Source organism: Candidatus Kosakonia sp. 282A-S69 (genome assembly GCF_029433855.1).
Lineage (GTDB): Bacteria > Pseudomonadota > Gammaproteobacteria > Enterobacterales > Enterobacteriaceae > Kosakonia > Kosakonia cowanii_A.
Window position 1 is genome coordinate 1,095,365 of record NZ_JAROAU010000001.1, and the last position, 57,671, is coordinate 1,153,035.

A 57,671-nucleotide genomic window follows, 5' to 3' on the forward strand; every position below is an offset into this window, starting at 1 on the left:
TTGGCTGGGGTACGAGGATTCGAACCTCGGAATGGTGGAATCAGAATCCACTGCCTTACCGCTTGGCGATACCCCAAAAGTGCGTTTGCCGCAGCAAGCGGCTTTGAATTTGGCTGGGGTACGAGGATTCGAACCTCGGAATGGTGGAATCAGAATCCACTGCCTTACCGCTTGGCGATACCCCAACAAATCTTTTTCGGTTTAATGTCTGAACATTACACCTTGAATATGGTGGCTACGACGGGAATCGAACCTGTGACCCCAGCATTATGAGTGCTGTGCTCTAACCAGCTGAGCTACGTAGCCAAATTTTACTGCTTACCCAGTCATCGACTGGCTGGGGTACCTGGATTCGAACCAGGGAATGCCGGTATCAAAAACCGGTGCCTTACCGCTTGGCGATACCCCAACGACTAACGCGTTAACACGCAGGAGTCGAAGAAGAGATGGCTGGGGTACCTGGATTCGAACCAGGGAATGCCGGTATCAAAAACCGGTGCCTTACCGCTTGGCGATACCCCATCCGTGCAACGCCTCTTTGGGAATGGTGCGGGAGGCGAGACTTGAACTCGCACACCTTGCGGCGCCAGAACCTAAATCTGGTGCGTCTACCAATTTCGCCACTCCCGCAAAAAAAGATGGTGGCTACGACGGGAATCGAACCTGTGACCCCAGCATTATGAGTGCTGTGCTCTAACCAGCTGAGCTACGTAGCCATCTTTTTTTCGCGTTACCTTATCGGCGTTGCGGGGCGCATTATGCGTATTGAGCCTGAGAGCGTCAACACCTTTTTCATCGAAAATTGCCGGAATGTGACTGTTTGGTTAGGTTGCGAACAGCATGTCGCTTTATTCAACAAAAATCGATTTTCTGCGTGAAATCAGCCACACAAAAACAACAGGCCCCGCAGGGCCTGTATGCATAACCATTGCTCATCAATACGCTGACTGGTGAACACCGATAGCGCGGCCCGAGGGATCGTTCATGGTTTTGAACGCTTCGTCCCACTCGAACGCTTTAGCCGAAGAGCAAGCCACGGACGGACCACCCGGCACACACTCGGCGGCGCTGGCTACCGGGAAGAGCTCTTCAAAGATTTCACGGTAGAGATAGGCCTCTTTCGATGACGGCGTGTTGTACGGGAAGCGATAGCTGGCAGTTGCCAGTTGCTGATCCGTCACCTGCTGCGCCGCCACCTCTTTCAGGGTGTCGATCCAGCTGTATCCCACGCCGTCAGAGAACTGCTCTTTCTGGCGCCATGCCACGCTTGCCGGCAGGTAGGATTCAAAACATTCGCGAAGGATATGTTTTTCCATCTTACCGTTGCTGCCGCACATCTTATCCTGCGGGTTAATACGCATCGCCACGTCGAGGAAGTTTTTATCGAGGAACGGTACGCGCGCTTCCACGCCCCATGCCGACATCGCTTTGTTGGCGCGGGCGCAGTCAAACATATGCAGCGCCTGCAGTTTACGCACCGTCTCTTCGTGCAGCTCTTTGGCATCCGGCGCTTTATGGAAGTAGAGATAGCCGCCGAAAACTTCATCAGAGCCCTCACCGGAGAGTACCATTTTGATGCCCATCGCTTTGATTTTGCGCGACATCAGGTACATCGGCGTCGAGGCGCGAATAGTCGTCACGTCATAAGTTTCAATGTGATAAATCACATCGCGGATCGCATCCAGACCCTCCTGCACGGTGAAGTGAATTTCATGGTGCACAGTGCCGAGGTGGTTGGCTACTTCCTGCGCCGCTTTCAGATCCGGCGCGCCCTTCAGGCCGACGGCGAAAGAGTGAAGCTGCGGCCACCAGGCTTCTGATTTCTCCTGATCTTCCACGCGGCGAGCGGCGAATTTTTTGGTGATTGCGGAGATTACGGAGGAGTCGAGTCCGCCGGAGAGCAGCACGCCATACGGCACGTCGGACATCAGGTGGCTCTTCACCGCATCTTCCAGCGCCTGGCGCAGCTCCGCTTTATCGGTGACGTTATCTTTTACCGCATCATAGGAGAACCAGTCGCGCTGATAGTAAGAGCGGATCTCACCCTCTTTGCTCCACAGATAACTCCCCGCCGGGAACTCTTTAATGGTGCGGCAAACCGGCACCAGCGCTTTCATTTCAGAGGCAACAAAGAGGTTGCCGTGCTCATCATGGCCCATATAGAGCGGGATGATGCCGATATGGTCGCGGCCAATCAGGTAAGCATCCTGTTCACTGTCGTAGAGTACGAACGCAAACATGCCCTGTAATTCGTCGAGGAAGGCGGGACCTTTTTCCTGATAGAGAGCGAGGATCACTTCGCAGTCGGAGCCGGTCTGGAAGGCGTAGCGGTCGCCATACTCTGCGCGCAGCGCCTGGTGGTTATAAATTTCACCGTTAACGGCCAGCGCATGTGTTTTTTGTTCGTTATAGAGCGGCTGCGCTCCGGCGTTGACGTCGACAATCGACAGACGCTCATGAGAGAGAATCGCTTTGTCGCTGGCATAAACGCCTGACCAGTCCGGGCCGCGGTGGCGCATCAGACGGGATAATTCGAGCGCTTTTTTACGTAATTCGCCTGCGTCGGTTTTGATATCCAGTACGCCAAAAATTGAACACATAGACTTCTCCGTTAACCTTGAGGGCATTGCTGTAATGTTGTGTGCTTGTAGCCAAAATGCCGTAAAACGCAGGCCTGGCGCAAGCCTTTTAGCCGCAGAAAATGAAAAAGTGCAACGGTGATTGAGGAATGCTGAAAATTGCGTATGTATTGCGCGGGTTTATTGATGATTATTCAAAATTACGCCGTATTTATTAGATGAAGCAAGTTTTCGGTGTGGCAAAAATGAAAAACCACGCTCAAAGGCGTGGTTACGTTCAGATAACGTCAATCTCGGCGACCGAGGGGTAAATCCACGATGGCCGGAAGGGCATGCTGTCGATATCGTCCAGCCGCGAGACGCCGGAGAGCACCAGAATGGTCTCCAGACCGGCCTGGAAGCCAGCCAGAATGTCGGTGCGCAGGTTATCCCCGACAATCACCGTCTGCTCCGAATGCGCCTGCATGGTGTTCAGCGCGGCGCGAATGATCCACGGGCTCGGTTTGCCAACATAAAATGGCTTGCGGCCGGAGATCTTTTCAATACCGGCGCAGAGGGCGCCACAGGCTGGGTAGAAGCCGCGGCCGTGTGTGTCCGGGTTGGTGGCGATAAAGCGAGCGCCATTAGCGACGAAGAAGGCCGCGCGGTGCATCATCTCCCAGTTATAGGAGCGGGTTTCGCCGACGATGACAAAATCCGGATTGATGTCGGTAATGGTGAAGCCGGCTTTATAAAGCTCATGAATCAGGGCGCCTTCGCCGACGACATAGGCCTTCTTCCCCTCCTGGCGCTTGAGGAAGTCCGCCGTTGCCATCGCAGAGGTGTAAAAGACGCTGGCGGGCACATCGATCCCCGCCGAGGCGAAACGGTTAGCCAGATCCTGACCGGTCTGAGAGGGGTAGTTGGTCAGCAACACCAGCGGCATCTCTTTCTCAAGGATGCGGGTAACAAACTCGGCGGCGCCAGGAACGGCAACGTTATCGTGCATCAGCACGCCATCAATATCGCAGATTACATTCTGAATGGTCATGGAGTGTCCGGATAAAAAAATAAGTGTTAACTATAAACCCTGTCAGTTTTCCAGCAACCGCTGTAGTAGCAGACCGTTCAGCATCGCCCGTTTCACCAGCGCGAAGGCGCCGATAGCAGAGCGGTGATCGAGTGTGGAGGGCACAACCGGCAGATTTTTGCGAAACGCCTTCAGTGACTGCGTGTTGATACAGGCCTCAATGGCGGGCAGCAGAATTTTTTCCGCTTCAACGATCTCGCCGGCGATAACCACTTTTTGCGGGTTGAAGAGGTTAATGGCGATAGCGATGGTTTTACCGAGATGACGCCCGACATACTCAATCACTTCGCAGGCCAGCGCATCGCCTTTGTTGGCGGCTTTGCAGATAGCCTTGATCGAGCAATCCTCCTCTTTCAGGCGGCTCTGATAACCCTGCTGTAACAGATGACGGACCCGCTGCTCAATGGCGGCATTGGCGGCAATCGTCTCCAGGCAACCGAAGTTACCGCAGTGGCAGCGATCGCCGAGTGGCTCTACCTGCACATGACCAATCTCACCGACGTTGCCGTTGCGGCCGATAAAGATGCGACCGCTGGAGATAATCCCGGCACCGGTGCCGCGGTGCACGCGCACCAGAATGGAGTCTTCACAATCCTGGCTTGCGCCAAAATAGTGCTCGGCCAGCGCCAGGCTGCGGATATCGTGTCCGACAAAACAGGTCAATTTGAAGCGTTTTTCCAGCGCATCAACCAGCGCCCAGTTTTCCACCTGAATATGCGGCATATAGCGGATCACGCCACTTTCCGGATCGACCAGCCCCGGCAGGATCACCGAAATGGCGATCAGCTCACGGATTTTCCGCTGGCTGGCGTCGATAAACTGGCTGATGGTGTTAAGGAGCGCATGCTCCAGCGTCTCCTGCGTGCGCTCCGGCAGCGGATAGTGCTCTTCCGCCAGCACCTTGCTGCTCAGATCGTAGAGGGTAAGGGTGGTGTCGTTGCGCCCGAGGCGCACGCCGATAGCCTGGAAATGGCGGGTTTCGGTAATGATGGAGATGGCGCGGCGGCCTCCGGTGGAGGCCTGCTGATCGACTTCTTTGATCAGCCCGCGTTCAATCAGCTGACGCGTGATTTTTGTCACGCTGGCGGGGGCAAGCTGGCTCTGTTCGGCAATCTGAATGCGCGAAATGGGGCCATGTTGGTCAATCAGGCGGTAAACCGCCGCACTGTTAAGCTGTTTTACGAGGTCAACGTTACCAATTTGAGCTTGTCCGCCTGATGTCATACCGTCTCTTTATGCAGTGGCGACCTCGTTACCATTAACGATGGTCTTGATAATTTCATAATCACGCGTGAATGCGGTCAGGTTCGCTACCTTGCCTGCGGCGAGAGTGCCCAGCTTTTTGTCAACGCCGATGGCGCGAGCCGGGTAGAGCGTGGCCATACGCAGCGCTTCATCGAGCGCAATACCAACATGCTCGACCAGGTTACGCACCCCTTCGATCATCGTCAGGGCCGAGCCGCTCAGCGTTCCGTTTTCATCTACGCACAATCCATTTCGGTAGTATATTGTTTTACCAGCAAAAATGAACTGATCAATCTGTGCACCTGCGGGCGCGGTTGCATCGGTGACCAGACAGAGCTTGTCTCCCTTCAGCCGCTTCGCATTGCGAATATTAACGTAGTCGACATGCAACCCGTCGGCAATCACGCCACAGTAAACACCTGTGTCATCAAGCACGGCACCCGCCAGACCTGGCTCGCGTCCGGTGATGTACGGCATGGCATTATAAAGATGGGTGGCGAAGGTGATACCGGCGCGGAAACCCGCTTTCGCCTCGTTCAGCGTGGCGTTGGAGTGCCCGGCGGAAACCACAATGCCCGCATCGGCCAGCTTGCGGATCACCTCACTTCCTGCCACTTCGGGAGCTAATGTGATTTTTGTGATCACATCCGCGTTTTGACATAAGAATTCGACCAGCGCCGCATCCGGTTTACGCACGAAATCCGGATTGTGGGTTCCTTTTTTAATGATATTGAGCCAAGGTCCTTCCAGATGCAGGCCCAGCGCCTGGTTTGGGTATTTCGCAAGATAGTCACGCATCACCTGCACACCCTGTTTCATCAGCTCATCGCTGGTCGTAATAAGCGTCGGCAGGTAGCTGGTGCAGCCGGATTTCTCGTTAGCGCGCTGCATGATCTCCAGCGTCTCAACGCTGACGGCCTCGGCGGTGTCGTTAAACTGCACGCCGCCGCAGCCATTAAGCTGCACATCAATAAATCCAGGGGCGAGGAGGGCACCATTCAGCGAGCGTTGTTCAATATCCGCTGGCAGCTCAGCCTGTGGGCAGAGGCGTTCAATCAGGCCATCGGCTACAACGAGCGCATGGTCATCCAAAATTTCATGGCCGGTGAAGATTCGGCAATGGGTTAAAGCATACATAACAACCCCCGGTTAACGATGAGTGCCGCCCCGCAGTTGCCTGCGAAGCGGAAACAGACTTACAGACCTTTAATATTTTCCGCTTCTAACTCGTTGAAGTATTTCAGCGTTTTTACTTTCAGTTCCATCGTGGACGGCTCGTCGCAGACGATAACGGCTTTCGGGTGCAGCTGCAGGCAGCTGATGGTCCACATATGGTTGACGTTACCCTCAACAGCCGCTTGCAGCGCCTGTGCCTTGATGTTGCCCAGCACCAGGATCATCACCTCTTCAGCATCGAGCAGCGTGCCGACGCCGACAGTCAGGGCATATTTCGGTACCTGATTGACGTCGCCGTCGAAGAAGCGCGAGTTCGCGATGCGGGTATCGTGGGTTAACGTTTTAATACGCGTACGCGATGCCAGCGACGATGCCGGTTCGTTAAACGCGATATGGCCATCGTTGCCTACGCCGCCCATAAACAGGTGAATTTTGCCGTAAGCGCGAATTTTTTCTTCGTAACGGCGGCATTCTGCGTCAATATCGGGCGCGTTTCCATCGAGCAGGTTAATGTTTTCAGCAGGAATATCAACGTGATCGAAAAAATTACGGTGCATAAAGCTGTGGTAGCTCTCCGGATGATCCTTCGGCAGGCCCACATATTCGTCCATGTTGAAGGTCACCACATGTTTAAAGCTGACCTGGCCCGCTTTGTGCATTTCAACTAATGCTTTGTAGGCTGTAAGCGGTGTGCCGCCTGTTGGCAGGCCAAGTACAAAGGGACGATCGGCGGTGGGGTTGAATGCGTTAATGCGGTTGACGATATGGCGGGCGGCCCATTTGCCGACCTGTTCAGCTGTCGCCAGGGGAATCAGTCTCATTGTTCACCTCAAAGTTTAATGAAAAGCACTGGCGGTGCGCCTTCTGGCTCAGGTTTAAGCGTAACCTGGTTTCGTCATAAGAAGGGAGCAATCCGTCTTGATATTTTTGATCTTAAAATAAGTTTTTGCCGTTTGCCAGTATTGAGGAGTGGTGATGACGATAGTTAGTGATTTTAATCACAGAAAATGCGCGTTTAATTTGCGAGGCGAATTAATTTTGCAGACACTCGGTCAGGTAGTAGAAAAACAGCCGTCAGTTCAGGGTTCGTTGCACAATAAAAAACAACTGTTTCAGTGGGCTCACGTTGAGCTCATAGGGGGAATAAAGTGAGTATTTTAGGCTATTTACAGAAGGTTGGCCGCGCGCTGATGGTGCCGGTCGCCACGCTGCCTGCGGCAGCGATTTTGATGGGGGTCGGCTACTGGATCGACCCTGTGGGTTGGGGCGGTGAAAATGCGCTGGCAGCGTTTTTCATTAAATCTGGCTCCGCCATCATTGAGAATATGGGCGTGCTGTTCGCCGTGGGTGTCGCCTACGGCATGTCAAAAGATAAAGATGGCGCTGCGGCGCTGGCCGGCTTTGTCGGCTTCCTGGTGTTAACGACCCTCTGCTCACCTGCTGCGGTGTCGATGATTCAAAAAATCCCACTTGATCAAGTTCCTGCTGCCTTCGGCAAGATTGAAAACCAGTTTGTCGGCATCATGGTAGGGATCATCTCCGCTGAGCTTTACAACCGCTTCAGCACCGTTGAACTGCCGAAAGCACTCTCCTTCTTCAGCGGCCGCCGTCTGGTGCCGATCATCACCTCGTTTGTGATGATCGCTGTGGCCTTTATTATGATGTTTATCTGGCCGGTCGTTTTCAGTGTTCTGGTGAGCTTCGGCGAACATATCCAGAAGCTCGGCTCCGCAGGCGCAGGTCTCTATGCCTTCTTCAACCGTCTGCTGATCCCGGTCGGTCTGCACCATGCCCTGAACTCGGTCTTCTGGTTCGACGTTGCGGGTATCAACGATATCCCTAACTTCCTCGGCGGCGCGCAGTCTATCGAAGCGGGCAAAGCAACGGTGGGGATCACCGGGCGTTATCAGGCGGGCTTCTTCCCAATCATGATGTTCGGCTTGCCGGGTGCGGCGCTGGCGATTTATCACTGCGCGCGTCCTGAGAATAAAGCCAAAGTGCTCGGGATTATGATGGCGGGTGCCTTCGCTGCCTTCTTTACCGGTATCACCGAGCCGCTGGAGTTCTCCTTTATGTTCGTGGCTCCGGTGCTGTATGTCATTCACGCCATTCTGACCGGTATCTCCGTCTATATCGCGGCAAGCATGCAATGGATTGCCGGTTTCGGCTTCAGCGCCGGGCTGGTGGATATGGTGCTCTCGTCGCGTAACCCGCTGGCGACACAGTGGTGGATGCTGATCCCGCAGGGGCTGGTGTTCTTTGTTCTCTACTACGTGGTATTCCGCTTCACTATTACCAAATTCAACATGCTGACCCCGGGCCGTGAGCTGGCGGTTGCCGGTGATGAAACCGATGGTCAGGATGTTAACGTTAGTGCTAATGGCGAGCAGGATGTCAGCGGCCTGGCACGCCAGTATATTGCTGCCGTCGGCGGCTCGGCCAACCTGACCGGTATTGATGCCTGCATCACCCGTCTGCGCCTTAACGTGAATGACTCTTCTCTGGTCAATGAAGCGATGGCAAAACGCCTGGGTGCAACCGGTGTGATCCGTCTTAATAAAACCAGCGTGCAGATTATTGTCGGCTTTGTGGCTGAAAAAATTGCCAACGCCATGAAAACGGCGGGGGATGTCCCGGCCGCGGCAAGCAGCGCCACAGCGCCGGTCCAGGCAGCGCCAGCCGCTGCAAAACCGCAGGCGGTGCCGAACTCTGTGGTGATTGCCGAACTTCTTTCGCCGGTCACCGGTGAAGTCGTTGCGTTGGACCAGGTCCCGGATGAAGCCTTTGCCAGCAAAGCAGTAGGCGACGGCGTGGCGGTAAAACCAACCGACAAAACCGTCGTTTCCCCGGCGGCCGGTACGATTGTGAAAATCTTTAATACCAACCATGCCTTCTGCCTGGAGACCGAAAAAGGCGCAGAGATTGTTGTCCATATGGGCATCGATACGGTTGCGCTGGGCGGTCAGGGCTTTACCCGTCTGGTAGAAGAGGGCGCGGAAGTGGTTGCGGGTCAACCGATCCTCGAAATGGATCTGGCGTACCTCAATGCAAACGCCCGCTCAATGATTAGCCCGATTGTTGTCAGCAATATTGATGATTTCAGTGGCCTTGTCATCAAGGCACAAGGGCATGTCGTCGCGGGCCAGACACCGCTATACGAGATTAAAGGCTGATTGCTCCTGAGTCGGCACATTAGCCTTAAGCGGCGGGGTTCTCCTCCGCCGCTTTTTTTTACCTGCCGTTTAATGAGTGCCATACTGATGCCGCTATTTTACAGAGGTGAATAATGAAAAGGATTTTATACGCGCTGGTGATGATGGTGGCGCTAAGCGGCTGTATTCCGCGTTACGCAACTCTTCGGCCACACTATGAAGTGGATGTACGCAATCCAGCCGGAGAGCCGTTGCCAACGGCGATGATGTGGGTCAGCACCGGGCGTTCCCCGCCGGGATACTATCCCGCGCCAGAGGAGTTCCGCGCTGACAGGCAGGGTCATATTGATGTCGAGAAAAAATCCCAGTGGGAAAATATGATCTTCTTTCTACACGGCACCAATTTTTACTTGTGGGGCTGGTGTATTGAAGCGCCGGGTTATCTCCCGCGCAGCGGAAATGGCGATGAGATCGACAACCCCGTGATCCTCACGCCGACCACGCAGGATTTACGCTGTCGGCAGGCAAACTACGCGGACGAATACCTTTCTCCTGAGCATCAGTGATTTGTATAAGTAAAGGTTGTTTCCTGCGTCCTCTTATTAGATCATATGCCGTTATACGTTGTTTACGCCTTGAGGAACCTGTGATGAGTGAGGCTGAAGCCCGCCCGACTAACTTTATCCGCCAGATCATCGATGAAGATCTGGCCAGTGGTAAACACACCACCGTCCATACACGTTTTCCGCCGGAGCCGAACGGCTATCTGCACATCGGCCACGCGAAATCCATCTGCCTGAACTTCGGTATCGCACAGGACTATAACGGTCAGTGCAACCTGCGTTTCGATGATACCAACCCGGCAAAAGAAGATATCGAGTACGTTGAGTCAATCAAAAACGACGTGCAGTGGTTGGGCTTTCACTGGTCTGGCGACATCTGCTACTCCTCTGACTACTTCGATAAGCTATATAGCTACGCGGTTGAGCTGATCAACAAGGGCCTGGCCTATGTTGACGAGTTGACCGGCGACGAGATCCGCGAATACCGCGGTACGCTGACGCAACCGGGTAAAAATAGCCCCTATCGCGATCGCAGCGTAGAAGAGAACCTTGCGCTGTTTGAAAAGATGCGTGCTGGTGGTTTTGAAGAGGGTAAAGCCTGCCTGCGTGCGAAAATCGATATGGCTTCGCCCTTTATCGTGATGCGCGATCCGGTTATCTATCGCATTAAATTTGCTGAACACCACCAGACTGGTAACAAGTGGTGCATCTACCCGATGTACGACTTTACCCACTGCATCAGCGATGCGCTGGAGGGGATCACCCACTCTCTCTGCACGCTGGAGTTCCAGGACAACCGTCGCCTGTATGATTGGGTGCTGGATAACATCACCATTCCGGTACACCCGCGTCAGTACGAATTCTCGCGCCTGAATCTCGAATATACCGTGATGTCCAAACGCAAGCTCAACCTGCTGGTAACCGACAAGCATGTTGAGGGGTGGGACGATCCGCGTATGCCGACCATCTCTGGTCTGCGCCGCCGTGGCTATACCGCCGCTTCTATTCGTGAATTCTGCAAACGCATCGGCGTAACCAAGCAGGACAACACCATTGAGATGGCGTCGCTGGAATCCTGTATTCGTGAAGATCTCAACGAAAACGCGCCGCGCGCAATGGCGGTTATCGATCCAGTGAAACTGGTGATCGAAAACTACCCGCAGGGCAGCAGCGAAATCGTCACTATGCCGAACCATCCGAACAAGCCGGAGATGGGCACCCGCGAAGTGCCGTTCAGCGGTGAGATCTGGATTGATCGCGCTGATTTCCGCGAAGAAGCCAACAAGCAGTACAAACGTCTGGTGCTCGGCAAGGAGGTTCGCCTGCGCAACGCTTATGTGATCAAAGCGGAACGCGTGGAGAAAGATGCCGAAGGCAACATCACCACCATTTTTTGCTCTTACGACGCCGATACGCTGAGTAAAGATCCGGCTGATGGCCGCAAGGTTAAAGGCGTGATCCACTGGGTCAGCGCGCAGCATGCGCTGCCGGTTGAAATTCGTCTTTACGATCGTCTGTTCAGCGTGCCGAACCCGGGTGCAGCCGAGGATTTCCTCGCCACCATCAACCCGGAATCGCTGGTCATTAAGCAGGGTTTTGCCGAGCCGTCACTGCAAGAGGCGCAGGCGGGCAAAGCGTATCAGTTTGAGCGTGAAGGTTACTTCTGCCTCGATAGCCGCTATGCCACCGCAGACAAACTCGTGTTCAATCGCACGGTTGGCCTGCGTGATACCTGGGCAAAAATCGGCGACTGATCGCATCAAGCAGAGACCGCTATTTTTTTTAAACGCCGCTTCCCGCGGCGTTTTTTTATTGCTTAACCAGTTCATTACAATAAATACATATTTGTGCGGAAAATTAATATTCTCTTCTGCTCATGCTCTGCTTTTTTATTGCTGGAACCTGGCAAAGGGACTCTTTCAGAATAGTGAGGAAACGCCCGCATTGAGAAAGAATTAAATATCGCCTGAATGCTTAGTTGTTATCTATTTCTATGGTTTATGAAACGGTTTTTATTCCGCATTTATTTCTGTGCACTTCGTCATAATCCGTTATTTTTGCTTAAAAATACGTTGATAATTCCTAAGGTGAAAAATAGGCTTTGTGCTGTTGTTCACTTAGGGAATATCCATAAAGGTTTCCTGTGCTTATTTTATTTATCGCCGCCGCGGCGGAGATTTTTACATTTAAAAGGAATCAATGTATGCGTGCCTTTGCAGGTAAACGGAGTACCCTTTCGCTGGCTATTGCCGCAGTTACCGCCATGTCAGGCCTGACATTTCCCGCGCAGGCGCAGGAGAGTGGTTTTATTGATGGCTCGACGCTCACCGGCGGGATCTATTACTGGCAGCGTGAGCGCGACCGTAAAGATAGTCTTGATAATAAATATAAAACTAACCTCTCTCACGCTACCTGGAATGCAAATCTGGATTTTCAATCAGGTTTTGCGGCTGATATGTTCGGCCTGGATATTGCTGCTTTTACGGCAATTGAAATGGCAGAAAATGGCGACAGCGCACACCCAAATGAAATTGCCTTTTCCGCCAGCAATAAAGCCTATAAAGAGCGCTGGGCGGGCGATAAAAGCGGTGTCAGTCTCTATAAAGCGGCGGCGAAATTTAAGTATGGCTCACTCTGGGCGCGCGCAGGTTATATTCAGCCCACCGGTCAGACGCTATTAGCACCGCACTGGAGTTTTATGCCGGGGACGTATCGGGGTGCGGAAGCGGGTATTAATAGCGATTATGGCGATGCCGGCGCGCTGAGCCTCTCCTATATGTGGGCCAATGGATATAAAGCCCCCTGGCATATCGAGATGGATAAGTTCTGGCAAAACGACAGACAACGCCGGGTCGATTATCTCCACTCGCTCGGCGCAAAATATGACTTCAAAAACAATCTGCTGCTGGAAGCTGCGTTTGGCCAGGCGCAGGGCTATGTCGATCAGTACTTTGCAAAAGCCAGCTACCAGTTCGCTGTGGCAAATCAACCACTCAGCACCAGCTATCAGTTTTATGGTGCCCGCGACAAAGTCAGCGATCGCGGCATCAACGATCTCTATGACGGCACCGCCTGGTTGCAGGCGCTGACCTTCGGTTATACGGTCGGGCCACTCGCGCTGCGCCTCGAAGGAACGTGGGTAAAAGCAGAAGGGCAGCAGGGCTACTTTTTGCAGCGCATGACGCCAACCTACGCCTCCTCCAACGGTCGCCTCGACATCTGGTGGGATAACCGCTCCGACTTCAACGCCAATGGCGAAAAAGCGCTCTTCCTTGGCGCGATGTACGATCTGGCGGGCTGCAACTTGCCCGGCTGGCAAATCGGGGCCTCTTACGCCTACGCCTGGGGCGCGAAGCCAGCTGAAATGGCCGTGCCGGATGCGTGGTACAACGCCGATTATCGCCTGAAAGAGTCCGCTTACAGCCTGGACGCCATCTATACCCTGCAAGAGGGGCGCGCGAAAGGGACGATGTTTAAGCTGCACTTCACACAGTATGACAACCACTCCGCTATCCCGAGCTATGCCGGTGGTTACGGCAACATTTTCCAGGATGAGCGCGACGTGAAATTTATGGTCATCGCGCCGTTTACCCTTTTCTAATTAATTTTTTGCCAATCAGTGGCAACTTTAAGGAACAGAGAATGTATACAGCACGTTTAAGCCTGCTGGCGGTGGCAGTCACAGCGCTGCTCGGCAGCGGCGCGGCACTGGCAAGCCAGAGCACGGTTGATGCCATCAGCCAGTTCAATCTGAACTACGCCGTAAAAGATAACTTTGCCGCACAGCATGGTGTTGATTGTGCGAAGCTCGGCGCAGACTGGGCCTCCTGCAACAAAGCGGTGATCACGCTGACCAACAGTGGGGAAGCGGTAACCGATAAAGCGTGGGCGATCTACTTCCACAGCATTCGTCCCATTCTGCACGTCGCGAACCCGCAGTTCAAAGTGACCCATATTATGGGAGACCTGCATAAACTCGAGCCTACCGAGCAATTTACCGGTTTTCCGGCGAAGCAGTCCGTCGAGATCCCGATTGTGAATGAGTACTGGCAACTCTTTATTACCGATGTGCTGCCGCGCTGGTATGTCACGGGAGAGGAAGCGTCGCCGAAAACCATCGCCAATACCAATACGGAAGATCTTGCCCAGTTCGTCACGCCGCTCGGCGAGCAGTGGAAGCGGACACCAGACGATAACAATATCCTGATGACCGCCGAAGCACGCTTTGCGCAAAACAGCGATATCAAAGCAATGAACCTCGCCTCGCTACGCGGGCAGATTGTGCCGACGCCGCGCGAGGTAAAAATTTACGCTCGGGATATCGATCTCAGCCAGGGGGTAAAATTCGACCTCTCGGCGCTGCTGCCCGATGCGCAGAACGCTATCAAAGCGCGCTTCGCCATGCTCGGCGTGAAAGAGGGGAGTTATCTGCTACGTACCGAGATTGCCCGCAAAGCGTTCAAAGATGACGAGGCGATCAACGGTGCCTATCAGCTGCGTATCAGCGATAAAGAGGCGGTGGTGACCGGTTTTGATCAGAGCGGCGTATTCTATGGCCTGCAATCCCTGCTTTCGCTTCTTCCCGCGCAGGGACCTATAACCCTCCCCGCCCTGACGGCGAAAGATGCGCCGCGCTTCGACTACCGCGGTATCCATCTTGATGTCGGACGCAATTTTCACAGTAAAGCGGCTGTGCTGCGCCTGCTGGATCAGATGGCGGCTTATAAGCTGAATAAATTCCACTTCCATCTGACGGACGATGAAGGGTGGCGTATTGAAATTCCGGGGCTGCCTGAGCTGACGGCCATTGGTAGCCAGCGTTGCCACGATCTGAGCGAGAAGCAGTGCCTGTTGCCGCAGCTGGGATCGGGGCCAGATCGTGATAACAACGGCAGCGGCTACTTTACCCGCGCCGACTATATTGAAATCCTCAAATATGCCAAAGCGCGGCACATTGAGGTGATCCCGGAGATCGACATGCCCGCCCATGCGCGCGCGGCGGTCATCTCGATGGAGGCACGTTATCATCGCCTGATAAAAGAGGGCAAAGAGGAGCGTGAGGCGGCGCGCTACCGCCTGCTCGATCCGACAGATACCTCCGTTACCGCTGGCGTACAGTTCTATGACCGCACTGGCTACCTTAATCCGTGCCTGGACTCCTCACGCAACTTTGTCGATAAGGTGATGGGCGAAATCCAGCAGATGCACAGGGAAGCGGGCTTGCCGCTGCACACCTGGCACTTTGGCGGCGATGAGGCGAAAAACATCTACCTGGGTGCTGGCTATACGGATATGAAAGATCCGCAGCCGGGTAAAGGCATTATCGATCAGAGCAAGCAGGATAAGCCGTGGGCCAAATCTGAGGCCTGCCGGGCGATGATTAAAGCTGGAAAAGTGAGCGATGTTGGTCACCTCTCCAGCTACTTTGGCGCAGAGGTTAGCAAGCTGGTTAAGGCGCATGGCATTGAGGTGATGCAGGCCTGGCAGGATGGGTTGAAAGATGCCAAAGACGCCTCAGTGTTTGCCACCAAAAACGTCAATGTCAACTTCTGGGATGCGCTCTACTGGGGCGGTTTCGATTCCGTCAACGACTGGGCGAATAAAGGCTTCCGCGTAGTGGTTTCCAATCCGGACTATGTCTATCTCGACTTCCCGAGCGAAGTTCACCCGGCGGAAAGCGGCTACTACTGGGGAACACGTTTCAGCGATGAGCGCAAGATTTTCAGCTTTGCGCCGGACAACATGCCGCAGAATGCAGAAACGTCGCTCGATCGTGATGGCAACGCCTTCACCGCCAAATCAGACAAGCCGTGGCCGGGTGCCTACGGGCTTTCCGCCCAGCTGTGGAGCGAAGTGGTGCGTACGGACGAGCAGATGGAGTACATGATCTATCCCCGTCTGGTCGCCGTTGCGGAGCGGGCATGGCATCGTGCAAGCTGGGAGCTGGATTATCAGGCGGGACGCGAATACAAAGGTGGCGAGACACAGTGGGTCGATCAGAAGGCGCTTACGGCTGACTGGCAGCGTTTTGCCAATCTGGTAGGGCAGCGCGAGCTGGCGAAGCTGGACAAAGCCGGCATTCATTATCGTCTGCCAGTGCCAGGGGCGCGTATTATCGACGGTGTACTTGAGGTCAACACCCGCTTCCCGGGGCTGGTGGTAGAGTACTCCCTCGATCGCGGTAAAACATGGCAGCGATATGATGCGAAAGCGCGCTTACGGATCGATGGAGAGGTGCAGGTGCGCACCTCAAGTCCGGATGGCAAACGCGTTAGCCGTGTCGATACGCTGAAAGCCTGATCGCTTTCCGGCATGAGCGGCGCAGCCATTTAACGCGTCGCTCATCCGCCAGGCATAAAAAAAGCCAACCTGACGGTTGGCTTTTTAACGTTCAGAAGAACTTATTTAGCATCGTGCGCGTGTTCATCTTCGCGACAGTCGCCTTCGGCGCAGTGACCATAAAGGTAGAGACTGTGGTTCGTCAGGCGGATACCGTGTTTAGCGGCAATTTCGCGCTGGCGTAATTCGATGGAATCATCACTGAATTCGATAACTTTACCGCAGTCGAGGCAGATAAGGTGATCGTGGTGATGCTGCTGCGTCAGTTCGAAAACAGACTTGCCGCCTTCGAAGTTGTGACGGGTGACAATCCCGGCGTCATCAAACTGGTTAAGCACACGGTATACCGTTGCCAGACCAATCTCTTCACCCATGTCGATCAGACGCTTATAAAGATCTTCCGCACTGACATGATGGTTATCCGGCTCCTGAAGCACTTCCAGAATTTTTAAACGTGGAAGCGTGACTTTCAGGCCGGCCTTCTTTAATGCGGTATTGTTGTCAGTCATGCGGAATCTGTCCTGTTGCTATACGATTCACTTCCTTCTCGGAAGTTATAAGGAATGCACCCGGGCGAATGCGTATCATTATAGAACTGCCATGTATAAATGAAAACTGCAAGCCCTCAAGTAAAGTAAGCTTTTGAAACGTGGTATCGCCGACAACTCCCGGTCGGAGGCACCGCGTTAAGCAGGGCTTATTGTACAGGGATGAGTAGGAAAGTTAAAAAAATGTAGCAATTATTTCGATTGCTTTTACCTATTGATACGGCGCAACCAGCAGATTGCGCCGTAAAAATCAGGCATTCAGGATTTCATCCAGATGCAGCTCTTCAGAAACCTGCTTCACCCACTTCTGCACGCGCTCGGCGGTCAGTTCTGGCTGACGGTCTTCATCAATCGCCAGACCCAGGAAGTGATCGTCATCCGCCAGGCCTTTTGACGCTTCGAAATGGTAACCGGCAGTCGGCCAGTGACCCACAATGGTCGCACCGCGCGGTTCGATAATGTCGCGAATGGTGCCCAGCGCATCACAGAAGTACTCAGCGTAATCTTCCTGGTCGCCGCAGCCGAACAGCGCCACTAACTTACCATTAAAATCAATCTCTTCCAGCGTCGGGAAGAAGTCGTCCCAGTCGCACTGCGCTTCACCGTAATACCAGGTCGGAATGCCGAGCAACAGGATGTCATACCCTTCGATATCTTCCTTACTGCTCTTGGCAATGTCATGAACATCGGCGACGTCTTTACCAAGCTGGCTCTGGATCATTTTGGCGATGTTTTCGGTGTTGCCGGTGTCGCTGCCGAAGAAAATGCCTGTAATTGCCATGAGTAAAATAACCTCTTGAATCTTAATGAGTATAGGGGGAGCGCTAAGCCCACAGATAAGGGCAATCATAGCAGAACAGAGAAGAACGCGGAAACTGCTATTGCCGCGGACTGCACTGTATGCCACATGAAAAGGGGAATTTGACGATGATTCAGAAGAATCGCTATCCGCGCAGGGCTTTAAGCTGCGCCAGCAGCATCTCTTCAATCAGTTCGCTGCGGCTAATCTCGCGCGCTTCGGCCAGCTCATTTAAAGCTTCGACCGCATCCGCATTCAGTTTCAGTTCGACGCGCTTAAGCCCACGAACCTTATCGCGTTTAAGCTGATTGCGTTTATTAATGCGCAACTGTTCATCGCGCGAGAGCGGGTTGGTCTTCGGCCGTCCCGGGCGACGCTCATTCGCGAAGAGATCTAGTGTCGTACGGTCCGTTTGTTCTTTAGCCATGATATGAATACTACGGGAAAACACGCAATCGGGCCGCTGCCCGGGCTGAATAGCGCGCCATCATACATCACCAGCATCGGCACGCCAACGACCGGGCGCGTTGAAACGACCGGTCGCCGCCTTTTTAATCAGTTGACATTACTCTGCCAGGTAACGGCGGATAGCCCGCAGCACCGCATCAGGTTTCTCTGCATGTACCCAATGCCCGGCACCTGCAATGACGTACGCCCTCGCCTGGGGAAACTGCGCGAGCAGCGCATCGCGGTAGGCATCGGTCACATAAGAGGAGTTGCCGCCGCAGACAAACAGGGCAGGTCTATCCCACGCTGGAATAGTCTCCCAGCCAACGATATTGGCGTATTGATCCCACAGCACCGGCACGTTAAAGCGCCACTCGCCGTCAACGAAGGATTTCAGTAAGAACTGAACCACACCCTCTTCATCAAGCTGCTCACGCATCAGCGCCGCCGCCTGCTGGCGCGACGAAATGTTCGCTTCGCTGACAGCGTTGATGGCGGCAAAGATCTCATCGTGGCGGCGCACCTTATAATCCACAGGCGCCATATCAATCGCCACCAGGCGATCGATGCGTTCGGGAGCCAGCGCCGTGAGCGCCATCACCGCTTTGCCGCCCATGGAGTGGCCGATAAAAGTCGCTTTTTCAATCTGATGGGCATCCAGCGTGTCAAGCAGATCCTGCGCCATCGCCCTATAGTTCATCTCCGGCGAGCGGGGTGATGCGCCGTGGTTGCGCATATCCACCTGCAGCACATCGTGATCCTGCACAAGGTCACGGGCGAGCACGCCAAGGTTATCGAGGCTGCCAAAAAGGCCGTGAACCAGCACAATCGGGGAATTGTTGTGCGGATGTTGTGCAGTTTGCGCGCGCGTGTTCAATTTCATGGCAAAGTTCTTTTTTTCACTCCAACGGGTTAGGTTATTATGGTGGACATTCTGCCGCCCGGCTGCAAGGCTAAGCATTACTCTGAGTTTTGCTGCCACCCTGGTGTGTGCCTATCCGCTGTTGGGATTTCGCTTTATAATCCCAACACTTGTATTCAGATTTCATATAGCACTGGATTAAGATGAAAACGATTGAAGTTGATGATGAGCTCTACAGTTATATTGCCAGCCATACTAAGCACATTGGCGAGAGCGCATCCGAGATTTTACGGCGTATGCTGAAGTTCTCCGCCGCATCATCGTCTCCCTCTGCAGCGCCTGCCGCGCCGGTGAAAGAGACACGCGCCGCAAGCGTTGTCGACGAGGTCAAACCGGCCAACACCACCCGGGATAAAGTCCGCGCTGTTCGCGAACTTCTGCTCTCCGACGAATATGCCGAGCAGAAAAAAGCGGTTAATCGCTTTCTGCTAATCCTGTCTACACTCTATTCACTCGATGACAAAGGGTTTACGGAATCCACTGAATCTCTGCATGGTCGCACGCGCGTATACTTTGCCGCTGATGAGCGCACCCTGCTGCAGAACGGCAACCAGACCAAGCCGAAGCAAGTGCCGAACACCCCTTATTGGGTCATCACCAACACGAATACGGGTCGTAAATGCAGCATGATTGAGCACATCATGCAATCAATGCAGTTCCCCGCGGAGCTGATTGAGAAAGTTTGCGGCACAATTTAATCCTTGCATCAAAAGGACGAAGCAATGGCAAACCATCCGCGTGCCGGGCAACCTGCACAACAGGGCGATTTGATTAACGTCGCGCAGTTGACTGCGCAGTACTATGTGTTGAAACCGGAAGTTGGCAATGCTGACCATGCGGTGAAATTTGGTACCTCAGGTCACCGTGGTAGCGCATGGCGTCACAGCTTTAACGAACCGCATATTCTCGCTATCGCCCAGGCGATTGCCGAAGAGCGTGCGAAAAACGGCATCACCGGGCCGTGCTATGTCGGTAAAGACACGCACGCCCTCTCTGAGCCGGCGTTTATCTCCGTGCTGGAAGTGCTGGCTGCCAACGGCGTCGATATCATCGTGCAGGAAAATAACGGCTTTACGCCGACGCCTGCTATCTCCAACGCCATCCTTATGCACAACAAAAAGGGGGGTGCGCAGGCGGATGGCATCGTGATTACGCCCTCCCACAACCCGCCGGAAGATGGCGGCATCAAATACAATCCGCCGAACGGCGGCCCGGCCGACACCAACGTCACGAAAGTGGTGGAAGATCGCGCTAACGCGCTGCTGGCCGACGATCTTAAAGGTGTAAAACGCATCTCTCTGGATGCCGCGATGGCTTCCGGTCACGTCACTGAAAAAGATCTGGTTCAGCCGTTTATTGAAGGGCTGGCAGAGATTGTCGATATGGCGGCAATCCAGAAAGCGGGCCTGAAACTGGGCGTCGATCCGCTGGGCGGCTCCGGAATTGAGTACTGGAAACGTATCGCCGAGCACTACAAGCTCGATCTCACCATCGTTAATGATGAAGTCGACCAGACCTTCCGCTTTATGCACCTCGATAAAGATGGCGCGATCCGCATGGACTGCTCCTCCGAGTGCGCGATGGCCGGTCTGCTGGCGCTGCGCGATAAGTTTGACCTGGCGTTCGCCAACGACCCGGATTACGACCGCCACGGCATCGTCACGCCGGCTGGGCTGATGAACCCGAACCACTATCTGGCGGTAGCGATCAACTATCTGTTCCAGCATCGTCCGCAGTGGGGCAACGATGTCGCCGTCGGTAAAACGCTGGTCTCCTCGGCGATGATTGACCGCGTGGTTAACGACCTTGGCCGCAAGCTGGTGGAAGTGCCGGTGGGCTTTAAGTGGTTTGTCGATGGTCTGCACGACGGCAGCTTCGGCTTCGGCGGTGAAGAGAGCGCGGGCGCCTCGTTCCTGCGCTTCGATGGCACGCCGTGGTCCACGGATAAAGATGGCATCATCATGTGCCTGCTGGCGGCAGAGATCACTGCGGTGACCGGTAAAAACACGCAGCAGCACTATGACGAACTGGCTGCCCGCTTTGGCGCGCCAAGCTACAACCGTCTGCAGGCTGCAGCCTCGTCCGCGCAGAAAGCGGCGTTGTCTAAACTCTCTCCTGAAATGGTGAGCGCCAGCACGCTGGCGGGTGACGCGATCACCGCTCGCCTGACCGCAGCACCAGGTAACGGCGCCTCGATTGGCGGCCTGAAAGTGATGACCGACAATGGCTGGTTTGCCGCGCGTCCGTCCGGCACCGAAGACGCCTACAAAATTTACTGCGAAAGTTTCCTCGGCGACGAACACCGTAAGCTGATTGAGAAAGAAGCGGTAGAAATTGTCAGCGAAGTGCTGAAAAACGCGTAAATCGCGGCACAGCAAAAAGGCTCCCTCGGGAGCCTTTTTTGTGTCGGATGGCGGCTGACGCCTTATCCGACCTACAACTGCATGAAACGCTAAACCTGAAACCCGTAGGCCGGATAAGCGCAGCGCCATCCGGCAATCAGATTGCATGGAACACCTAACCCGTAGGCCGGTTAAGCGTAGCGCCATCCGGCAATCCAACGGCTACCATTACGCCTCACAACATAAACCGGTACCCGATCCCGGTCTCGGTCAACAGGTGACGCGGGCGCGCCGGATCGCTCTCCAGCTTTTGTCGCAAATGGCCCATATAAATTCGCAGATAGTGGCTATGCTCAACGGCATTCGGCCCCCACACCTGGCTTAACAACTGGCGCTGGGTCAGCACTTTGCCGTGGTTATTGAGCAGCACCGCCAGCAGGCGAAACTCAATCGGCGTCAGGTGGATCTCCTCGTCGCCGCGCTGGATGCGGCGGCTGGCGAGATCAACACGGATATCGCCAAAGGTCATCACCGGTTCGCCCGGCGTACTGGCGGCATGGCGGCGCAGCGCAACCCGCAGCCGCGCCTGCAACTCGCCAATGCCGAAGGGTTTACTGAGGTAATCATCCGCACCCGCATCCAGTGCGGCGATCTTGTCGCTCTCTTCGATACGTGCCGACAGAACAATAATCGGCATCTGGCTCCACTGGCGCACATCGCGGATAAAATCGAGACCGTCGCCGTCCGGCAAACCGAGGTCGAGGATCGCCAGATCCGGCTTGCGCGTTGCCGCTTCAATTAACCCGCGCTGCAGCGTCTGCGCTTCGTGCACGCGCAGCCCCTCTGCTTCCAGCGCGGTGCGCAGAAAGCGGCGGATGGCCTGTTCATCTTCGACAATCAGAACGTTAATCACAGATCCTCGGGTAATTCATCCAGTTGCGGGGGCGTTTCCCGTGCGAGTGTAACATAAAAGCGCGCGCCTCCCTGTGGACGGTTTTGTGCGTCGATGGTGCCGCCATGCACCTCGACAATCGCCTGGCAAATCGCCAGCCCCAGGCCAACGCCGGGGATGGCCGACTCCTTGGTCCCGCGCGCAAATTTTTCAAAAATGGCGTGCTCCTGACCCGGCGGGATCCCCGGCCCGTTATCCCACACCTCCAGCGTCCACCTGGTCGGTGTGCTGTGCGATTCAATACCAATCTGCGCGCCGGAACCGGCATATTTCACCGCGTTTTCCAGCAGGTTGATCAACACGCGCTCGAACAGCGGGCCATCAACATGCACCAGCATCAGCGGGTCGGGCAGCGACAGCGCAATATGTTGCCCGCCCAGCACCGGCTCAAGGGTACGCAGCGCACTGCCGACGACCTCTTCCAGCGTCAGCCACTCACGTTTTAAATTAAAGCCGCCAGACTGGATACGCGCCATATCCAGCAGATTATTTACCAGCCGGGTGGTGTTGAGCACATGCTGACGGATCTCGTTGGCCTGCGGGGCATGTTTTGACCCTTCGCTGGCGAGATCCAGCGTCAGGATCTCCGCCTGACCAAACAGCACGGTGAGCGGGGTGCGCAGATCGTGGGAGAGGGCGGCCAGTAGCGAGTTGCGCAGGCTCTCGCGCTCGCTTGCAAGCCGCGCCTGCTCTTCACGCGTTGCCAGCGCCTGGCGCTCGAGCGCATTCGCGACCAGCAGGGTGAAGGTTTCCAGCAGCCGCTGCTGCTCGGGGATCATCAGCTGGCGCAGATTCGCCGGCTCCACAATCAGCAAGCCATAAACAGTATCATCATTTTTTAGCGGCAAGATTTGATAGGGCACGCCGGGTAGCGTATCGGTGCCGGCGCCCGCAGGCTGGCCCTTATCAAAACTCCAGCGGGCAATGGCATCATCCCACGGCGTCATGCCCTGATTTTCAGTGACCGCCGCCAGTTTGCCCTCGCTATTCGGCAACAGTAGTTTGCTGCGCGCCTCGAAGGTGGAGTGAATAAAGGTTTCGCTGGTGGCGGCGATATCCTGATTATTGCGTCCCGCCGCCAGCGCTTTCGACATCTCGTAGAGATGACGTGTGCGCCGCTCGCGGTAACGCGCCACCCTCGCCTGGTAACGCACGCCGGCGGTCAGGTTGCCAATCACCAGCCCGACGGTCAGCATCACGCCAAAGGTGAGCAGATACTGCACATCCGACACCGCCAGCGTGCCGCGCGGCGAGATAAAAAAGAGATCGAAGCTGAGAACATTAATCACCGTGGCGAAAGCCGATGGCCAGCGGCCATAGAACAGCGCCACCAGCACCACGCCCAGCAGGTAGATCATCACCAGGTTGGTGGCCTCAAACGCCGTCAGCCACTGCAAGGCGATAAAGGTGATCGCCGCGCAAAGCGCCAGCGCGACCGCACAACCGGTGAGCTGAACGCGCCAGCGGTCGAAAAAGGGGCGGGAATCGCCGCTGCGCGCCGGTAGCGTCTGGGGGCTCTCCTGCAGGGCAATAATCACCAGATCGAGATCCGGCGCGCGGCGCGCCAGGCGGTCAGCGAAGGATTCACGGTGCCACCAGCGACGGTTATCGCGTCGGCCAATCAGGATTTTGCCGAGGTTATGTTCGCGGGCGTAGCGCAATATTGCGCGATCTTCTGCCGGGTCGGCGAGGGTTGCCGTCTCGGCGCCCAGCTCCTGGGCCAGCCGCAGGGCGCTTAAGATTGCCCGCCGCTGTGACTCCGGTAATTTGTGCAGGGTTGGGGTTTCAACATAGACCGCATGCCAGGCGCTGCCGAGCTTCGCCGCCAGCCTTGCTGCGGTGCGGATCAGTTTCTCGTTGCCCGCGCCGTGGCCGACGCAGAGCAGAATGGCGTCGCGGGTATGCCACACCTTCTCTTCACCGAGGCGGTCGCGCCAGGCGCGCATCTGATCATCTACCCGGTCGGCGGTACGCCGTAGCGCCAGCTCGCGCAGCGCAATCAGATTGCCTTTGCGAAAGAAGTGCTCAATGGCGCGCTCCGCCTGGCCGCCAATATAGACTTTGCCTTCATGCAGCCGCTGGCGCAGATCGTCCGGTGGTAGATCGACCAGCACAATCTCATCCGCGCTATCAAAAAAGGGGTCGGGCACCGTTTCGCGCACCTGAATGCCGGTCACGCCGCTGACCACATCATTCAGGCTCTCCAGGTGCTGCACATTAACGGTGGTAAAGACGTCGATGCCGGCTTCCAGCAACTCCTCCACATCCTGCCAGCGTTTCGGATGACGCGAGCCGGGGGCGTTACTGTGCGCCAGCTCATCCATCAGAATCAGCGCCGGACGCCGCGCAAGGGCGGCGTCCAGATCAAACTCATGTACCACGCGCCCGCGGTGGGCGATGCGCCGCACGGGTTGTAGCGGCAAGCCCGCCATCAGCGCGGCGGTCTCTTTGCGCCCGTGCGTCTCCACCACGCCCGGCAGCACGTCCAGCCCCTGCGCCCGCAGCCGCTGCGCTTCCTGCAGCATGGCATAGGTTTTACCCACCCCGGCGCAGGCTCCGAAAAAGATCTTCAGCTTGCCCCGGTGTGCCGTGGCAGCATGTTCCAGTAGGCGGTCGGGGTCAGGGCGCAACGGCTCATCACTCATGCGTTATTTATCCTTCAGCGCATCCAGCGCCAGATTAAGTTCAACCACATTCACCACCGGCTGACCGAGGAAGTTAACCAGCGGTGTTTCGGTGTATTTATTAACCAAATCATTGACCGTCTGTAGCGACAAACCGCGCGCTTGCGCCACACGCGGGCTCTGCCAGCTGGCCGCCTGCGGCGAGAGCTGACCATCCAGCCCGCTGGCTGAAGTGGTTAACAGCTCGACCGGAATCGCTGCCGGTGAGTGCGGATTTGCCGCGCGCAGCTGCGCCACGCGCTCGGCAACCTGCTTATCCAGCTCCGGGTTGCTGCCTGCCAGATTGCTGCCGCCCGAGGCCATCGGATTATAGGGCGCATCGGCTGTCGCGGAGGGGCGACCGTGAAAATAACCTGGCGCAGTAAAATCCTGGCCCAGCAGACGGGAGCCGCGCACCATATCGCCCTGCTGGATCAGCGAGCCGTTCGCCTGGTCGTGAAACCACCACTGCCCAAGGGCGGTGGTCAGCAGCGGGTAGAGCCCGCCGGTGATAAACGTCAGCAGTATTAAAAGCAGAAAGGCGGGACGTAATAAAGCCATCTTTTTCACTCCTTAAACCAGACCGAACAGCGTGAGCAGCAGATCGATTGCTTTGATGCCGATAAATGGCACCAGCAGACCGCCCAGACCATAAATCCACAAGTTGCGGCGCAGCATCGCCGAGGCGGTCAGCGGCTTGTAGCTCACCCCTTTCAGCGCCAGCGGGATGAGGAACACAATCACCAGCGCGTTAAAGATCACCGCACTTAAAATTGCCGAAGAGGGGGAGTGCAGATGCATCACATTCAGCGCGTTTAGCTGCGGATAGGTGGCCGCAAACGCCGCAGGGATGATGGCGAAATATTTCGCCACGTCATTGGCAATACTAAACGTGGTCAGCGACCCGCGCGTCATCAGCATCTGTTTGCCGATATGCACCACCTCGATCAGCTTGGTCGGGTTCGAGTCGAGATCGACCATATTGCCCGCCTCTTTCGCCGCCTGGGTACCGGAGTTCATCGCCACTGCGACATCGGCCTGCGCCAGCGCCGGGGCATCGTTGGTACCGTCGCCGGTCATTGCCACCAGGCGACCTTCGGCCTGATATTGACGAATCAGCGCCAGTTTCGCCTCCGGCGTCGCTTCGGCGAGGAAGTCATCCACACCCGCTTCGGCGGCAATCGCTGCGGCGGTTAAGCGGTTATCGCCGGTGATCATCACGGTTTTAATACCCATCTTACGCAACTGGGCGAAGCGCTCTTTAATGCCGCCTTTGACAATATCTTTCAGCGCGATAACGCCCAGCACGTTGGCCCCTTCTGCCACCACCAGCGGCGTCGCACCCTGGCGGGCCACATTTTCCACGATAGTCTCAACATCCACCGGGAAGTTGCCGCCATTGGCCTCGATATGACGGCGAATCGCATCCACCGAGCCTTTGCGGATCATGCGATCCTGCACATTAATCCCGCTCATGCGTGTTTGCGCGGTAAAGGGGACGAAGGTCGCCTGCAGGCTCTGCATATCCCGCTCGCGCAGGTTAAAGCGCTGCTTGGCGAGGATCACAATGCTGCGTCCTTCCGGGGTTTCATCAGCTAACGAAGAGAGCTGCGCCGCATCGGCCAGCGTCTTTTCATCGACGCCGCGCGCGGGTAAAAAGTCCGACGCCTGGCGGTTGCCGAGGGTGATGGTGCCGGTTTTATCCAGCAGCAGGACATCAACGTCGCCTGCCGCTTCGACGGCGCGTCCGCTGGTGGCGATCACGTTCGCACCCAGCATGCGGCTCATCCCGGCCACGCCAATTGCCGACAGCAGGCCACCGATGGTGGTCGGGATCAGGCAGACCAGCAGCGCAACCAGCACCGTGACGCTGACCGCTGTGCCGCCATAAACCGAGAAGGGCCACAGCGTGGCGGTCGCCAGCAGGAAGACAATGGTTAGCGCCACCAGCAGAATGGTCAGCGCGATCTCATTAGGGGTTTTGCGCCGCTGGGCACCTTCGACCATGGCGATCATGCGATCGAGAAAGGTTTCGCCCGGGTTGACGCTGCACTGGATCACCAGCCAGTCAGAGAGGATACGCGTGCCGCCAGTCACAGAGGCAAAATCGCCGCCGGACTCGCGGATCACCGGCGCGGATTCACCGGTAATGGCGCTCTCATCCACCGACGCACCGCCTTCGATCACCTCGCCGTCGCAGGGAATAATATCTCCCGCTTCAACCAGCACCACATCCCCTTTGCGTAGCTCATCCGCCGGAACATGATCCATCGGCGCATCGTGCTGCGGCGCGCGCAGTTTGCGGGCAAAGACCGTCTTTTTCACCCCTTTCAGGCTGTTAGCCTGCGCTTTGCTGCGCCCCTCCGCCAGCGCTTCGGCGAAGTTGGCAAACAGCACCGTCACCCACAGCCAGAGGCTGATTGCGCCGGTAAACCACGCGTTACCCACCAGATGGCCGGTTGCCATGGCGATCGCCAGCAGGGTCGTGAGCAGGCTGCCGATCCAGACGATAAACATTACCGGGTTCCGCCACTGCACCTGCGGGCTTAATTTCGTTAAGGAACCCATCAGCGCCTGGCGAACAAGGTTCGCGTCAAACAGGGCCAGTTGTTTGCGACTCATAATAGTGGTCTCCGCCAGACTCAAAACTGAAGGTATTCCGCCACCGGGCCGAGGGCCAGGGCAGGAATAAAGGTCAATGCGCCAACCAGCAGCACGGTGCCGATCAGCAGGCCGATAAAGAGCGGGCCGTGGGTCGGCAGGGTGCCGGAGCTGGTGGGCTGAATTTTTTTACTCACCAGCGAGCCCGCAATTGCCAGCACCGGCACAATCACGCCGAAGCGGCCGACAAACATGCAGAAGGCGAGCAGACAGTTCCAGAATGGCGTGTTGGCGCTCAGGCCAGCAAAGGCGCTGCCGTTGTTGTTGGCGGCAGAGGAGACGGCATACAGCACTTCACTGAAGCCATGAATGCCGGGGTTAAACATACCGCTACGCCCGGCGTCGGTCATCATCGCCAGCGCCGTACCGATCAGCACCAGTGCCGGGGTGACAAGGATCGCCAGCGCGGTCATTTTCATTTCGCGGACATCAATTTTTTTACCGAGGAACTCCGGCGTGCGGCCAATCATCAGCCCGGCGATAAATACCGCCAGCAGAACAAACAGCAGCATGCCGTAGAGGCCTGAGCCGACGCCACCAAACACCACTTCGCCAATCTGCATTAACCACATCGGGATCATGCCGCCGAGCGCGGTGAAAGAGTCATGCATGGCGTTGACCGCACCGCAGGAAGCAGCGGTAGTCACCACGGCGTAAAGGCTGCTGGCGAGGATGCCGAAGCGGCTCTCTTTACCTTCCATATTGATAGTGCTGTCGCCGCCGAGCGTCAGGAAGTGCGGATTACCTTGCCACTCGGCCCACATCACAATCGCCACGCAGACGACAAAGATTATCGACATCGCCCACAGCAGCATCTGCCCCTGGCGGCGATCGCTCACCGCTTCACCAAAGGCGAAACAGAGTGCGGCAGGGATCAGGAAGATCGCCAGCATCTGCACAAAGTTGGTCAGCGCGGTAGGGTTTTCAAACGGATGGGAGGAGTTGGCGTTAAAGAAACCGCCGCCGTTGGTGCCAAGCATTTTAATCGCTTCCTGCGAGGCGACCGGGCCCATCGGCATCAGGTGCTTAACCCCTTCAAGAGAGGTGTAGGGCTGGTAGGGGAGCAGGTTTTGCAGCGTCCCTTGCTGGATAAAAAAGAGGGCGATCAGCAGCGCCAGCGGCAGCAGTACCCAGAGCGTAATGCGCGTCAGATCGACCCATGCGTTGCCCAGCGTCTCCATGCTGCGGCGGGCGAAGGCGCGGATCAGCGCAAACACCACCGCAATGCCGGTAGCGGCTGAGAGGAAGTTCTGTACCGTCAGGCCCACCATCTGGCTAAAGTAACTCAGCGTGCTTTCACCAGCATAGGATTGCCAGTTGGTATTGCTGACAAAGCTGACGGCAGTGTTGAGTGCCAGATGCCAGGAGAGGCCAGGCAGGTTCTGCGGGTTCAGCGGCAGAATGCCTTGCAGCATCAGCAGGGCAAACAGCAGGAGGAGGCCCAACAGGTTGAGCCCCAGGATCGCCAGCAGATAGTGTCGCCAGTTCATTTCACGGGTGTCGATGCCTAACCCGCGCCAGAGGAGATTCTCAACCGCGCCGACGCCCGGCAAGGGCTGCCCGGCAATCAGCTTCGCCAGCAGCGAGCCAAGCGGGCGCGCCAGCAGGAACAGCACCAGCAAAAAGCCGGCAACCAGAAGAAACGCTTGAGCGGCCATTAAAATGCCTCCGCGTTTAACAGGGCGTAAATCAGGTAGCCCAATAACAGGAAAACCAGCACGATGCCGATTAGCACGCCTGCACTCACAGTTCACCTCCGGGGTGATTTAAGGATGTGCAGAGAGGCTAATTTTTCAGGCGCAAAGATTTCGCAAAAATCCCCGGGCGGGGTGTAAAAAAAGTATAAAAATGAATGAAAAATGAACGATTTGTAGGCCGGATAAGCGCAGCGCCATCCGGCATTATCACCGCGGCACCAATTGCCGGATGGTGGCTATGCCTTATCCGGCCTACCAAAACGCGCCTACAGCCACACCGATGTTGCTTTTATCTGCAATATGACAGCGAGGGGTTGTGTCCCCGCTGAAATCGGCGAACCGAAGCGGGAATGACAAGGTCTGGACGCCATGGATGGCGGACAGAGGCGAACCGAGACAGGATGTCGAGTCGAGCCGACCGCAGTCAGGCACGCGGGAGGTGAGCGCAGTGCGTAGCACCGATTTCCTCGCGGGGCCGCGGGGATTGACAAGGGGGGAGCGGTCCCCCCCCTTGTCCCGTTCACCGCATAAGAGATGAATGAAACTCCCCAATCCATGGTGAACGGAACCCTTCCACCGAAGCCACATACCAGACCCATTGCCGGATGGCGGCTCCGCCTTATCCGGCCTACAGAACCCCTTCCACCGAGGCAACGTGCCGCACCGATTGCCGGATGGCGGCTTCGCCTTTTCCAGCCTACATGATTCCAGCGGCTCCGTTCCGAAAATGCAACATTTAAAACCATTATTTAACCAATGGTTATTTTAAATTTAACCATTTTGTAACTTACTTACGGATTGCGTGTAAATAAACGCGAATCAGATAAAAATAGTGGTCGGATGAGTAGTAAAATTACAAACAAAGCGGTATTATTTTGAGCAGATTTTACTCTCGCAGCGTTTTTTTTGTTACTCACTTACCGCTGCGGTAACTTTTTTCCGGTGACCGATACCGGCCTGACAAAGGGGAGAGATTTATGAACACATATAAAATGTTTCCAGCGCACATTGTGCTGATGCGTCGTGCTTTCGCCGTTGCGGCGGGTCTGTTGGCACTGCCGGTGATGTTGTTCTGGAAGGATCGCGCACGGTTCTACAGCTATCTGCACCGCGTCTGGGCTAAGACCAGCGAGAAACCGGTATGGATGGATCAAGCAGAAAAAGTAACCTGCGACTTTTATTAATCGGGCTACACACAGCAACCCGATCGCGCCACCGCATTTGCGGTGGCTTTTTTTTACCTGCGGCCTTTGACTACAATGATTATGTCTAATCAAGGAGTCGCTATGAGTGAGAAAATCCCTGTCGGCATTAGTGCCTGTTTATTAGGGGAACAAGTCCGTTTTGACGGCGGCCATAAGCGGCTTGCCTTTGCAGTTGAAGAGCTATCACCGTGGATGCGTTTTGAGCCGGTCTGCCCGGAGATGGCCATTGGCCTGCCGGTGCCGCGTCCGGCGCTGCGGTTGGTCAAAGAGGAGAGCGGTGTTTCGCTGCGCTTTAGCGACAAACGGGAAGGTGATTTAACCGAACAGATGGCGCACTTCTCCCGCGAGCGCGTCAGCCGTCTCGACCATTTGTGCGGCTATATCGTTTGCGCTAAATCTCCCTCCTGCGGTATGGAGCGGGTGCGTGTATACGACGCAGATGGCAAAAATAACCGCAAAGCCGGGCGCGGTATCTTCACCGACATTCTGATGGAGACGCATCCATGGCTGCCGGTAGAGGAGGATGGCCGCCTGCACGATCCCCATATCCGTGAGAACTTTGTTGAGCGTATCTACGCCCTGCATGAACTGAACAGCGTACGCGAGCGTGGCCTGACGCGCGGCGAGCTGATCGCCTACCACAGCCGTTACAAACTGCTGCTGCTGGCGCACTCCCAGCCGAAGTACCGCGAGCTGGGGCGTTTTGTCGCTGCCATCCATGAATGGGCCTCCCTTGAGGAGTGGTTTGTCGAGTATCGCCAGCGCTTGATGGATCTGCTCTCACACCAGGCTACCCGCCGTAATCACACCAACGTGCTGATGCATGTCCAGGGCTACTTCCGCAAGCAGCTCAATGCCCGCCAGCGTGAAGAGTTATCGAAACTTATCGACAGCTACCGGCAGGGCATTCAGCCGCTGCTGGCACCCGTCACTTTACTGAAACACTACATGGCTGAGTTCCCGGATGCTTATCTCTCCGGACAGCGCTATTTTGACCCCTGGCCGGAAGCGCTGCGCTTACGTTACGGACATTAGGAGCATTATGACCACCCATCTGGTCTGGTTTCGCACGGATTTGCGCGTGCACGATAACCTCGCGCTGGCGGCGGCCTGCCGTAGCGCGAACGCAACGGTAAAAGCCCTGTTTATCGCGACCCCGAAGCAGTGGCAGCAGCACTTAATGGCACCGCGCCAGGCTGCTCTGATTGCGGCTCATCTCAATGCGCTTCAGCAGTCACTCGCCGAGCGCGGCATTGAGCTTATCTTCCGCGAAGTGGATGACTTTGCCGCCAGCGTGCAGGCGATTGCCGAGGTGTGCGAGCAGGAGCAGGTCAGCCATCTTTTTTATAACTATCAGTATGAACTTAATGAGCGCCAGCGCGATGCGGCGGTGGAGAAGGCGCTGCCTGATGTCGCCTGTCAGGGTTTTGACGACAGCGTAATGCTGGCACCCGGCAGCGTGATGACCGGCAATCGTGAGATGTTTAAAGTTTTCACCCCCTTTAAGAACGCCTTCTTACGCCGTTTAAAAGAGGATCTGCCGGAGTGCGTCGCCGCGCCACAGCCGCGCGAAGGTGGGGCACTTAAAGTGAAGCCGCTATCACTCAACTACCCGCAACAGCCCTTTGACGAAAAACGCTTCCCGCCAGATGAGAAGCAGGCCATCGCCCGCTTGCGCCACTTCTGCCAGCACCAGGTGGCCGAATATGAGCAGCAGCGCGATTTCCCCGCCATTGAGGGCACCAGCCGTCTCTCTGCCAGCCTCGCCATCGGCGCGCTCTCGCCGCGCCAGTGTCTGCACCGCTTGCTCGCTGAGCAGCCGGATGTGCTGGAGGGCGGGCCGGGCGCGGTATGGCTGAGCGAGCTAATCTGGCGCGAATTTTATCGCCATCTCATCACCTACCATCCTGCGCTGTGTAAACATCGCCCGTTTATCTCGTGGACAGAAAAGGTGCAGTGGCAGGATAACCCGCAGCATCTGGAAGCCTGGAAAAAGGGGATGACTGGCTATCCGATTGTTGATGCAGCGATGCGTCAGATGAATGAGACCGGCTGGATGCACAACCGCCTGCGTATGATTACCGCCAGCTTCCTGATCAAAGACCTGCTTATCGACTGGCGGGTAGGAGAGCGCTATTTTATGGCACAGCTGGTGGATGGCGACTACGCGGCGAATAACGGCGGCTGGCAGTGGGCGGCCTCAACGGGTACCGATGCCGCGCCCTACTTCCGTATCTTCAACCCGACCACCCAGGGGGAGCGCTTCGATGCGGACGGCGAGTTTATTCGCCGCTGGCTACCGGAACTGAAAACCGTGCCGCAAAAAGCCATCCATCAACCCTGGGTCTGGGCGGATAAGCAGGGCGTTAAGCTCGATTATCCGCGCCCGATTGTCGATCATAAACAGGCGCGAAGCGCCACGCTGGCGGCCTATGAAGCCGCGCGAAAAGGGTAAGAGTGAGCATGAAAAATACCGAACTGGAAAAATTGATTAATGAAAAACTCAACAGTGCGGCGTTCAGCGATTATGGCCCGAATGGCCTGCAGGTTGAGGGACGAGAGGAAGTAGGGAAGATCGTCACCGGCGTCACCGCAAGCCAGGCGCTGCTTGATGAAGCCGTGCGCCTGGGGGCCGATGCGGTCATCGTCCATCACGGATACTTCTGGAAAAACGAAGCGCCGATCATTCGCGGCATGAAGCGTAACCGCCTGAAAACCCTGCTGGCGAACGATATCAATCTCTACGGCTGGCATCTGCCGCTCGACGCTCACCCGGAACTGGGGAATAACGCGCAGCTTGCGGCACTGCTCGGCATCACGGTGCAGGGGGAGATTGAACCGCTGGTGCCGTGGGGGGAACTCTCGATGCCGGTTCCCGGTCTGGAACTGGCATCATGGATCGAAGCGCGCCTCGGGCGTAAACCGCTGTGGTGCGGCGATACCGGCCCTGCCACCATTACGCGCGTGGCGTGGTGCACCGGCGGCGGTCAGGGCTTTATTGATAAAGCCGCCGCCTTTGGCGTCGATGCCTTTATCACCGGCGAAGTGTCGGAGCAGACGATTCATTCTGCGCGTGAGCAGGGGCTGCACTTCTTCGCGGCCGGGCACCACGCCACCGAGCGCGGCGGCATCCGCGCCCTTGGCGAGTGGCTCACCGCCAATACCGATCTGGATGTGACCTTTATCGATATCCCTAACCCGGCGTAAGGAGCAGGCAAGTGCAGCGAGCGCGTTGTTATCTGTTAGGTGAAACCGCCGTCGTGCTGGAGCTGGAGCCGCCGGTCCAGCTGGCGACGCAAAAGCGTATCTGGCGGCTGACGCAGCGGCTGGCGACGTTCCCGGAGGTGGTGGAAGCGATTCCGGGGATGAATAACGTAACCGTTGTGCTGCGCGATCCGACCACGCTGGCGCTGGATGCGATTGAGCATCTGCAACGCTGGTGGGAAGAGAGCGAGGCGCTGGAGCCGGAGTCGCGGGCCATTGAGATCCCGGTGGTTTACGGCGGTGAGGCCGGGCCGGATCTGGCGCATGTCGCCGACCACTGCGGCATGAGCGAAAAGCAGGTCGTCGAGCTGCACGCCTCCATCGAATACCGGGTGTGGTTTATCGGCTTTCAACCCGGTTTCCCCTATCTCGGCGGTATGCCGCAGGCGCTGGCAACGCCGCGCCGGGCGGAGCCGCGCGTCAGCGTGCCTGCCGGGTCGGTCGGCATTGGCGGCGCGCAAACGGGCATTTACCCGCTCGCCAGCCCCGGCGGCTGGAATCTGATCGGGCGTACCGATCTGACGCTGTTTAACTCGCGCTTAGCGGAGCCGTCGCTGCTGCGGCCTGGCGACACGCTGCGCTTTATCCCGCGTAAGGAGGGCTTATGTTAAGCGTGATTCGCGCCGGGATGTACACCTCGTTGCAGGGCGGCAAACGCATCGGCCTGCGTCAGTCCGGCGTCAGCTACTGCGGCGCGCTTGATGGCCCGGCGCTGGAGATTGCCAATGCGCTGGTCGGCAACCCACCGCAGGCCGCGGCGCTGGAGATCACGCTCGGCCAGTGTGAAGTTGAGTTCGCCCGCGATTGCTGGTTTGCTCTCACCGGCGCGGGCTGCGATGCGACGCTTGATGGCACGGACGTGTGGACCGGCTGGCGCTTTGCGGCGAAGGCCGGGCAGCGGCTGGTGCTGAATCGCCCGCGCTTTGGCGTGCGCAGCTATCTCGCGGTCGCAGGTGGTTTCGATCTGCCGGCGGTGATGGGATCGGGCAGTACCGATCTGCAAACCGCCATCGGTGGGCTGGAGGGGCGCCTGCTGCGCGATGGCGACACGCTGCCGCTGGGCACCGCCACACGGAACTTCTCCGCGCAGCAGGGGGTAAAGCAGCTGTTGTGGACGAACCGTATCCGTGCGCTGCCGGGGCCGGAGTATCATGAGTTTGACGCCGCCTCCCAGGAGGCGTTCTGGCGGCTACCGTGGCATATCAATCCGCAGAGCAACCGTATGGGTTACCGTCTGCAGGGTCAGCCGCTGGTGCGCACGACAGAGCGGGATCTGCTCTCTCACGGGCTACTGCCCGGCGTTATCCAGGTGCCCTCAAATGGTCAGCCGATTGTATTGATGAATGATTGCCAGACCACCGGCGGTTATCCGCGTATTGCCTGCATTATCGAAGCCGATCTCTACCGTCTGGCGCAAATTCGCCTCGGTCAGCCGGTGCACTTTGTGCAGTGCTCTCTCGACGAGGCGCTGCAGGCGCGGCGCGAACAGCGCCTGTTCCTCGATCAACTGGCGTGGCGGCTGCGCGATGCGGATTGATTTAAACGCCGACATCGGCGAGGGCTTTGCCCAAAACGATCGCGAACTGATGCAGGTGGTGAGCTCAGTGAATATTGCCTGCGGCTTTCACGCCGGCGATGCCGCCACCATGCTCACCTGCATTGAGCAGGCGCAGGCGAACAGCGTCGCTATCGGCGCGCACCCGTCGTTTCTCGATCGCGAGAACTTTGGCCGCAAGAGAATGTCCACCGCGCCGGACGTGGTCTATAGCGAAGTGCTTTACCAGTGTGGGGCGCTGGCGGCGCTGGCGAAATCGCGCAGTGCTCTTCTGTCGCACGTGAAACCCCACGGCATGCTCTATAACCAGGCGGCGCAGGATGCGGCGCTTGCCGATGCCATTGCCCGGGCAGTGCGCGATCTCGATTCAGGGTTAATACTGGTCGGGCTGGCGGGCAGCGAGCTGATCCGTGCGGGCGAGCGGATGGGATTAGCCACGCGCGAGGAGGTGTTCGCTGACCGCGGTTATCAGCGCAGTGGTCAGCTCGTGCCACGCGGCGAGCCGGGCGCACTGATTGAGGATGAGCAGCTTGCGCTGGCGCAGACGCTGGAGATGGTGCAGGGCGGGCGCGTTAAAAGCGTAGAGGGCGACTATGCGTCCGTTAACGCGCAAACGGTCTGCCTGCATGGCGATGGGGCGCACGCGCTGGCCTTTGCCCGCCGTTTACGGGCTGCTTTTGTTGCCGAAGGTATTACCGTTTCATCACGCTGATAAGGAGTTTTCATGCCGGAAGGACCGGAGATCCGCCGCGCGGCGGACACGCTGGAAGCCGCAATTAAGGGCAAACCGCTGACCGAGGTGTGGTTTGGCCAGCCGCACCTTGTGGATCGTGCCGCCGGGCTGGTAGGGCAGCAGATCGAGGCCATTGAGACACGAGGCAAAGCGCTGTTGACGCACTTTTCCGGCGGGCTAACGCTCTACAGCCACAACCAGCTCTACGGCGTCTGGCGCGTGGTGAAGGCGGGCGAGATGCCGGAGACCAACCGCGTGCTACGCGTGCGCCTGCAGGCGGCAGATAAGGCGATTTTGCTCTATAGCGCCTCAGAGATTGCGCTGCTGACGGCGGAGCAACTGGCGCAACACCCCTTTTTGCTGCGCGTAGGGCCGGATGTGCTGGATAGGCGTCTGACGGTGGAAGAGGTGAAAGCGCGTCTGCTGTCGCCGCGCTTCCGCCGTCGGCAGTTTGCCGGGCTCTTACTCGACCAGGCGTTTCTCGCCGGGCTGGGAAACTATCTGCGCGTCGAAATTCTCTGGCAGAGCGGGCTGACCGGGCAGCGCAAAGCGGAACAGCTTAGCGACACCGAACTCGATCTGCTGGCAGAGGCATTGCTGGCAATCCCGCGTCTTTCCTATCAGACCCGTGGGCGGGTCGATGAGAAAAAACATCACGGGGCGCTGTTTCGTTTTAAGGTGTTTCACCGGGCCGGGAAGACGTGCGAGCGCTGCGGCGGCATTATTGAGAAGACGACGCTCTCCTCAAGACCCTTTTATTGGTGTCCGGGGTGCCAGCAGTAGACGAGAAAGTGCCGGAGGGCGGATACGCCTTATCCGGCCTACGGAACCGGGCCAATGCAACCATCTTCGGCCTGATAAGCGCAGTGCCATCGGGCAATGTGTTCACGGGGATGCCAATACAATCGTAGGCCCGATAAGCGCAGTGCCATCGGGCAATGTGTTCAGGGGGATGCCAATACAATCGTAGGCCCGATAAGCGCAGTGCCATCAGGCAACGTGTTCAGGGGGATGCCAATACAATCGTAGGCCCGATAAGCAAAGCGCCATCGGGCAATATTACGGGGTGGGGCAGGTGCAGGCCCGGTAAGCGGAGTGCCTCCGGGCATTAGCGGGGATTAATCTTTTTTCAGATCTGACGAAAACTCGCGTTTATCGTAACCGGTATAGAGCTGACGCGGACGGGCAATCTTAATGCCGTCATCGTGCATCTCGTTCCAGTGCGCAATCCAGCCCACGGTACGCGCCATCGCGAAGATCACCGTAAACATAGACGACGGGATGCCCATCGCTTTCAGAATAATGCCAGAGTAGAAATCGACGTTCGGGTAGAGTTTGCGTTCGATGAAGTACGGATCGTTGAGCGCAATGTGCTCCAGCTCCATTGCCACTTCCAGCAGATCATCTTTGGTCCCCAGTTCACGCAGCACTTCGTGGCAGGTTTCACGCATCACGGTAGCGCGCGGATCATAGTTCTTATAGACACGGTGACCGAAGCCCATCAGACGGAACGAATCGTTCTTGTCTTTCGCGCGACGCAGGAATTCCGGAATGTGTTTAACGGTGCTGATCTCTTCCAGCATCTTCAGTGCGGCTTCGTTCGCACCGCCGTGCGCCGGTCCCCACAGGGAGGCGATACCCGCCGCGATACAGGCAAACGGGTTCGCGCCCGACGAGCCTGCGGTACGCACCGTAGAGGTGGAGGCATTCTGCTCATGGTCAGCGTGCAGGATCAGAATACGATCCATGGCGCGTTCCAGAACCGGGTTCACTTCGTACGGTTCGCACGGTGTGGAGAACATCATGTGCAGGAAGTTGCCCGCGTAGGAGAGGTCGTTGCGCGGATAAACAAACGGCTGACCGATGGAGTACTTGTAGCACATCGCGGCCACGGTCGGCATTTTGGAGAGCAGACGGAACGCGGCGATTTCACGGTGGCGCGGATTGTTCACATCCAGCGAGTCGTGGTAGAACGCCGCCAGTGCGCCTGTCACACCGCACAGCACCGCCATCGGGTGCGAGTCGCGACGGAAACCGTGGAACAGACGGGTAATCTGCTCATGGATCATCGTGTGGCGCGTAACCGTCAGTTTGAACTCGTCAAACTGTTCCTGCGTCGGTTTTTCGCCGTACAGCAGGATGTAGCACACTTCCAGATAATTGGACTCGGTCGCCAGTTGATCGATGGGGAAGCCACGGTGCAGCAGAATACCTTCATCGCCGTCGATAAAGGTGATTTTGGATTCGCATGATGCGGTTGAGGTAAAACCTGGGTCAAAAGTAAAAACTCCTTTTGAACCGAGACTACGGATATCAATAACATCCTGACCGAGTGTGCCTTTTAGCACATCCAGTTCAATAGCATCGTCACCATTGTAGGTGATGGTTGCTTTCTTATCAGCCATTTACGGTCTCCTTAGCGCCTTATTGCTTAAGACCGCCAGCCACCGGGTTTGCCTTCACTTGACCGTCAATGTTAACGAATTGTTATATAGCTCGCTGCTCTGCGAAGAGGAGATACCAGGGTACAGAGCGATAGGCGCGTGCAGATACACATTGAAAATACAGTGAAAAAACAGCAAATCAGCGTCTTAGCAGTCCGAATTTATCAAACCTGTATATCACTAATAACTGTCCTAATTAAATCGGTCAATACCATCACACTGTTGCATAACTTATTCTCAGGTGAAAGCAAGACCCCATAACTTTTAAGCATTATAAGTTCTTTCTGGCGTAGTTTGTAACAATAATGTTTAACTTTTGTCAAATCAGGTGATTAAATTTTAAAATAATGTTGTTATCGTGACCTTGGTCACTGTTCTGCATAAAACCCGACAAACTATATGTAGGTTAATTGTAATGATTTTGTGAACGACCTATACTGCCGCCAGGTCTCCGGAATACCCTGCCATCCCGAGCCACCCAGCGTTGTAACCTGTCGTTTAGCATATGGAAGCACATTTTTTGCATGACGAGCAGTTATAGAAAGGACGCTGTCTGACCCGCACGCAGACCGGAGGAAGGAAACTATAAGAATAGCATGTGGGCGTTATTCATGATAAAAAATGTGAAAAAACAAAGACCTGTCAATCTGGATTTAACAACTATCCAGTTTCCTGTTACGGCTATAGCTTCCATTCTCCACCGCGTTTCCGGCGTCATCACGTTTGTGGCGATCGGCATTCTGTTGTGGTTACTGGGCTTGTCGCTGTCATCTGAAGAGGGCTTCCAGGCCGCCTCTGCCATCATGAGCAGTTTCTTCGTCAAATTCATCTTCTGGGGCATTCTCACCGCGCTGGCGTATCACGCTGTCGGCGGCATTCGCCACATGTTTATGGATTTTGGCTGGCTGGAAGAGAACCTCGCCGCAGGAAAACGTTCCGCTAATATTTCTTTTGTGATCACTGTCGTGCTTTCAATTCTCGCAGGAGTCCTCGTATGGTAAGCAACGCCTCCGCATTAGGACGCAACGGCGTACATGATTTTATTCTCGTCCGTGCTACCGCTATTGTCCTGACGTTATACATCATTTACATGGTCGGCTTTTTCGCACTGCACAGCGAACTGACCTGGAGTGTCTGGACGGGCTTCTTCTCCTCCGCCTTCACGAAAGTCTTTACCCTGCTGGCGCTCTTTTCCATCCTGATCCACGCGTGGATTGGCATGTGGCAGGTATTGACCGACTACGTTAAGCACGTTGCAACGCGCCTGCTGCTGCAGCTGGTGATTGTTGTGGCGCTGGTCGCGTACGTCATTTATGGATTCGTTGTGGTGTGGGGTGTGTAATGAAACTGCCAGTCAGAGAATTTGATGCTGTTGTAATTGGCGCAGGTGGCGCAGGTATGCGCGCGGCGCTGCAAATTTCCCAGAGCGGGCAAACCTGCGCGCTGCTCTCTAAAGTCTTTCCAACCCGTTCCCACACTGTCTCTGCGCAGGGCGGTATCACCGTTGCGCTGGGCAATACCCATGAAGATAACTGGGAATGGCACATGTATGACACGGTAAAAGGCTCCGACTATATCGGTGACCAGGACGCCATTGAATATATGTGTAAAACCGGCCCGGAAGCGATTCTTGAGCTGGAACATATGGGCCTGCCTTTTTCCCGCCTGGAAGATGGCCGCATCTATCAACGTCCGTTTGGCGGCCAGTCGAAAGATTTCGGCGGCGAGCAGGCGGCACGTACTGCGGCAGCGGCTGACCGTACCGGTCACGCGCTATTGCACACCCTTTATCAGCAGAACCTGAAAAACCACACCACCATCTTTTCCGAATGGTATGCGCTCGATCTGGTGAAAAACCAGGATGGCGCGGTGGTCGGCTGTACGGCACTCTGTATCGAAACCGGCGAAGTGGTCTACTTCAAAGCGCGTGCAACCGTGCTGGCAACCGGCGGGGCGGGGCGTATTTACCAGTCCACCACGAACGCACACATCAACACCGGTGACGGTGTCGGGATGGCTCTGCGTGCCGGCGTACCGGTGCAGGATATGGAGATGTGGCAGTTCCACCCGACCGGTATCGCTGGCGCGGGCGTGCTGGTGACCGAAGGGTGCCGTGGTGAAGGCGGCTATCTGCTGAACAAACATGGCGAGCGCTTTATGGAGCGTTACGCGCCGAACGCGAAAGATCTGGCGGGCCGCGATGTGGTTGCGCGCTCGATCATGATCGAAATTCGTGAAGGCCGCGGTTGTGATGGTCCGTGGGGCCCGCACGCCAAGCTGAAACTCGATCATCTTGGTAAAGAGGTGCTGGAATCGCGCCTGCCGGGCATCCTTGAGCTGTCGCGCACCTTTGCCCACGTCGATCCGGTGAAAGAGCCGATTCCGGTTATCCCGACTTGTCACTACATGATGGGCGGTATTCCGACCAAAGTGACCGGCCAGGCGCTGACCGTTAACGCCCAGGGCGAAGATGTGGTGATCCCGGGTCTGTTCGCGGTAGGCGAAATCGCCTGCGTATCGGTACACGGTGCGAACCGTCTGGGCGGCAACTCGCTGCTTGACCTGGTGGTGTTTGGCCGCGCAGCCGGTCTGCATCTGCAGGAGTCTATCGCCGAGCAGGGCGCGCTGCGTGATGCCAGCGAGTCTGATGTTGAGGCGTCTCTTGAGCGCCTTAACCGCTGGAACAACAACCGCGATGGCGAAGATCCGGTCACCATTCGTAAAGCGCTGCAAGAGTGTATGCAGCACAACTTCTCGGTCTTCCGTGAAGGCGATGCGATGGCGAAGGGGCTTGAGCAGCTGAAAGTGATCCGCGAGCGTCTCAAAAATGCCCGTCTGGACGATACCTCCAGCGAATTCAACACTCAGCGCGTTGAGTGTCTGGAACTGGATAACCTGATGGAAACGGCCTATGCAACGGCGGTTTCTGCCAACTTCCGAACCGAAAGCCGTGGCGCCCATAGCCGCTTCGACTATCCGGATCGTGACGATGAGAACTGGTTGTGTCACTCCCTGTACCTGCCAGAGACGGAATCTATGACGCGTCGCAGCGTCAATATGGAACCGAAACTGCGTCCGGCGTTCCCGCCGAAGATTCGTACTTATTAATGCGGAGACAGGATTGATGAAACTCGAATTCTCGATTTATCGCTATAACCCCGACGTCGACGACGCGCCGCGCATGCAGGATTACACCCTGGAAGCGGAAGAGGGTCGCGACATGATGCTGCTTGATGCCTTAATGCAGCTGAAAGAGACCGACTCCACGCTGTCGTTCCGCCGCTCCTGCCGTGAAGGGGTGTGCGGTTCCGATGGTCTGAACATGAACGGCAAAAACGGGCTGGCCTGTATCACCCCGATTTCCGCGCTTGGCAATGGTAAGAAGAAGATTGTGATCCGCCCGCTGCCGGGTTTGCCGGTGATCCGCGATTTGGTGGTGGACATGGGGCAGTTCTATGCCCAATATGAAAAAATTAAGCCTTACCTGTTGAATAATGGGCAAAATCCGCCGGCGCGTGAGCACCTGCAGGCCCCGGAGCAGCGTGAGAAACTCGACGGTCTCTATGAGTGTATTCTCTGTGCCTGCTGCTCGACCTCTTGCCCGTCGTTCTGGTGGAACCCGGAGAAATTCATCGGCCCGGCAGGCCTGCTGGCGGCCTACCGCTTCCTGATCGACAGCCGCGATACGGAAACGGATAAACGCCTGGATGGCCTGAGCGATGCTTTCAGCGTATTCCGCTGCCACAGCATCATGAACTGCGTCAGTGTATGTCCGAAAGGGCTCAACCCGACGCGCGCCATTGGCCACATTAAGTCAATGTTGTTGCAACGCAGTGCATAAAAGCTAAAAGCCGGATGGCGCTTGCGCTTATCCGGCCTACAGTATTGATAAGCCCGGTAAGCGCAAGCGTCCGGGCGAGTAAAGCAGCAGAAACCTCTAAAAACCGCCACTGAAACATAATCGAGATGTTTGGCGCGAGACAATGCGGCAATTGAGCGCATTCCGGGGAGCATAGTGAACTATGTAACCCGGGTGAGCGAAGGCCACCAACGCCGTCGCAGCCCGAACAACGCAGATTAGGCTGTTTTTAAAGGTTCCTTCGCGGGTCATTAAGAACCCGCAGGTGAACCCTGGGACGTGCGCGAACGTGTACGTCGAAGTTATCCACGGCGAAGTAAGCATAACAATGCTTAAGGGATCACGATGCAGAACGGCGCAATGAAAGCCTGGCTGGACTCTTCTTACCTCTCTGGGTCTAACCAGAGCTGGATAGAACAGCTCTATGAAGACTTCTTAACCGATCCTGACTCGGTAGATGCTAACTGGCGATCTATGTTCCAGCAGTTACCAGGTACCGGAGTCAAACCGGATCAGTTCCACTCCAAAACGCGTGATTACTTCCGCCAGCTGGCGAAGGACGCTTCACGTTACTCCCCCTCGATTTCCGACCCCGATACCAACGTTAAGCAGGTTAAAGTCCTGCAGCTCATTAACGCCTACCGCTTCCGTGGTCACCAGCATGCGAATCTTGATCCGCTGGGATTATGGCAGCAGGAGAGGGTCGCCGATCTCGATCCCGCATTCCATGACCTGACCGAAGCGGATTTCCAGAACAGCTTCAATGTCGGGTCTTTTGCTATCGGCAAAGACACCATGCCGCTGGGCGAGCTGCTCCATGCGCTGAAAGAGACCTATTGCGGCTCCATCGGCGCTGAGTACATGCACATCACCAGCACCGAAGAGAAACGCTGGATCCAGCAGCGCATTGAGTCGGCCACCGGTAAATCCAGCTTCTCGGCAGATGAGAAAAAGCGCTTCTTAAGCGAACTGACCGCCGCCGAAGGGCTGGAGCGCTATCTGGGCGCGAAATTCCCCGGTGCAAAACGCTTCTCCCTTGAGGGCGGCGACGCGCTGGTACCCATGCTGAAAGAGATGATCCGCCACGCCGGTAAAAGCGGCACCCGCGAAGTGGTGCTGGGTATGGCGCACCGCGGTCGTCTGAACGTACTGGTTAACGTGCTGGGTAAAAAACCGCAGGATCTGTTCGACGAGTTTGCCGGTAAACATAAAGAGCATCTCGGCACCGGCGACGTGAAATACCACATGGGCTTCTCCTCCGACGTTGAAACCGAAGGCGGCCTGGTGCACCTGGCGCTGGCGTTCAACCCGTCGCACCTGGAGATCGTAAGCCCGGTAGTGATCGGTTCCGTTCGCGCGCGCCTCGATCGCCTCGACGAACCGAGCAGCAACAAAGTGTTGCCAATCACCATCCACGGTGATGCGGCGGTCGCAGGGCAGGGCGTGGTGCAGGAAACCCTCAACATGTCCAAAGCCCGCGGCTACGAAGTGGGCGGCACCGTGCGTATCGTTATCAACAACCAGGTGGGCTTCACCACCTCAAACCCGCTGGATGCGCGCTCGACGCCGTACTGTACCGATATCGGTAAAATGGTGCAGGCGCCGATTTTCCACGTTAATGCGGACGATCCGGAAGCGGTGGCCTTTGTAACCCGCCTGGCGCTTGATTTCCGTAATACCTTTAAGCGCGACGTCTTTATCGACCTGGTCTGCTACCGCCGTCACGGCCATAACGAAGCCGATGAGCCGAGCGCAACCCAGCCGCTGATGTACCAGAAGATCAAAAAGCACCCGACGCCGCGTCAGATTTACGCCAGCCGTCTGGAGCAGGAAACCACTATCGCCGCGGAAGACGCTACAGAGATGGCGAACCTTTACCGCGATGCGCTCGACGCCGGTGAGTGCGTGGTTGCGGAGTGGCGTCCAATGAATATGCACTCCTTTACCTGGTCGCCGTACCTCAACCACGAGTGGGATGAGAGCTACCCGAACAAGGTGGAGATGAAGCGCCTGCAAGAGCTGGCCAAGCGCATTAGCACCGTACCGGACGCGATTGAGATGCAGTCCCGCGTAGCGAAAATCTATGCTGACCGTCAGCTGATGGCGAACGGTGAGAAGCTGTTCGACTGGGGCGGCGCGGAAACGCTGGCCTACGCTACGCTGGTGGATGAGGGCATTCCGGTGCGTCTCTCCGGGGAAGACTCCGGCCGCGGCACCTTCTTCCATCGCCATGCGGTGGTGCATAACCAGTCCAACGGTTCGACTTACACCCCGCTGGCGCACGTGCATAACAGCCAGGGCGCGTTCCGCGTCTGGGACTCCGTACTGTCAGAAGAGGCGGTCCTGGCCTTTGAGTATGGCTACGCCACCGCTGAGCCGCGTACGCTCACCATCTGGGAAGCGCAGTTCGGCGACTTCGCCAACGGTGCGCAGGTGGTTATCGACCAGTTCATCAGCTCCGGCGAGCAGAAGTGGGGCCGTATGTGTGGCCTGGTGATGCTGCTGCCGCACGGCTATGAAGGGCAGGGGCCGGAGCACTCCTCCGCGCGTCTGGAACGCTATCTGCAACTCTGCGCCGAGCAGAATATGCAGGTTTGCGTACCGTCGACCCCGGCGCAGGTTTACCACATGCTGCGTCGTCAGGCGCTGCGCGGTATGCGTCGCCCGCTGATTGTGATGTCACCGAAATCGCTGCTGCGGCATCCGCAGGCGGTCTCAACGCTGGATGAGCTGGCGAACGGCACCTTTATGCCGGCGATTGGCGAAGTGGACGATCTCGATCCGCAGGGCGTGAAACGCGTTATCCTCTGTTCGGGTAAGGTTTACTACGATTTGCTGGAACAGCGTCGTAAGAACGACCAGAAAGATGTCGCGATTGTCCGTATCGAACAGCTCTACCCCTTCCCGCACCAGGCGGTACAGGAAGCGCTGAAGCCGTTCGCGCATGTGCATGATTTTGTCTGGTGCCAGGAAGAGCCGCTGAACCAGGGCGCATGGTACTGCAGCCAGCATCACTTCCGTGATGTGATTCCGTTTGGGGCAGGTCTGCGTTACGCAGGTCGCCCGGCCTCCGCCTCTCCGGCGGTGGGATATCTCTCCGTTCACCAGAAACAGCAACAAGATCTGGTAAATGACGCGCTGAACGTCAATTAATTAAAGGATAAATAATGAGTAGCGTAGATATTCTTGTTCCCGATCTGCCTGAGTCCGTTGCTGACGCGACCGTTGCAACCTGGCACAAAAAACCAGGCGATAGCGTTAAACGTGATGAAGTGCTGGTAGAAATCGAAACTGACAAAGTGGTACTGGAAGTGCCGGCGTCAGCGGACGGCATCCTGGATGCCGTGCTGGAAGAGGAAGGCACAACCGTTACCTCCCGCCAGATCCTGGGCCGTCTGAAAGAGGGCAACAGCGCAGGCAAAGAGAGCAGTGCCAAATCTGAAGCAAAAGAGTCTACACCGGCGCAGCGCCAGCAGGCCTCGCTGGAAGAGCAGAACAATGACGCCCTGAGCCCGGCGATCCGTCGCCTGCTGGCCGAGCACAACCTGGAAGCCAGCGACATCAAAGGTACCGGTGTTGGCGGTCGTCTGACCCGCGAAGATGTTGAGAAGCATCTGGCGAAAGGCCCGGCGCAGAGCGCTGCACCAGCGGCGGCTCCGGCTGCTGCCAGCACCCCGGCCCCTGCGCCGGCTGGCCGCACTGAAAAACGCGTGCCGATGACTCGCCTGCGCAAACGCGTCGCCGAGCGTCTGCTGGAAGCGAAAAACTCCACCGCCATGCTGACGACTTTCAACGAAGTCAACATGAAGCCGATCATGGATCTGCGTAAGCAGTACGGCGAGGCGTTTGAGAAGCGTCACGGTATCCGTCTGGGCTTTATGTCCTTCTACGTGAAGGCGGTGGTTGAAGCGCTGAAACGCTACCCGGAAGTGAACGCTTCTATTGATGGCGATGATGTGGTTTACCACAACTATTTCGATGTCAGTATGGCTGTTTCCACGCCGCGTGGCCTGGTGACTCCGGTACTGCGCGATGTCGATACCCTCGGCATGGCTGATATCGAGAAGAAAATTAAAGAGCTGGCGCTGAAAGGGCGCGACGGCAAACTGACCGTGGAAGATCTGACCGGCGGTAACTTCACCATTACCAACGGCGGCGTCTTCGGCTCGTTGATGTCCACCCCGATCATCAACCCGCCGCAGAGCGCGATCCTCGGCATGCACGCCATTAAAGATCGCCCGATGGCGGTTGATGGCAAGGTTGAGATCCTGCCGATGATGTACCTGGCGCTCTCTTACGATCACCGTCTGATCGACGGCCGTGAGTCTGTGGGCTATCTGGTCGCCATCAAAGAGCTGCTGGAAGATCCGACCCGTCTGCTGCTGGACGTGTAGTCGGCCAGGGCCCGGCGGATGCCGGGCCTGAAATCATCACCTGACTGTGGGCGGCTCCGGCATCCGGGGCACTCCGACCCGCAGACACCCTGATAATGATTACCTGAAGGATGGATAGAACAGATGAACTTACATGAGTATCAGGCGAAACAGCTTTTTGCCCGGTCAGGTCTGCCGACTCCGGTTGGATACGCCTGTACTACCCCGCGTGAAGCCGAAGAAGCGGCATCGAAAATCGGCGCAGGCCCGTGGGTTGTAAAATGCCAGGTTCACGCCGGCGGCCGCGGTAAAGCGGGCGGTGTAAAAGTGGTGAACAGCAAAGAAGAGATCCGCGCCTTCGCGGAGCACTGGCTGGGTAAACGCCTGGTAACCTACCAGACAGACGCTAATGGCCAGCCGGTTAACCAGATCCTGGTTGAAGCGGCGACCGATATCGACAAAGAGCTCTACCTGGGCGCGGTCGTTGACCGTAGCTCACGTCGCGTGGTGTTCATGGCCTCCACCGAAGGCGGTGTTGAAATTGAGAAGGTCGCGGAAGAGACCCCGCACCTGATCCACAAAACCACCCTCGATCCACTGACCGGCCCAATGCCGTATCAGGGGCGCGACCTGGCGTTCAAACTGGGTCTGGAAGGTAAGCAGGTTCAGCAGTTCACCAAAATCTTCATGGGTCTGGCTACCATTTTCCTGGAGCGCGACCTGGCGCTGATTGAAATCAACCCGCTGGTGATCACTAAGCAGGGCGACCTGATCTGCCTCGACGGCAAACTTGGCGCGGACGGTAACGCACTCTTCCGCCAGCCGGATCTGCGCGAAATGCGCGATCAGTCTCAGGAAGATCCGCGTGAAGCACAGGCTGCACAGTGGGAGCTGAACTACGTTGCTCTCGACGGCAACATCGGCTGTATGGTTAACGGCGCGGGTCTGGCGATGGGCACCATGGACATCGTTAAACTGCACGGCGGCGAACCGGCTAACTTCCTCGACGTTGGCGGCGGCGCAACCAAAGAGCGTGTGACCGAAGCCTTCAAAATCATCCTCTCCGATGAGAATGTGAAAGCCGTACTGGTTAACATCTTCGGCGGTATCGTGCGCTGCGACCTCATCGCAGACGGCATCATCGGTGCAGTGGAAGAGGTGGGCGTGAACGTGCCGGTCGTCGTACGCCTGGAAGGTAACAACGCTGAACTGGGCGCCAAGCGTCTGGCTGACAGCGGCCTGAATATTATTGCAGCGAAAAGTCTGACGGATGCAGCACAGCAGGTTGTTGCCGCAGTGGAGGGGAAATAATGTCTGTTTTGATCGATAAGAACACCAAAGTTATCTGCCAGGGCTTCACCGGAAGCCAGGGTACATTCCACTCCGAACAGGCGATTGCCTACGGTACGCAGATGGTTGGTGGCGTGACGCCAGGCAAAGGCGGCACCACGCACCTCGGCCTGCCGGTCTTCAATACCGTTCGCGAAGCGGTAGAAGCGACCGGCGCGACCGCAACGGTTATCTACGTTCCGGCCCCGTTCTGCAAAGACTCCATCCTGGAAGCGATCGACGCAGGCATTAAACTGATTATCACCATCACCGAAGGTATCCCGACGCTGGATATGCTGACGGTAAAAGTGAAGCTGGATGAAGCGGGTGTGCGCATGATCGGGCCTAACTGCCCGGGCGTGATCACCCCAGGCGAGTGCAAAATCGGCATTATGCCGGGCCACATCCATCAGCCGGGTAAAGTCGGCATCGTTTCGCGCTCCGGTACCCTGACCTATGAAGCGGTTAAACAGACCACGGATTACGGTTTCGGTCAGTCCACCTGTGTGGGCATCGGCGGCGATCCGATCCCGGGCTCTAACTTCATCGATATCCTGAAGCTGTTCGAGGAAGATCCGCAGACCGAAGCGATCGTCATGATCGGTGAGATCGGCGGTAGCGCGGAAGAAGAAGCCGCAGCCTATATCAAAGATCACGTCACCAAACCGGTTGTGGGCTATATTGCCGGCGTTACCGCGCCGAAAGGCAAGCGTATGGGCCACGCAGGCGCCATCATCGCAGGTGGTAAAGGTACGGCGGATGAGAAGTTCGCGGCACTGGAAGCGGCTGGCGTGAAAACCGTGCGCAGCCTGGCCGATATCGGCGATGCACTGAAAACCGTAATTAAATAAAAAACCATCGCTCCCCCACGCAGGGGAGCAGCGTAATTCGACATGGTTGGCCGCTCCAGGAGCGGCCTTTTTTATTGCCTGATGCGATGGGAAACCGTTAACCTGCGCGAGCAGGGGAGGGCGCTTAAGACATTGCCTATCCCCCTAAGAGGAAGTAATAAAAGGTATGAATAATATCGTCAGGCGGCGAGCCTTATATTAAATTATTTTAATGATAACGAAGCGGTGTTAATTATATTAATTTGATAAGTGAAATATTTGTAAAATCAACCCGGAAATAGTTGAGCCGTTTCACTTTGGACTCACACACTTTTCCAGCTTTTAACTTACCGTGTAAAGTAACCTGCCTTTTTTCGCTTTATCCGCCAATTGGTAACCATAAATTGCGTTACATTAAACATATTATTAACACTGTTTTTACTCGCTGGACACCTTAAATACAAAATTAACACCGTCAATAGTGAATGATTTAAATCAATATTTAAAAGCTTGGAAAAGACGTCAAAAATCGTTAAATTGTCGCCGATCAAATTGACCGCGAAGTGGTAATTTAAGGATTAATTGATCGCCGTCGTAAAACGTAAAACATAACCAATAAATGGTTTTTATTGTGAGGGTTTTGCGGAGTAATATATTCGCGAGATCAATTCGAATTTTTTATTAACCTGGTTGTAACTTTTTTTATTCATTGTCCCGACAAATGGGAGAGTGAATAAAACAGTGCAGCAAATTTGTATTGGGGCATGCGTGTGAACCTTCGCTAACGGGGGTTTACTCTCGGAGTCTTCATGCGATGAGCAAGGAGTCATGATGTTAGATATAGTCGAACTGTCACGCTTACAGTTTGCCTTGACCGCGATGTACCACTTTCTGTTTGTGCCGCTGACGCTGGGTATGGCGTTCCTGCTGGCGATTATGGAAACGGTCTACGTCCTCTCCGGCAAACAGATCTACAAAGATATGACCAAGTTCTGGGGCAAGTTGTTTGGCATCAACTTCGCGCTGGGCGTGGCGACCGGTCTGACCATGGAGTTCCAGTTCGGGACTAACTGGTCTTACTATTCTCACTACGTTGGGGATATTTTCGGTGCGCCGCTGGCCATTGAAGGTCTGATGGCCTTCTTCCTCGAATCCACCTTCGTGGGTCTGTTCTTCTTCGGTTGGGATCGTCTGGGCAAAGTTCAGCACATGGCGGTAACCTGGCTCGTTGCGCTGGGCTCCAACTTGTCCGCACTCTGGATCCTCGTCGCCAACGGCTGGATGCAGAACCCTATCGCCTCTGATTTCAACTTCGAAACCATGCGTATGGAGATGGTGAGCTTCTCTGAACTGGTCCTTAACCCGGTTGCGCAGGTGAAATTTGTGCACACTGTCGCCTCCGGCTACACCTGCGGTGCCATCTTCATTCTCGGTATCAGCTCCTACTACCTGCTGCGCGGTCGCGATGTTGCCTTTGCAAAACGCTCCTTTGCTATCGCAGCCAGCTTCGGTATGGCAGCCATCCTCTCCGTTATCGTGCTGGGTGATGAATCCGGTTACGAAATGGGTGACGTGCAGAAGACCAAACTGGCGGCAATCGAAGCGGAGTGGGAAACCCAACCGGCTCCGGCAGCCTTTACCCTGTTTGGTATTCCGGATCAGGATAAACAAGAGAACAAATTCGCTATCCAGATCCCATTTGCGCTCGGCATTATTGCTACCCGCTCTGTCGACACGCCGGTTATTGGCCTGAAAGATCTGATGGTGCAGCACGAAGAGCGTATCCGTAACGGGATGAAGGCGTACCAGCTGCTTGAACAGCTGCGCTCCGGCTCTGCGGACCCGGCGGTACGTGAACAGTTCAACAACGTGAAGAAAGATCTCGGTTACGGCCTGCTGCTGAAACGCTATACCCCGAACGTCACTGACGCGACGGAAGCGCAGATCCAGAAAGCGACTCAGGACTCTATTCCACGCGTTGCGCCGCTCTACTTCGCCTTCCGTCTGATGGTGGCCAGTGGCGTGCTGATGCTGCTGATTATCGGCATCTCCTTCTGGACGGTGATCCGTAACCGCATCGGCGAGAAGAAATGGCTGCTGCGCGCCGCGCTGTACGGTATTCCGCTGCCGTGGATTGCTATTGAAGCAGGCTGGTTTGTGGCGGAGTACGGTCGTCAACCGTGGGCAATTGGTGAAGTGCTGCCAACGGCCGTTGCCAACTCCTCATTGACCGTCGGCGATCTGCTGTTCTCAATGATTCTGATTTGCGGCCTTTATACGCTGTTTATGGTGGCCGAAGTGTTCCTGATGTTCAAATTTGCTCGCCTTGGGCCGAGCAGCCTGAAAACAGGTCGCTATCACTACGAGCAGTCCACCGTGACTACTCAGCCGGCACGCTAAGACAGGAGTCGTGAAATGATCGATTATGAAGTATTACGTTTTATCTGGTGGCTGCTGGTGGGCATTCTGCTGATCGGTTTCGCCGTCACCGATGGCTTCGACATGGGCGTCGGTATGCTGACCCGCGTGTTAGGGCGCAGTGACACCGAGCGTCGCGTGATGATCAACTCCATCGCGCCGCACTGGGACGGTAACCAGGTATGGCTTATCACTGCTGGTGGCGCGCTGTTCGCTGCCTGGCCGATGGTCTACGCGGCGGCCTTCTCTGGCTTCTATGTAGCGATGATCCTCGTGCTGGCCTCACTCTTCTTCCGTCCGGTCGGGTTTGATTACCGCTCGAAGATTGAAGATGTACGCTGGCGCGGCATGTGGGACTGGGGCATCTTCATCGGTAGCTTCGTGCCGCCGCTGGTGATTGGCGTGGCGTTTGGCAACCTGTTGCAGGGCGTTCCCTTCCACCTGGATGGCGACATGCGCCTCTTCTATACCGGTAACTTCTTCCAGCTGCTGAATCCGTTTGGCCTGCTGACCGGTGTAGTGAGCGTGGCGATGATCCTGACCCAGGGCGCGACCTATCTGCAAATGCGCACTGTCGGCGAACTGCACCTGCGCGCTCGCGCCACGGTACAGATTGCTGCTCTGGTTACCCTGGTCTGCTTCGCGCTGGCCGGTGTCTGGGTGGTGTACGGTATTGATGGCTATGTGATCACCTCTGCGATGGATCACCATGCGGCCTCCAACCCGCTCACTAAAGAAGTGGCGGTACAGGCGGGTGCGTGGCTGACCAACTTTAACAATACTCCGGTATTGTGGGCGATCCCGGCTCTGGGCGTGGCGCTGCCGCTGCTGACTATGCTGACCGCGCGTCTGGATAAATCAGCCTTCGCCTTCGTCTTCTCATCCCTGACGCTGGCGTGCATCATTCTGACCGCAGGTATCGCGATGTTCCCGTTCGTTATGCCGTCCAGCACCATGCTGAACGCCAGCCTGACGATGTGGGATGCGACCTCGACGCAGCGTACGCTCAATCTGATGACCTGGGTTGCTGCGGTATTCGTACCGATCATTCTGATCTACACCACCTGGTGTTACTGGAAAATGTTCGGTCGTATTACCAAAGAGCAGATTGAAAGCAACACCCACTCTATGTACTAAGTAAGGAGCTGAATATGTGGTATTTCGCCTGGATTTTAGGAACGCTTCTTGCCTGTGCTTTTGGTGTCATCACCGCGCTGGCGCTGGAACATGTTGAAGCGACCAAAGCGGGTCAAGAAGAACATTGATGGATAAGGTTATCGCAAAACTCTATGCGGTAATGGACAAGGGCCCGTTGCGGGCCCTTTCCTTAATAATGGCGCTGCTGCTGGCAGGGTGCATTTTCTGGGACCCGTCGCGCTTTGCGGCGAAAACCAGCGAGCTTGAGATCTGGCATGGTCTGCTGTTGATGTGGGCCGTTTGCGCCGGAGTGATCCACGGCGTCGGTTTTCGACCTCGCGCGCTGCACTGGCAGGGGCTGTTTTGCCCGCTGATTGCCGATGTGGTGCTGCTTGCCGGTCTGCTTTTCTTCTTCTTTTGAATAAGAAATATCCGCTATCCTGATGGGCTTGCAAAAGCCCATAAATTTTTACTCTCCGTTTACTGCAACCCATTCCAAACCACCTTTCCCGCGCGTATAGTAGCGAAGTTTAAAAGTTCTAACCTTTTTTGCGTTACCGGGATGTAAAGTGAATACAACGCTGTTTCGATGGCCGGTTCGTGTCTATTACGAAGATACTGATGCCGGTGGTGTGGTTTACCACGCCAGCTACGTTGCTTTTTATGAAAGAGCCCGCACCGAGATGCTGCGCCACCATCACTTTAGCCAACAGGCTCTGCTGGCAGAGCAGGTCGCGTTCGTGGTGCGCAAAATGACGCTGGAGTATTTTGCACCCGCCCGACTCGACGACATGCTCGACGTCCAAACGGAAATAACATCAATGCGTGGAACGTCTATGGTGTTCTCGCAGCGGATTGTCAATGCAGAGAACAAAGTGCTGAACGAAGCTGAAGTGCTGATTGTCTGTGTTGATCCACTCTTAATGAAGCCTCGTGCGCTTCCCAAGTCTATTGTCGCGGAGTTTAAGCAGTGACTGACATGAACATCCTTGATTTGTTCCTGAAGGCGAGCCTTCTGGTCAAACTTATCATGTTGATTTTGATTGGTTTTTCAATCGCATCCTGGGCAATCATTATCCAGAGAACCCGCATCCTCAACGCCGCAGGGCGTGAAGCGGAAGCGTTCGAAGATAAGTTCTGGTCCGGCATTGAACTCTCTCGTCTCTATCAGGAAAGCCAGGGCCGTCGCGATAATCTGAGCGGCTCTGAACAGATTTTCTATAGCGGATTTAAAGAGTTTGCCCGTCTGCATCGCGCCAACAGCCACGCGCCGGAAGCGATTGTTGAAGGCGCCTCAAGGGCGATGCGTATCTCAATGAATCGCGAGCTGGAAAGCCTCGAAAACCACATTCCTTTCCTCGGTACCGTCGGTTCCATCAGCCCCTATATCGGCCTGTTTGGCACCGTCTGGGGGATCATGCACGCCTTTATCGCGCTGGGCGCGGTGAAACAGGCGACGCTGCAAATGGTTGCACCAGGTATCGCCGAAGCGCTGATCGCGACGGCTATCGGCCTGTTCGCAGCGATTCCGGCGGTAATGGCCTACAACCGTCTGAACCAGCGCGTCAATAAACTGGAACAGAATTACGACAACTTTATGGAAGAGTTCACGGCTATTCTGCATCGCCAGGCATTTGCCAGCAGCGACAGCAATAAGGAGTAAGCCATGGCCAGATCCCGTGGGCGGAGCAAGCGTGCCCTGAAGTCCGAAATCAATATTGTGCCGCTGCTCGACGTGCTGCTGGTGCTGCTGCTGATCTTTATGGCAACGGCACCCATCATCACCCAGAGCGTTGAGGTCGATCTGCCGGATGCGACGGATTCTCAGACTGTCAGCACCAATGACGATCCTCCGGTCATTATTGAAGTTTCCGGTGTCGGGCAATACAGCGTGGTGGTAGAGAAAGATCGTATGGATCAGCTGCCGCCGGAGCAGGTTATTGCGGAGGCGCAGCGTCGCCTGCAAACCAATCCGAAAACCGTGTTCTTAATCGGCGGGGCGAAGGACGTGCCGTACGACGAAATCATTAAAGCGCTGAACCTGTTACATAGCGCGGGTGTGAAATCGGTTGGCTTGATGACGCAGCCTATCTGATCACCGGCTTAACAGGCGGACAGTTTTTGGGAACCGAGAGTGTCAAAGGCAACCGTACAAAACGACAAGCTTAAGCGAGCGATACTCATTTCAGCCGTGCTGCACGTAATTCTGGTGGCGCTGCTGATCTGGAGTTCGTTCGATGAGCATATTGAAGCGTCGGCAGGCGGCGGTGGCGGCTCGTCGATCGACGCCGTGATGGTCGATCCCGGCGCGGTAGTGGAGAACTACAACCGCCAACAGCACCAGCAGTCGAGCGCCAGGCGCGCGGAAGAGCAGCGTGAAAAACAGGCGCAGCAGCAGGCGGAGGAGATGCGTGAAAAGCAGGCCGCCGAGCAGGAGCGTCTGAAGCAGATAGAGAAAGAGCGTCTTCAGGCCCAGGAGGCGGCGCGCGAGCAGGCCGAACAGCAGAAGCAGGCGGAAGAGGCGGCTAAGCAGGCGCAACAGCAGCAGAAACAGGCTGAAGAAGCGGCGGCGAAAGCGGCGGCTGACGCGAAAGCTAAAGCGGATGCGCAGGCGAAAGCGGCGGAAGAGGCGGCGAAGAAAGCCGCAGCGGACGCGCAGAAGAAAGCGCAGGCGGATGCAGCAAAAGCCGCCGCCGATGCACAGAAAAAAGCCGAAGCTGAGGCTGCGAAAGCCGCCGCTGATGCACAGAAGAAAGCGGAAGCAGAAGCGGCGAAAGCGGCAGCCGATGCGAAGAAGAAAGCGCAGGCGGAAGCGGCTAAACAGGCTGCTGCCGAAAAAGCCGCAGCCGAGAAGGCCGCCGCGGCTGAAAAAGCTGCTGCTGAGAAGGCGGCTGCCGCCGAAAAAGCCGCAGCCGAGAAGAAAGCCGCTGCCGCTGAAAAAGCCGCAGCAGAGAAGAAAGCCGCAGCGGAAAAAGCCGCCGCTGAGAAGAAAGCGGCTGCCGAGAAGGCCGCTGCCGATAAGAAAGCGGCTGCCAAAAAAGCCGCAGCAGAGAAGGCCGCCGCCGCTGAAGGCGTCGACGATCTGTTTGGCGATCTCAGCTCCGGTAAGAATGCACCGAAAACGGGCGGCGGAGCGAAAGGCAACAATGCAGCGCCGGCGGGTTCGGGTAACACTAAGAACAACGGTGCATCTGGTGCTGATATCAGTAACTATGCAGGGCAGATTAAAACGGCAATTGAGAGCCGCTTCTATGATGCCTCCTCCTACAGCGGGAAGACCTGTACGTTACGTATCAAACTGGCACCGGATGGGACGCTGTTAGATATCCAGTCTGAAGGCGGCGATCCGGCGCTCTGTCAGGCCGCGCTGGCCGCGGCGCGACAGGCGAAAATGCCGAAGCCACCAAGCCAGGCTGTGTATGAAGTGTTCAAAAATGCGCCGCTGGACTTCAAACCTTGAGGTACACTTTCCTCGCGAGTCCGTGAGGAAAGTATGCGAAGGCGGTTCCAACGCGGGTAGTTTTGTCTTATTGGTTTGTTAAAATTCTGCTAAATTATCGCGGGTTTTTTGCCCGGATAAGGGAGATATGATGAAGCAGGCATTACGTGTTGCATTTGGTTTTTTGATGCTGTGGGCAGCGGTGCTGCATGCAGAAGTACGTATCGAGATCACCCAGGGGGTGGACTCGGCACGCCCGATTGGCGTTGTGCCGTTCCAGTGGGCAGGCCCTGGTGCTGCGCCTGAGGACGCCGGCGGTATCGTTGCGGCGGATCTGCGCAACAGCGGTAAATTCAACCCGCTGGATCGCTCCCGTTTACCGCAGCAGCCGGGTACCGCGCAGGAAGTGCAGCCTGCTGCATGGTCCGCGCTCGGTATTGATGCGGTCATCGTAGGTCAGGTGACACCGAATCCTGATGGCAGCTACAACGTCGCTTACCAGCTGGTCGACACCGGCGGTGCGCCGGGTACCGTGCTGGCGCAAAACTCCTTCAAAGTGAATAAGCAGTGGCTGCGTTATGCCGCCCATGCCGCCAGTGACGAAGTCTTCGAAAAACTGACCGGTATTAAAGGCGCGTTCCGTACCCGCATCGCTTACGTTGTGCAGACCGCGAACTCACAGTTCCCGTACGAACTACGCGTTTCTGATTACGACGGTTACAACCAGTTCCTCGTCCACAAATCGCCGCAGCCGCTGATGTCCCCGGCCTGGTCGCCGGACGGTTCAAAAGTCGCATACGTGACGTTTGAGAGCGGTCGTTCTGCGCTGGTTATTCAGACTCTGGCGAACGCCAGCATTCGCCAGGTGGCTTCGTTCCCGCGCCACAACGGCGCACCGGCCTTCTCGCCGGACGGTACCAAGCTGGCCTTTGCCCTGTCAAAAACCGGCAGCCTGAACATCTATGTAATGGATATCGGCTCCGGCCAGATTCGTCAGGTGACCGACGGTCGCAGCAACAACACCGAACCTACCTGGTTCCCGGACAGCCAGAACCTGGCCTTTACCTCTGACCAGGCTGGTCGTCCGCAGGTTTACAAAATCAATATCAACGGCGGCGCAGCGCAGCGTATCTCCTGGCAGGGTTCTCAGAACCAGGATGCGGATGTCAGCAGCGACGGTAAATTTATGGTGATGGTTAGCTCTGACGGTGGTCAGCAGCACATTGCTAAACAAGATCTGGAAGCGGGTGGCGTGCAGGTTTTATCGTCAACGTTCCTGGATGAAACGCCAAGTCTGGCACCTAACGGCACTATGGTCATCTACAGCTCTTCTCAGGGGATGGGCTCCGTGCTGAACCTGGTTTCTACAGATGGGCGTTTCAAAGCGCGTATTCCGGCGACTGATGGACAGGTTAAATTCCCTGCCTGGTCTCCGTATCTGTAATAATAAATAAATATTTATAAAGGAATCAAAGAAATGCAACTGAACAAAGTGCTGAAAGGCCTGATGCTTGCTCTGCCTGTTATGGCAATCGCTGCATGTTCTTCTCACAAGAACAACACCAGCGACCAGAGCGGCGAAGGCATGATGGGTGCCGGCACTGGCATGAACGGTAGCGGTAACATGTCCTCTGAAGAGCAGGCGCGTCTGCAGATGCAGCAGCTGCAGCAGAACAACATCGTTTACTTCGATCTGGACAAGTATGACATCCGTTCTGACTTTGCAGCGATGCTGGATGCGCACGCAAACTTCCTGCGTAGCAACCCGTCCTACAAAGTGACCGTAGAAGGTCATGCTGACGAACGTGGTACCCCGGAGTACAACATCTCCCTGGGCGAACGTCGTGCTAACGCCGTTAAAATGTACCTGCAGGGTAAAGGCGTTTCTGCTGACCAGATCTCCATCGTTTCTTACGGTAAAGAAAAACCTG

The 57,671-nt window shown here is 56.3% G+C and carries 50 protein-coding genes and 7 tRNA genes (1 of these 57 cut by a window edge); 33 read left to right on the forward strand and 24 right to left on the reverse strand.

All coding sequences use genetic code 11. The features are described from left to right. Position 1 precedes the first annotated feature (1 nt). The 12 genes from PU683_RS04835 to nagB form a co-directional block, all read right to left on the reverse strand. A tRNA-Gln gene (locus tag PU683_RS04835) sits at positions 2-76 on the reverse strand. Positions 77-110: 34 nt separating this feature from the next. Next, a tRNA-Gln gene (locus PU683_RS04840) sits at positions 111-185 on the reverse strand. A gap of 44 nt (positions 186-229) precedes the next feature. Next, positions 230-306 (reverse strand) — tRNA-Met (locus PU683_RS04845). Between the two features lie 28 nt (positions 307-334). Further along, positions 335-409 (reverse strand) — tRNA-Gln (locus PU683_RS04850). A gap of 38 nt (positions 410-447) precedes the next feature. Further along, positions 448-522 (reverse strand) — tRNA-Gln (locus tag PU683_RS04855). Positions 523-545: 23 nt separating this feature from the next. Further along, a tRNA-Leu gene (locus PU683_RS04860) sits at positions 546-630 on the reverse strand. Positions 631-639: 9 nt separating this feature from the next. After that, positions 640-716: transfer RNA gene (locus tag PU683_RS04865), tRNA-Met, on the reverse strand. 219 nt (positions 717-935) lie between these two features. Beyond that, positions 936-2,600 (reverse strand): asparagine synthase B, encoded by a 1,665-nt coding sequence (gene asnB, locus PU683_RS04870; RefSeq protein ID WP_277170421.1) that lies wholly within the window; start codon positions 2,598-2,600, stop codon positions 936-938. A 256-nt stretch (positions 2,601-2,856) separates the two neighbouring features. After that, on the reverse strand, positions 2,857-3,609 hold the full coding sequence (locus tag PU683_RS04875; protein WP_023479994.1) for an HAD-IIA family hydrolase: 753 nt from the start codon (positions 3,607-3,609) through the stop codon (positions 2,857-2,859). 42 nt (positions 3,610-3,651) lie between these two features. Further along, positions 3,652-4,872, reverse strand: a complete 1,221-nt coding sequence (nagC, locus tag PU683_RS04880; RefSeq protein ID WP_277170422.1) for a DNA-binding transcriptional regulator NagC — start codon at positions 4,870-4,872, stop codon at positions 3,652-3,654. 9 nt (positions 4,873-4,881) lie between these two features. Continuing rightward, positions 4,882-6,030 (reverse strand): N-acetylglucosamine-6-phosphate deacetylase, encoded by a 1,149-nt coding sequence (gene nagA / locus PU683_RS04885; protein ID WP_277170423.1) that lies wholly within the window; start codon positions 6,028-6,030, stop codon positions 4,882-4,884. Positions 6,031-6,089: 59 nt separating this feature from the next. Beyond that, positions 6,090-6,890 carry a glucosamine-6-phosphate deaminase gene (nagB, locus tag PU683_RS04890; RefSeq protein ID WP_277170424.1) on the reverse strand — a complete coding sequence of 267 codons (801 nt, stop codon included), beginning with the start codon at positions 6,888-6,890 and terminating at the stop codon, positions 6,090-6,092. 327 nt (positions 6,891-7,217) lie between these two features. Between nagB and nagE the strand changes: the two genes are divergently transcribed. The 5 genes from nagE (at position 7,218) to PU683_RS04915 (ending at position 16,084) form a co-directional block, all read left to right on the forward strand. Beyond that, a complete protein-coding gene (gene nagE, locus PU683_RS04895) occupies positions 7,218-9,242 on the forward strand; it encodes an N-acetylglucosamine-specific PTS transporter subunit IIBC (protein WP_277170425.1) in 2,025 nt (674 codons plus the stop codon). Between the two features lie 113 nt (positions 9,243-9,355). Then, on the forward strand, positions 9,356-9,787 hold the full coding sequence (locus PU683_RS04900) for a membrane lipoprotein lipid attachment site-containing protein (RefSeq protein ID WP_277170426.1): 432 nt from the start codon (positions 9,356-9,358) through the stop codon (positions 9,785-9,787). Between the two features lie 83 nt (positions 9,788-9,870). Then, positions 9,871-11,538, forward strand: a complete 1,668-nt coding sequence (gene glnS / locus PU683_RS04905) for a glutamine--tRNA ligase (protein ID WP_277170427.1) — start codon at positions 9,871-9,873, stop codon at positions 11,536-11,538. Between the two features lie 449 nt (positions 11,539-11,987). Beyond that, positions 11,988-13,385, forward strand: coding sequence for a chitoporin ChiP (chiP, locus tag PU683_RS04910; RefSeq protein ID WP_277170428.1), 1,398 nt, complete (start codon positions 11,988-11,990; stop codon positions 13,383-13,385). A gap of 41 nt (positions 13,386-13,426) precedes the next feature. Next, positions 13,427-16,084 (forward strand): beta-N-acetylhexosaminidase, encoded by a 2,658-nt coding sequence (locus PU683_RS04915; RefSeq protein ID WP_277170429.1) that lies wholly within the window; start codon positions 13,427-13,429, stop codon positions 16,082-16,084. Between the two features lie 101 nt (positions 16,085-16,185). Here PU683_RS04915 and fur read toward each other — a convergent pair whose 3' ends face one another. From fur to ybfF, 4 genes are all read right to left on the reverse strand, one after another. Next, on the reverse strand, positions 16,186-16,632 hold the full coding sequence (fur, locus tag PU683_RS04920) for a ferric iron uptake transcriptional regulator (RefSeq protein WP_023479956.1): 447 nt from the start codon (positions 16,630-16,632) through the stop codon (positions 16,186-16,188). Positions 16,633-16,921: 289 nt separating this feature from the next. Next, positions 16,922-17,452: a flavodoxin FldA gene (fldA, locus tag PU683_RS04925; protein WP_277170430.1), complete on the reverse strand. Its 531-nt coding sequence runs from the start codon at positions 17,450-17,452 to the stop codon at positions 16,922-16,924. Between the two features lie 163 nt (positions 17,453-17,615). Further along, positions 17,616-17,897: a LexA regulated protein gene (gene ybfE / locus PU683_RS04930; protein WP_277170431.1), complete on the reverse strand. Its 282-nt coding sequence runs from the start codon at positions 17,895-17,897 to the stop codon at positions 17,616-17,618. A gap of 138 nt (positions 17,898-18,035) precedes the next feature. After that, on the reverse strand, positions 18,036-18,800 hold the full coding sequence (gene ybfF / locus PU683_RS04935) for an esterase (RefSeq protein WP_277170432.1): 765 nt from the start codon (positions 18,798-18,800) through the stop codon (positions 18,036-18,038). Between the two features lie 182 nt (positions 18,801-18,982). Here ybfF and seqA point away from each other — a divergent pair, with 182 nt between their 5' ends. Further along, on the forward strand, positions 18,983-19,537 hold the full coding sequence (seqA, locus tag PU683_RS04940) for a replication initiation negative regulator SeqA (RefSeq protein ID WP_277170433.1): 555 nt from the start codon (positions 18,983-18,985) through the stop codon (positions 19,535-19,537). Positions 19,538-19,561: 24 nt separating this feature from the next. Then, positions 19,562-21,202 carry a phosphoglucomutase (alpha-D-glucose-1,6-bisphosphate-dependent) gene (pgm, locus tag PU683_RS04945; protein WP_277170434.1) on the forward strand — a complete coding sequence of 547 codons (1,641 nt, stop codon included), beginning with the start codon at positions 19,562-19,564 and terminating at the stop codon, positions 21,200-21,202. A 214-nt stretch (positions 21,203-21,416) separates the two neighbouring features. Here the strand turns inward: pgm and kdpE are convergent, their stop codons facing one another. Genes kdpE through kdpF form a run of 6 tightly spaced genes read right to left on the reverse strand, consistent with a single transcriptional unit; the run spans position 21,417 to position 29,204 of the window. Continuing rightward, entirely contained in the window at positions 21,417-22,094 is a 678-nt protein-coding gene (gene kdpE, locus PU683_RS04950) for a two-component system response regulator KdpE (protein WP_277170435.1), read from the reverse strand. Then, positions 22,091-24,778 (reverse strand): two-component system sensor histidine kinase KdpD, encoded by a 2,688-nt coding sequence (gene kdpD / locus PU683_RS04955; protein ID WP_277170436.1) that lies wholly within the window; start codon positions 24,776-24,778, stop codon positions 22,091-22,093. The genes kdpE and kdpD overlap by 4 nt, the downstream gene beginning before the upstream one ends. A gap of 3 nt (positions 24,779-24,781) precedes the next feature. Next, a complete protein-coding gene (gene kdpC, locus PU683_RS04960) occupies positions 24,782-25,357 on the reverse strand; it encodes a potassium-transporting ATPase subunit KdpC (protein WP_277170437.1) in 576 nt (191 codons plus the stop codon). Between the two features lie 12 nt (positions 25,358-25,369). Continuing rightward, a complete protein-coding gene (gene kdpB / locus PU683_RS04965) occupies positions 25,370-27,418 on the reverse strand; it encodes a potassium-transporting ATPase subunit KdpB (RefSeq protein WP_277170438.1) in 2,049 nt (682 codons plus the stop codon). Between the two features lie 20 nt (positions 27,419-27,438). Then, positions 27,439-29,115 carry a potassium-transporting ATPase subunit KdpA gene (kdpA, locus tag PU683_RS04970; protein ID WP_277170439.1) on the reverse strand — a complete coding sequence of 559 codons (1,677 nt, stop codon included), beginning with the start codon at positions 29,113-29,115 and terminating at the stop codon, positions 27,439-27,441. Beyond that, complete coding sequence (gene kdpF, locus PU683_RS04975; RefSeq protein WP_034813094.1) at positions 29,115-29,204, reverse strand: K(+)-transporting ATPase subunit F; 90 nt, start codon at positions 29,202-29,204, stop codon at positions 29,115-29,117. The genes kdpA and kdpF overlap by 1 nt, the downstream gene beginning before the upstream one ends. A gap of 927 nt (positions 29,205-30,131) precedes the next feature. On the opposite strand from kdpF, the gene PU683_RS04980 reads away from it, so the two are divergent. From PU683_RS04980 to nei, 8 genes are all read left to right on the forward strand, one after another. Next, on the forward strand, positions 30,132-30,338 hold the full coding sequence (locus tag PU683_RS04980; protein WP_023478218.1) for a YbfA family protein: 207 nt from the start codon (positions 30,132-30,134) through the stop codon (positions 30,336-30,338). A 102-nt stretch (positions 30,339-30,440) separates the two neighbouring features. Next, on the forward strand, positions 30,441-31,394 hold the full coding sequence (locus PU683_RS04985) for a YbgA family protein (protein ID WP_124969110.1): 954 nt from the start codon (positions 30,441-30,443) through the stop codon (positions 31,392-31,394). A gap of 7 nt (positions 31,395-31,401) precedes the next feature. After that, positions 31,402-32,814 carry a deoxyribodipyrimidine photo-lyase gene (phrB, locus tag PU683_RS04990; RefSeq protein ID WP_277170440.1) on the forward strand — a complete coding sequence of 471 codons (1,413 nt, stop codon included), beginning with the start codon at positions 31,402-31,404 and terminating at the stop codon, positions 32,812-32,814. Between the two features lie 8 nt (positions 32,815-32,822). Beyond that, positions 32,823-33,566, forward strand: coding sequence for a type 2 GTP cyclohydrolase I (locus PU683_RS04995; RefSeq protein ID WP_277170441.1), 744 nt, complete (start codon positions 32,823-32,825; stop codon positions 33,564-33,566). An 11-nt stretch (positions 33,567-33,577) separates the two neighbouring features. Next, positions 33,578-34,234, forward strand: coding sequence for a 5-oxoprolinase subunit PxpB (pxpB, locus tag PU683_RS05000; protein WP_277170442.1), 657 nt, complete (start codon positions 33,578-33,580; stop codon positions 34,232-34,234). Beyond that, positions 34,228-35,160, forward strand: coding sequence for a 5-oxoprolinase subunit PxpC (gene pxpC, locus PU683_RS05005; RefSeq protein WP_277170443.1), 933 nt, complete (start codon positions 34,228-34,230; stop codon positions 35,158-35,160). Before pxpB ends, pxpC begins: the two co-directional genes overlap by 7 nt. Beyond that, the gene (gene pxpA / locus PU683_RS05010) at positions 35,150-35,890 is read left to right on the forward strand and encodes a 5-oxoprolinase subunit PxpA (RefSeq protein WP_277170444.1); all 741 of its coding nucleotides are present in this window, start codon (positions 35,150-35,152) and stop codon (positions 35,888-35,890) included. The genes pxpC and pxpA overlap by 11 nt, the downstream gene beginning before the upstream one ends. Before the next feature lie 12 nt (positions 35,891-35,902). Beyond that, positions 35,903-36,694, forward strand: coding sequence for an endonuclease VIII (gene nei / locus PU683_RS05015; protein WP_277170445.1), 792 nt, complete (start codon positions 35,903-35,905; stop codon positions 36,692-36,694). Between the two features lie 335 nt (positions 36,695-37,029). Here nei and PU683_RS05020 read toward each other — a convergent pair whose 3' ends face one another. Beyond that, on the reverse strand, positions 37,030-38,316 hold the full coding sequence (locus PU683_RS05020) for a citrate synthase (protein ID WP_277170446.1): 1,287 nt from the start codon (positions 38,314-38,316) through the stop codon (positions 37,030-37,032). Positions 38,317-38,519: 203 nt separating this feature from the next. Continuing rightward, positions 38,520-38,627 (reverse strand): hypothetical protein, encoded by a 108-nt coding sequence (locus PU683_RS22400; RefSeq protein ID WP_420028337.1) that lies wholly within the window; start codon positions 38,625-38,627, stop codon positions 38,520-38,522. A 324-nt stretch (positions 38,628-38,951) separates the two neighbouring features. On the opposite strand from PU683_RS22400, the gene sdhC reads away from it, so the two are divergent. From sdhC to pal, 18 genes are all read left to right on the forward strand, one after another. Further along, positions 38,952-39,356, forward strand: coding sequence for a succinate dehydrogenase cytochrome b556 subunit (gene sdhC / locus PU683_RS05025; RefSeq protein ID WP_042712793.1), 405 nt, complete (start codon positions 38,952-38,954; stop codon positions 39,354-39,356). Next, the gene (gene sdhD / locus PU683_RS05030; protein WP_277170447.1) at positions 39,350-39,697 is read left to right on the forward strand and encodes a succinate dehydrogenase membrane anchor subunit; all 348 of its coding nucleotides are present in this window, start codon (positions 39,350-39,352) and stop codon (positions 39,695-39,697) included. The genes sdhC and sdhD overlap by 7 nt, the downstream gene beginning before the upstream one ends. Beyond that, complete coding sequence (gene sdhA / locus PU683_RS05035) at positions 39,697-41,463, forward strand: succinate dehydrogenase flavoprotein subunit (RefSeq protein ID WP_277170448.1); 1,767 nt, start codon at positions 39,697-39,699, stop codon at positions 41,461-41,463. Before sdhD ends, sdhA begins: the two co-directional genes overlap by 1 nt. A gap of 16 nt (positions 41,464-41,479) precedes the next feature. Further along, entirely contained in the window at positions 41,480-42,196 is a 717-nt protein-coding gene (gene sdhB / locus PU683_RS05040) for a succinate dehydrogenase iron-sulfur subunit SdhB (RefSeq protein WP_277170497.1), read from the forward strand. 363 nt (positions 42,197-42,559) lie between these two features. Then, positions 42,560-45,367, forward strand: coding sequence for a 2-oxoglutarate dehydrogenase E1 component (sucA, locus tag PU683_RS05045; RefSeq protein ID WP_277170449.1), 2,808 nt, complete (start codon positions 42,560-42,562; stop codon positions 45,365-45,367). Positions 45,368-45,381: 14 nt separating this feature from the next. After that, positions 45,382-46,608: a 2-oxoglutarate dehydrogenase complex dihydrolipoyllysine-residue succinyltransferase gene (gene odhB, locus PU683_RS05050; RefSeq protein WP_277170450.1), complete on the forward strand. Its 1,227-nt coding sequence runs from the start codon at positions 45,382-45,384 to the stop codon at positions 46,606-46,608. Between the two features lie 123 nt (positions 46,609-46,731). Next, a complete protein-coding gene (gene sucC / locus PU683_RS05055; RefSeq protein WP_277170451.1) occupies positions 46,732-47,898 on the forward strand; it encodes an ADP-forming succinate--CoA ligase subunit beta in 1,167 nt (388 codons plus the stop codon). Further along, positions 47,898-48,767, forward strand: a complete 870-nt coding sequence (gene sucD / locus PU683_RS05060; protein WP_277170452.1) for a succinate--CoA ligase subunit alpha — start codon at positions 47,898-47,900, stop codon at positions 48,765-48,767. Before sucC ends, sucD begins: the two co-directional genes overlap by 1 nt. Before the next feature lie 810 nt (positions 48,768-49,577). Continuing rightward, positions 49,578-51,146 carry a cytochrome ubiquinol oxidase subunit I gene (gene cydA / locus PU683_RS05065; protein WP_023478219.1) on the forward strand — a complete coding sequence of 523 codons (1,569 nt, stop codon included), beginning with the start codon at positions 49,578-49,580 and terminating at the stop codon, positions 51,144-51,146. Positions 51,147-51,161: 15 nt separating this feature from the next. Beyond that, positions 51,162-52,301 carry a cytochrome d ubiquinol oxidase subunit II gene (gene cydB, locus PU683_RS05070; RefSeq protein WP_277170453.1) on the forward strand — a complete coding sequence of 380 codons (1,140 nt, stop codon included), beginning with the start codon at positions 51,162-51,164 and terminating at the stop codon, positions 52,299-52,301. 14 nt (positions 52,302-52,315) lie between these two features. After that, a complete protein-coding gene (cydX, locus tag PU683_RS05075) occupies positions 52,316-52,429 on the forward strand; it encodes a cytochrome bd-I oxidase subunit CydX (protein WP_071789428.1) in 114 nt (37 codons plus the stop codon). After that, positions 52,429-52,722, forward strand: a complete 294-nt coding sequence (ybgE, locus tag PU683_RS05080) for a cyd operon protein YbgE (protein ID WP_023478215.1) — start codon at positions 52,429-52,431, stop codon at positions 52,720-52,722. Before cydX ends, ybgE begins: the two co-directional genes overlap by 1 nt. Before the next feature lie 148 nt (positions 52,723-52,870). Beyond that, positions 52,871-53,275, forward strand: coding sequence for a tol-pal system-associated acyl-CoA thioesterase (gene ybgC / locus PU683_RS05085; protein ID WP_277170454.1), 405 nt, complete (start codon positions 52,871-52,873; stop codon positions 53,273-53,275). After that, positions 53,272-53,964 carry a Tol-Pal system protein TolQ gene (gene tolQ / locus PU683_RS05090; RefSeq protein ID WP_023478229.1) on the forward strand — a complete coding sequence of 231 codons (693 nt, stop codon included), beginning with the start codon at positions 53,272-53,274 and terminating at the stop codon, positions 53,962-53,964. The genes ybgC and tolQ overlap by 4 nt, the downstream gene beginning before the upstream one ends. 3 nt (positions 53,965-53,967) lie before the next feature. Further along, positions 53,968-54,396: a colicin uptake protein TolR gene (gene tolR / locus PU683_RS05095; RefSeq protein ID WP_042713646.1), complete on the forward strand. Its 429-nt coding sequence runs from the start codon at positions 53,968-53,970 to the stop codon at positions 54,394-54,396. Between the two features lie 39 nt (positions 54,397-54,435). Beyond that, on the forward strand, positions 54,436-55,761 hold the full coding sequence (gene tolA / locus PU683_RS05100; RefSeq protein ID WP_277170455.1) for a cell envelope integrity protein TolA: 1,326 nt from the start codon (positions 54,436-54,438) through the stop codon (positions 55,759-55,761). 130 nt (positions 55,762-55,891) lie between these two features. After that, positions 55,892-57,184: a Tol-Pal system beta propeller repeat protein TolB gene (tolB, locus tag PU683_RS05105; RefSeq protein ID WP_277170498.1), complete on the forward strand. Its 1,293-nt coding sequence runs from the start codon at positions 55,892-55,894 to the stop codon at positions 57,182-57,184. Between the two features lie 33 nt (positions 57,185-57,217). Further along, on the forward strand, positions 57,218-57,671 hold the 5' portion of the coding sequence (gene pal / locus PU683_RS05110; RefSeq protein ID WP_007373922.1) for a peptidoglycan-associated lipoprotein Pal. 62 nt of this gene lie beyond the right edge of the window; 454 of the gene's 516 nt are visible here — the first part of the coding sequence; the start codon lies at positions 57,218-57,220; the stop codon falls past the right edge of the window.

Excerpts from the sequence above, each read along its gene's own strand:
- pgm (WP_277170434.1), top strand. The coding sequence starts at position 19,562 with ATGGCAAACCATCCGCGTGCCGGGCAACCTGCACAACAGGGCGATTTG.
- kdpB (WP_277170438.1), bottom strand. The coding sequence starts at position 27,418 with ATGAGTCGCAAACAACTGGCCCTGTTTGACGCGAACCTTGTTCGCCAG.
- nagC (WP_277170422.1), bottom strand. The coding sequence starts at position 4,872 with ATGACATCAGGCGGACAAGCTCAAATTGGTAACGTTGACCTCGTAAAA.
- tolB (WP_277170498.1), top strand. The coding sequence starts at position 55,892 with ATGAAGCAGGCATTACGTGTTGCATTTGGTTTTTTGATGCTGTGGGCA.
- cydB (WP_277170453.1), top strand. The coding sequence starts at position 51,162 with ATGATCGATTATGAAGTATTACGTTTTATCTGGTGGCTGCTGGTGGGC.
- sucD (WP_277170452.1), top strand. The coding sequence starts at position 47,898 with ATGTCTGTTTTGATCGATAAGAACACCAAAGTTATCTGCCAGGGCTTC.
- PU683_RS04915 (WP_277170429.1), top strand. The coding sequence starts at position 13,427 with ATGTATACAGCACGTTTAAGCCTGCTGGCGGTGGCAGTCACAGCGCTG.
- PU683_RS04985 (WP_124969110.1), top strand. The coding sequence starts at position 30,441 with ATGAGTGAGAAAATCCCTGTCGGCATTAGTGCCTGTTTATTAGGGGAA.
- ybfF (WP_277170432.1), bottom strand. The coding sequence starts at position 18,800 with ATGAAATTGAACACGCGCGCGCAAACTGCACAACATCCGCACAACAAT.
- sdhD (WP_277170447.1), top strand. The coding sequence starts at position 39,350 with ATGGTAAGCAACGCCTCCGCATTAGGACGCAACGGCGTACATGATTTT.
- glnS (WP_277170427.1), top strand. The coding sequence starts at position 9,871 with ATGAGTGAGGCTGAAGCCCGCCCGACTAACTTTATCCGCCAGATCATC.
- sdhA (WP_277170448.1), top strand. The coding sequence starts at position 39,697 with ATGAAACTGCCAGTCAGAGAATTTGATGCTGTTGTAATTGGCGCAGGT.
- PU683_RS04995 (WP_277170441.1), top strand. The coding sequence starts at position 32,823 with ATGAAAAATACCGAACTGGAAAAATTGATTAATGAAAAACTCAACAGT.
- fldA (WP_277170430.1), bottom strand. The coding sequence starts at position 17,452 with ATGGCAATTACAGGCATTTTCTTCGGCAGCGACACCGGCAACACCGAA.
- phrB (WP_277170440.1), top strand. The coding sequence starts at position 31,402 with ATGACCACCCATCTGGTCTGGTTTCGCACGGATTTGCGCGTGCACGAT.
- seqA (WP_277170433.1), top strand. The coding sequence starts at position 18,983 with ATGAAAACGATTGAAGTTGATGATGAGCTCTACAGTTATATTGCCAGC.
- cydX (WP_071789428.1), top strand. The coding sequence starts at position 52,316 with ATGTGGTATTTCGCCTGGATTTTAGGAACGCTTCTTGCCTGTGCTTTT.
- tolR (WP_042713646.1), top strand. The coding sequence starts at position 53,968 with ATGGCCAGATCCCGTGGGCGGAGCAAGCGTGCCCTGAAGTCCGAAATC.
- chiP (WP_277170428.1), top strand. The coding sequence starts at position 11,988 with ATGCGTGCCTTTGCAGGTAAACGGAGTACCCTTTCGCTGGCTATTGCC.
- PU683_RS04980 (WP_023478218.1), top strand. The coding sequence starts at position 30,132 with ATGAACACATATAAAATGTTTCCAGCGCACATTGTGCTGATGCGTCGT.
- asnB (WP_277170421.1), bottom strand. The coding sequence starts at position 2,600 with ATGTGTTCAATTTTTGGCGTACTGGATATCAAAACCGACGCAGGCGAA.
- kdpA (WP_277170439.1), bottom strand. The coding sequence starts at position 29,115 with ATGGCCGCTCAAGCGTTTCTTCTGGTTGCCGGCTTTTTGCTGGTGCTG.
- cydA (WP_023478219.1), top strand. The coding sequence starts at position 49,578 with ATGTTAGATATAGTCGAACTGTCACGCTTACAGTTTGCCTTGACCGCG.
- fur (WP_023479956.1), bottom strand. The coding sequence starts at position 16,632 with ATGACTGACAACAATACCGCATTAAAGAAGGCCGGCCTGAAAGTCACG.
- sucA (WP_277170449.1), top strand. The coding sequence starts at position 42,560 with ATGCAGAACGGCGCAATGAAAGCCTGGCTGGACTCTTCTTACCTCTCT.
- nagA (WP_277170423.1), bottom strand. The coding sequence starts at position 6,030 with ATGTATGCTTTAACCCATTGCCGAATCTTCACCGGCCATGAAATTTTG.
- odhB (WP_277170450.1), top strand. The coding sequence starts at position 45,382 with ATGAGTAGCGTAGATATTCTTGTTCCCGATCTGCCTGAGTCCGTTGCT.
- PU683_RS04875 (WP_023479994.1), bottom strand. The coding sequence starts at position 3,609 with ATGACCATTCAGAATGTAATCTGCGATATTGATGGCGTGCTGATGCAC.
- kdpD (WP_277170436.1), bottom strand. The coding sequence starts at position 24,778 with ATGAGTGATGAGCCGTTGCGCCCTGACCCCGACCGCCTACTGGAACAT.
- nei (WP_277170445.1), top strand. The coding sequence starts at position 35,903 with ATGCCGGAAGGACCGGAGATCCGCCGCGCGGCGGACACGCTGGAAGCC.
- PU683_RS22400 (WP_420028337.1), bottom strand. The coding sequence starts at position 38,627 with ATGCTTAAAAGTTATGGGGTCTTGCTTTCACCTGAGAATAAGTTATGC.
- pxpC (WP_277170443.1), top strand. The coding sequence starts at position 34,228 with ATGTTAAGCGTGATTCGCGCCGGGATGTACACCTCGTTGCAGGGCGGC.
- sdhC (WP_042712793.1), top strand. The coding sequence starts at position 38,952 with ATGTGGGCGTTATTCATGATAAAAAATGTGAAAAAACAAAGACCTGTC.
- pxpA (WP_277170444.1), top strand. The coding sequence starts at position 35,150 with ATGCGGATTGATTTAAACGCCGACATCGGCGAGGGCTTTGCCCAAAAC.
- sdhB (WP_277170497.1), top strand. The coding sequence starts at position 41,480 with ATGAAACTCGAATTCTCGATTTATCGCTATAACCCCGACGTCGACGAC.
- nagB (WP_277170424.1), bottom strand. The coding sequence starts at position 6,890 with ATGAGACTGATTCCCCTGGCGACAGCTGAACAGGTCGGCAAATGGGCC.
- ybgE (WP_023478215.1), top strand. The coding sequence starts at position 52,429 with ATGGATAAGGTTATCGCAAAACTCTATGCGGTAATGGACAAGGGCCCG.
- kdpC (WP_277170437.1), bottom strand. The coding sequence starts at position 25,357 with ATGGCTTTATTACGTCCCGCCTTTCTGCTTTTAATACTGCTGACGTTT.
- PU683_RS04900 (WP_277170426.1), top strand. The coding sequence starts at position 9,356 with ATGAAAAGGATTTTATACGCGCTGGTGATGATGGTGGCGCTAAGCGGC.
- PU683_RS05020 (WP_277170446.1), bottom strand. The coding sequence starts at position 38,316 with ATGGCTGATAAGAAAGCAACCATCACCTACAATGGTGACGATGCTATT.
- sucC (WP_277170451.1), top strand. The coding sequence starts at position 46,732 with ATGAACTTACATGAGTATCAGGCGAAACAGCTTTTTGCCCGGTCAGGT.
- ybfE (WP_277170431.1), bottom strand. The coding sequence starts at position 17,897 with ATGGCTAAAGAACAAACGGACCGTACGACACTAGATCTCTTCGCGAAT.